Origin of the sequence: Streptomyces monticola, assembly GCF_042665355.1 — a bacterium.
Classification (GTDB): Bacteria; Actinomycetota; Actinomycetes; order Streptomycetales; family Streptomycetaceae; genus Streptomyces; species Streptomyces monticola.
This window is the reverse complement of the sequence record NZ_JBHTCF010000018.1, coordinates 112,537-169,492: the sequence shown is the minus strand read 5'-3', so window position 1 is coordinate 169,492 and position 56,956 is coordinate 112,537. Positions and strand designations below refer to the sequence as shown.

The window sequence follows — 56,956 nt, the reverse complement described above, 5'->3', positions numbered from 1 at the left end:
GCCATCCACCTCCGCGTGATCAACAGCTGAGGTGGGAGCTCAGCAGCCGATTCAGGGGAAACGCTCCGCGCACACCGTGCACCGCCCGTCACCCTCGGGGTGCGCGCGGCGCGGGCTCGGCCCGGTACACGCCGTGCACGACGGCCAGTTGAGGCAGGCCGGACAGAGGTCCTCCCCCGGGGCCGGTCCCGGGGCGCCGCAGCCCGCGCATTCGACCAGAGCGCGATAGGCCAGAGCATCGTTGACTGGTCGGTCGATGGTCCCGGCCGGCTCCTGCTGTTCGTCGCAGCGTTCGTGTCTGTGGCCGATGCGGCCAGCGGCGATGTCGGGCGGCACCGTCGCCTGTGCGGTGCGCAGGCGCGCCGCGATGATGGCGCCCACCGATGTGCGGATGGGATCAGGCAGCGGCCGGCCGGCGATGACGTGCTCCAGTTGCTCGCGCGTCCACCCGTGGCCCAGCAGCGCCGTGGCCACCGCGCCCTGGTCGTGCAAGGCCTGGCCGGTCAGCAGGAGTTCGGGCCGCTTCGCGCCGATCGCGAGCAGCAGCTGCACCCCCGCAGTCATGCCCGGTCTGTCGGTCGGCCGGCCTGCTTGATCGTTTTCGCGTGCGGGCGCCGGAGGGACGGACGGAAGGACGTCCCTGGTCTTCTGTTTCTTGGTGTTCTTTCTCTTGGTGTTCTTAGTGTGCGCGTTTTCCAGCGCTGGATTATCCAGTGCTGGATTTTGCGACTTAGGTTGCGACCTGCGGGTTTCCGCCTTCGCCGGGGTGGCGCTGCCGTCAAGGGCGTGGAGGTGGGCGGGCAGGTCGGTGATGGCGTAGACGGACTCGCCAAGCGTGCCGTCTGCCCGACGTGCCCGGTGGCGGCTCAGGTAGCCGTACTCCTCGAGTTCCTGGAGCCCGCGGGTGATCGCGCCGCGTTCCTCACGGCCGTGCCGCGCGAGTTCGGCAACCGTGACAGTCCACCCGTCACGGTGCGTGGAGATCAGACCGAAGATCCCCTTCGCCTTGAAGGTCAGCCGCGGATCGCGAAAGAGGGTGTTGGAGATCTGGGTGAAGTGGTCAGCGGCCATGGAGCCGCGGCGGATCCCCGCCCCGAAGCCCGTCATGACCATGCTGCCCATCCTCGGGCGTCGCGGTGAGGCCCGCCGTGGATCGCGCTGAGAGTGGCAAGCGTAGGCATGGGCTCAGTTCATGCGCGGGAGCCGACCGGAAAGACGACCACGAAGGGCGACCAGCTATCACGATCTGGTGACAGCGCGTGGGAGTTGGTGGTGAGCACCGCGTGGTAGGGCCGGCCACGCGGTTGCGCAGTCCGGCTCTCGTGGGTGGCTGCGCACCGGTGCGCAGTCCGGTCCGTCGGTCCCGTGCGCGCCGGTGCGCACGTGACTGCGCAGTGCCGAGGGTTAGTCCGGCTGCGCAGCCGGCATCCCGCCGTGATCCGTCGGCTGCGCACCCGGCAAGCGCAGTCGTCGCGAGGTGGCTGCCCATGCCGGGTGCGCACGGGTTCGTTGCGCACCGGCAGCGCCTGCCCCGGGGCCTGTCGGATCCGGTGATAGAGGCGCTGATGTGCCGATGGGCCCGCAGCGCCCTGCTCGGGTGGCGGCCCTGAGGCGTGGTCGGGTCTGTGGTCGGGCCGACCGCAGACCCGACCACGGGATTCGTAACCGGGTTGAGATCCTGGTCGGGGGTTCATGGTTGGGGTTCCGGTCCGGGCCGGCGGATTTTCTCGAGATCAGCAACATCCGTTCCTGACCTGGGAGTTCGCGATGCCTCCAGAGACGAAGGCCCCGAGTGGCGCCGCGCCGCCCGCGGCGGCCGGGGTGGTGCTGCGGCAGATGCACCGCCGGGTCCGATGGGTCCGTCTGGGTGTCTGGGCGGCGCTCGCGGCCGGCCCGGCTGCTCTCACCCTGTGGGCCCTGACGCCGCCCACGGCCGTCGAGGCCTTGGCCCCGTCCGCCCCGGCACGTGCCCCCGCGCCCCGGGCTGTTCACGATCCGCGCGGCTATGCCGAAGTGTTCACCGCGGCGTGGCTGCGCAGTGACGGTGATACGCCCGAGGCTGCGCAGTCGCGGCTTGCCCAGTCGATGGCCCCGTCGGTTCCGCTTCCGGAGCCGACTGCGCAGGCGCAGTCGGCGCAGTCGGTATCCGCGGTGCGCAGTGCGCAGCGCGGTGGTGGCCGGTGGGTGGTGACGGTGGCTGCGCAGTACGCGGACGGGACGGTGCGCTACTTCTCTGTCCCCGTCACCGTGGGCGAGGGCGGGGCGTCGTTCGCGGTGGAGCGGGCGCCCGGGCAGTTGGCCGCTCCTGCGGCGGCGGACGTGCCCGAGACCGGCTATCGGGTGGAGCTGTCCGGTGAGGGTGAACTCGCCTTGACCGTGGCCGAGTTCCTCACCGCTTATCTCGCCGGCGATGGTCAGGTGGCGCGCTACCTCGCCCCAGGTGTGCGGCTGCGGGCGGTGACGCCGGCGCCCTACACCGCCGTTGAGATCGAGCAGGCCCGCGCGGACTCCGAGAAGGCCATGGCCGAGGCGGTGCCGGGTGACGGCACCCGGGTGCGGGTGCTGGTGCAGGTGACGGCGAAGGACGCGGCCGGGCGGTGGCCGTTGGCGTACGAGCTGACGCTCGCGGCCCGTGCCGGGCGCTGGGAAGTCGCCGCGCTGGAATCCGGGGCGGCTGCGCAGGAGGGACGGTCATGAACCGGAGCGTGCTGGCCGGTGAATTGGACGATCTCGGCACCTCTCTCATCGACATGCTCAAGGACTGGGGCACCAAGGGTTTGGTGGCCGCGCTGATCGTGATTGTCGTGGTGGAGACGATCCGCCGGTTCTCCATCAAGGCAGGTATCGCCGCCCTGCTGCTCATGGTTATCGCGCTGGGCATCTACAACGCGCGCGAGGACCTCGCGGGCATGTTCGAGGACGAGATCAAGAACCCCAAGTCCGCCCCCGCCCCGCGCGCTCTCCTCGCCACGCGCCCTGCGGACGGCCCCGGCACGGGAGGGGTGCAATGAGCGCGCAGCCCTCGCAGCGGGTCGGGCGCTACTACACCGCGGCCCGACGCCACCCTTGGGTGCTGGGGAAGATCGGCGACGTCCGGCTGTGGCTGGGTCCCTACAACGCGACGCAGATTGCCGTGGCCGTGCTCGGCGCACTCGTCCTGATCAACACCGTGGCGTTGTGGTCGGCGCTCGGCCCGATCCCGCTGGCGGGCTGGGCGCTCGCGGTGTGGACGGTACGCCGCCCAAAGATTGCCGGACGCTCACCGCTGGCCCTGGTGACCGGATGGCTGATGCTGCTCGGCAAGCCGGAAGGCGGCCGGATCGGCGGCCGGCCCGCACGCGACAAAGCGGCACGCGCGCTGGTGGGCGGCTTCGTCATCGAGGACCTCCCGCAGATGCGGGCCGCCGCGCCCGCTTCCGCTCACCTACGCCGGACCCGCAAGCCGAACGCTGCTCCCTCACCCGGCACACCCGTGAAGCGGAAACAGCCCTGTGGCCGCCGCATGTCGAAGGCGCGGACTGCGGCTCCTGATCCGGCGGTGGCTCTGTCGTCGGTGCAGCTGCTGCTCGCCCGCAGCGCGGCCGTCGAGGAAGGGCGGCGGTCATGAGAGTGCCGATCCGGCATCTGGCCGGGCACCTGCTGTGGTCGACGCACGGCACGGTGTGGGCGATCTACCGCCTCAACCCCGGGCCCGACGAGAACGGCCACGTCGAGGAGACCGTGGTGGGCACGTACGTGCCTGCAGCGGTGCGCGAGGAACTCCTGGGCCGCATCACGCATTTGGTGCGCTCCCTGTCCGGCGCCCCGCGCCTGTACGGACTATGCGCCCAGGTCGACCCCGGTGAGATCGCCTGGCGGATGGTCGACGGCGTCGACCCCGACACCGCTTCGGCCGGCCGTACGCAGGAGCCGCACCCCTGGGTGGAGACCGTCGAAGCGGCCCTGGATCTGCTGGACGGGCAGGAGATGCACCGCCGCACCCTGTGGCTGGCCGTGCCGCTGCACACCGACGGCTCCACGCGGAACATCTCGCAGACCGCCGGAGCATTGTGGGCGGAGCTGTCGGAGAGTCTGGGACTGCGCCCGGCGCCGGTCTCGCGCACCGAGGTGGACGACTACCGGGACCAGGCCGCCCGGGTCGAGGCCCAGGTGGGCGGATCCGTAGCGCTGCGCCCGGCACGCCCGGCCGAGGTCGTCTGGATGCTCCAGCACGCCGTCTCCCGCGGACTGGCGGAGCCACTGCTCGCCGAAGCCGAAACGAGTAAGGCCTACGGCGGGGATATACACAACGGCCGACTGCGCTCCCCCAGCTACGCCGACCTCGGGCAAGTCCGCCTCGCCGAAGGCGGCAAGCCCTCCGCCGCCAGCGAGAGCGCCGCCCCGTCGAAGGAACATGCAGCACGACCTTGGTGGCGCCGCGGGCAGACCTCACCCCTGGCACGGCGCTGGCTGCAGGTCGAAACCGACGCCGGCAGCGGCTACCAGGCCCATCTCGCGCTCGCGGAATGCCCGCCTGCCATCGCGGCCGACAGCGCCGATCTCCTGGCTCAACTGGAGTCGCTGGCCTTTCCGGTGGACTTCTGCGTGGATCTCTCCCTTGTTGAGTCGGAGAAGGCCAAGGCGCAGATCCAGCGCAAGCGCACCGAACTCGTCGACCAGGCCGACCAGTACGACGCCCGCCCCACCGGCATGCCCGCCTCCCTGCTCAAAGCCGCGCAGGACCTGGGCGAGCTGGATCAGCGGCTCTCCAGGTCCTCGGTCGAGGTCGAGGTGCAGTCGGTGACCACGCTGACTGTGTGGGGCGCCACCACGCAGTTGTGTGATGTCAGGGCCCGGGCCCTGGCTGCGCTGCTGAAGAAGGCGGACTACCGGGCGGTGCGCCCGGCCGGACTGCAGGAAGCCCTGTTCGCCCTCGGCCTGCCCGGCACGGTGCGGCCGGGCGTGCTGCGGGAGTTCGTCCAGCACCAGGTCTCCGAGGACTGGGCGCTCTTGGGCGCGTTCACCGCCTGCGAGGCCGGCGACCCCACAGGGATGTTCATCGGCATCGATATGGACTGCGGCACCACCCGCCCGGTCCTGGTCAATCTTGCTGATGCCCCCAAGGCGGACACCTCCGCGAGCTTCGGGATCGTCGGCGATCCCGGTGCGGGCAAGTCCGTGATGGAGAAGCTGCTGACCCAGTCGGTCGTGGACCGCGGGGAGCGGGCCATCTGTGTCGACCGCACCCCGCTCAAGGAGTGGGCGCACTTCGCCCGTACCGCGGCGCAGGATCGCTGCCAGATCATCGACGTCGCCACCGCAGAGTTGTCCATCGACCCGCTGCGTATCTTCGCCGGGCACCCGCAGGCGGCGCACTACGCGCTCAGCTACCTCACCCTGCAGTTGGGCATCGGGCCCATGACGGTCCAGGGCGGCGTTCTGCACCGCGCCGTGCAGCAGGCCGCCGCCCACACCCAGCCGTCCATGCGGCAAGTCGTCGTCGCCCTCGAGGAGATGACCGCTGCGGGCGGCACCCAGGGCGACACCGCCGCAGGTTTGGTGAACCTGCTGCAGATCGTGGCCACCAACCCGCTCGCCGCTATGGTCTTCGATCCCGCCCTGCCGGTGGTGCAGCTGGACGACAACCGCACCTCGGACATGATCGTGTTCACCACGGCCGGGCTCACCCTGCCCCCGGAAGAGGCCTTCGGCAACGACGAAATCCTGCGCCGGCAACCGCTGGAAGCCCTGATCGGCCGGGCGGTGCTGTATCTGATCGCTGCCATCGCCCGACAGACCGCCTTCGCCGACGCGGACCGTTTCTGCGCCCTGGCGGTGGACGAGCTGTGGTGGCTGACCAGCTCTGCCGAAGGCACCGCGCTGGTCAGTGAGTTTCTGCACGACGGCCGCAAGCACGGCGCCGGCCTGATCGCCGGAGCCCAGGTAGACGAGGAGCTCGGGCCCGACCGCGGCCTGTTCGCCTACCGCGCCCTGGGCCGCACCGCCGACCGCGAACACGCCGCCGGCGGCTTGCGGTTCATCGGCCTGGACCCTGCCGACGAGGAGCTGCTGCGGCTGGTCACCACCCGTCTGTCCCCGCCGCGGCAGAAGGGCCGCGAAGGAGAAGTGCTGCTGACCTGCCCGCGGCAGAACACCGGCCGCGTCAAAGTCATCATCCCCGCCGTCGAACGGATCGCCTCCCGCATCACCACCACCCCCGGCACCCCGCCCGCCCCGACTGGGGCGGAGCGCCCTCGCGGCGCGGAGGACTCCGTGTCCGCCCCGGTCACCGAACCCGCAGGGGCCGAACGCCACGACGAGAACAGGAAACGGACCGTGCGATGAGTACCCGGATATGGGATCGCATCCCACGCGTACGCGTCCTCGCCGCCGCCGTCACGCTCAGTGCCGCGGTCCTGTTCGTCGTGGGCCTGGTCGGCTTCGGCGTTCCGGATGTGTGGTGGCCTCAGACCGGCGAGGCCTTCGCTGCCAGCCTGCACCCCACCTCGCCGCCACGCCACGACGATCCGTGCGATCTCGTGGCCGGCCCGGCCAAGGACTACTGCAACACCGGTGTGGTGCCCGGGGCCGCCCCCGCGCCCAACTTCGACGCGCTGGACGCCTGGATGATCCTGCCGCCCGTCGCCGGTCTGCTGCTCCTTGGCGTCTGGCGCATTAGCTGGGCCAGGCGGCGCTGATGCGGCGCCTCGACCGCAGCAACGTACGCACTCTGGGTACGCTCGCGCTGCTCACGCTGGTGTTTCTGGTGGTGAACACGTCCGTCGCCCAGGCTGCCGACAGCGGGAGCGGAGACTTCCTGTCTCCGTTGAATGTCGACACCTCCGAGGGTGCGCCGGTCAACGGCTACGCGCTGACCGCGGACGGCGGCTCGATCGTCGCCTTCACCTCACAGGCCTGTGCCATGGCTCTCGCAGGGCTGTTCACCCTGGTGCAGGTCCTGGTTGGACTCGCCTGCTGGGCGCTCGAGTTCGCCTTCCGCTTCCCGCTGCTCAAGCTCCTGGCCGACCCGGCGCAAGAGGCCTCCGACGCCTACGAGAACGCGATCGTCGACACCCTCGGCGTCAAAGGGCTGATGCTGACCTGGGCGTTCGTGTTCGGGCTGATCCTGTTCGTGCGCGGCAAGCCCGGCAAAGGCCTCGGAGAGATCGCCCTCACCCTGCTGATCGCCGCGTTCGCGGCGAGTGCGTTTGTGCGGCCCGACTATCTCCTGTCCACCGACGGGCCGCTCGCCAAGTCCCAGCGGGCCGCCGCCGAAGTGTCCCAGCAGACAAGCGACTCCTACGACTGGGGCGGCTCGGCCGTCCTCGACGACGACGCCCGCTGCGCGGGCATGCACGGCCGAGCGCTGGAGCAGTGCCTGAAGAAGTGGGACGCCCAGCCCGTCGAAGCGCATGCGGTGGCCAAGCCGATCCAGGACGCCACCACCAACGCCCTGATCGTCAAGCCGTACATGCTGCTGCAGTACGGCCGCACCCTCGACCCGCATAGGGCGGCCGACCGTAAGGCGTATGCGGTCCATCTCAAGTGGGTCTCCGGCGGCTACTCCCCCGGCAAGAACAAAGACAAGGGGGATGATCCCTGTGACCTGATCGACGGCCCGGCGAAGCAGTACTGCGAGAACGGCAAAGCCGGCGCGGGCGGCGCGCTGCCCGATCTCACTCCGGGCGATGCGCTGCTGGACACTGCCCGGCCCGTCGTCGATGAGGACGACCAGCAATTCGCCGCACTCCTCAAGGACTTGGAGAAGTCCGGTGAGGTCGGCACGGCGTGCGCCGCGTATGCGAAGAAGCCGACCTGGTGGCGGGTGGCCGGCGCGGCACTGCTACTCATCGCCGCCCTGTTGATCTGCGCGATCCTGCTCGCCTCCACCGTGGTGCTGCTGGGTACCCAGGCTGCCGATGCCGGGGCTGCCGCGGGCGGGGTGATCGCGTTCGTGTGGGGGATGCTGCCGGGCCCGAACCGGGCGGCGGTGTGGAAGTGGCTGGCCCTGTTCGCCGTGTCGATCGCAGTGATGTTCGGCGTCAGCATGTTCCTGCCGATCTTCGGCATGGCCATCGACGCTGTCCTGACCGATGGTCCCGACCTCGCGGCCGAGCGGCTGTTAATGCTGGACGTGCTCGCCTTTATGGGCCTGGTCTTCCACCGCTGGATGCTCGCCAAGATCACCAACTTCGGGCGCACCATGGCGATCCGGATGCGGTTCGCGAAGGTCGGCGGCACCCACCTGCCCGGCGACACCTCCGAGATCGGCGCCGCCCTCGCCATGCACTCCGGTGCGGGCTATGGCAGCTTCGCACTCGGCGGCGGACTCCGCGGCCTGATCGGGGCCGGAGGGTTCGGCCTCGGGACCCGCCACCGGCTGTTCGGTCATCTGGCGGCGATGGCGGATGGCGCCGGCATGCCGGTCGACACGCAGCGGATGCTCGGCGACGGCATGGCCGAAGCCGCCCGCGGCCTGGCCCCGCTCGGCCTCGCCGCCGCCGGCGCCCGACTCGGCCTGCGCGGCGCCTGGGGCCTCGCGGTCGGCAAACGCCCCGACGACGCGAAGCTGGAGAAGTGGCGCAAGCCCACCGCCGGCGGCGACACCGGCACCGGCGCGCCCAACAGCCCAGACGTCGCGAGCCCGTTCGCCTACCGGCGCGGCGGGCCGGCCGACCGCTACCGCGACAGCGACGGCACGATCGCCAACCGCAACAGCGGGCAGCTGCTGCACGACCAGAACACCGACCCCACCCTGCTCTCCACCCGCGCCCACAACCACCTCGTACGGCTGCGCGGCTACCGCATCCTGCACCGCACCGGCCGCACCGCCTACAACACCACCTATGGTCTTCCTGCCACCGTGCGCTCCGGCGCCCGGGCTTCCTCGCAGTACAGCCAGGACGCGCGCCAGCAGCTGCGGGTGTGGGGCAACACGGTGCGCGAAGACGGCCGCCAATGGCAGCCCGTCGGACACGGTATCGCCGCCGGAGCCCGCGGAATCCGACGCGGCGTCGACCACGCCGGACAGCGCCTGGACGTCGCCGCCCGCGTGCACGGCCCCGACGCCGCACGGCGCGCCCGCGAAAGCGCCCGGGACAGCGCGGTCACTGCCGGTCTGGTCTTCGGCGGCACGGGCCCGCCCACCACCGCCACCGGCGGCCGCACGACCCACTCACGTCCCGAGGACGCCCGCACCGCCAACCGGCGGCGCATCCTCGACGCGCTCATGCAGGCCCAGCGCGCCTCGATGGACCCACCACCCCGGTGGGGCCGCAGGGACGGTGACGAGGAGTGAGCACATCGCAAACACGTAGGAAGGGCCGCCGCGCCAGGTGGGGGGGTGTGAGCGTGATGCTGCTGTTCGCCGCCGTGTGCTGCGCCGCCCCGCTCACGGGCGCGATCGGCGCCATCACCGCCCTGCAGACACAAGCAGTCGACGACACCGGTCTGGCCGAGGGCAGCAGCGCGGACATCCCGCCGCGGATGCTCGCCGCCTACCAGAAGGCCGCCGCCCGCATGCAACGGCACGTGCCCCGGTGCCGGGGCCTGCAGTGGCCCGTCCTCGCGGGCATCGCGAAGGTCGAATCCAACCACGCCACGGGGCGCTCCATATCCGCGCGCGGCGACATCCGCCCCAAGATCTACGGGGTGCTCCTCAACGGCTCCGGTGTGGGGGGCAACACCACCGTGTTCCCCGACACCGAAGGCGGCCGGTGGGATGGCACCGCGTCGGGTGAACGGGCCGTCGGGCCGTTCCAGTTCATCCCCTCCACCTGGGCTCACGCCGGCAAGGACAACAACGGCGACCAGCAGGCGGACCCGCACAACGCGTACGACGCCGCCCTCGGGGCCGCCGTCTACCTGTGCGGCCGCAGCCGCGACCTGAACAAAACCGGCCAGCTGCGCGCTGCGCTCTTCCAGTACAACCGCTCTGGCGCCTATGTGGACAACGTGCTCGGCTGGATCAACCAGTACCGCGCGGCCGCCAAGGCGCCCGGCCTGTCCTCGGTGCAAGGCAAGGTCCGCACCGTACTCAAGGCGGCCCTGGCGCAGCGGGGTGTGCCCTACTCCTGGGGCGGCGGGAACGCCTCCGGCCCCACCCTCGGGATCTGCTGCTCCCCCAGCGGAAAATCCGGGGCGAACATCCGCGGCTTCGACTGCTCCGGGCTGACCGTCTACGCGTATGCCAAGGTCGGCATCCGCCTGCCCCGTACCGCGGCTGCACAGGCCACACGCGGCCTGCGGATACCGGCCTCCGCGGGCCAAGAGGCCCTCAAGCCCGGTGACCTGGTGTTCTACGCCTACGCGCCGGGACGGGACTCCACCATCCACCACGTCGGGATCTACGCCGGACACGGACAGATGATCAACGCCGCCCGGCCCGGCACAACAGTGCGGCTCGACCCCGTCGACGCCATGCCCGGCTATGCGGGAGGGGCGCGCTTGCTATGAACCCGACACCGTTGACACGCGCCTCTTCTGGCCGGGCCAAGTCCCCGTGGGTTCTGTCCGCCTGCGCCCTCTTCTGCGTCTGCTGGGGCCTCCTCCTGCTCGATGAACCCGCATCCACACCGTCGTCTGCCGGTGGTTACGACTCGCCGGCCGCGCGCTCTGCCGTGCCCGCACGGCGGGGCGTGGCTGCCCCACCGCCCCGGACCGCCTCATCGCGGACGCCGTCAGCACGTAAGGAGCTTGCGCCGCGCGGTGAAGGCCCGGCGGCCGACCCAGCGATCCAGAAGGTGCTGGAAACCAGCTGGCCTGCCGACCTGTCCCGTCGCGACGAACAGGTACTGCGCGCGGCCGGTCGCTCCCGACTGCGGGCCGATGCCACCGGCCGCGGGCGCCGCGAACAGGGCGTGGTGGCCCCGGCGTTCAGCCGCTTTCGGATCCAGGCCGCCATCGCCCGCCGCGGCACGAGGCCGGACCAGGCGGTGGTGCATCTGGTGTGGGCGGGCGCGGACCGCGGCGGCACCTACACCGACGGCCGCATCACCGACCTGCACTTCACCCGCAGCGACACGAAGGGACAGCCCCAATGGGTTCCCACCTCCCGGCTTTGACCAGTCGGCACGACATTCAGGCCGCAGGCTGGAGCCTGGACGTGCTCACGGCCCTGATCGAGGTTCCGTTGTGGATCGCCGAGCACTGGTGGCTGCTGCTCATCACAGTCGCGGTGCTATGGGGCGCAGGGGAGATGACCGTGCGGCATCTGGCGACCAAGGCCTCCATCGAGCGCATGGCTCTGGAGCTGTATCCCTCCCCGCACTTCGACCCCTCGCTGGAGGAGATCTTCAGGCGCGGCGTACAGCTCGCCCGCGCCTCCGGCTCGCTGCCCTGGTGGGCACCCAGGCGCTGCAAGAGCGTACGCATCGCACTGCGCGCGGACGGCACCCGGGCATTCCGCTACCGCATCGAAGGACCCGCCGGCGCCGAAAGCCTCCTGCGCAGCAGTGCGTTCGGGCCCGCGGTACGCACCGAGAAGGCGAAGCCGCTGCGCGACAAGAAGCGCACGCACGTCGTGCGCGCCGAGTTCGTCCTGCGCGGCCGCCCCATCGCAGCCCTGCGCGAGGTACCGCTGGTGCCGGATCCGCTGCAGCCGCTACTCGACGCGGTCGCCGACCTGCGCGCCGACCTCGGCGACCTCGCAGAGATCAGCATCGACCTCCAGAGAGCCCCCAAATGGGCGCTGCGCGGGCGGCGTTGGCAGCTCATGAACGAGGCGCGCCGCCGCGAGCGGCGCGAATCCGAGCGGGCCGCCCGCTGGGTACGCCGGGATGCCGCCCGCGTGGAGGACTCCCTCGCCTTCCAGCTACAGAACTTCTTCACCCCCGGCTGGCGCGGTAGCGGGGAGGGACGGCGGCTGGTGATGCCGCCAGTGCCGCACCGCGTAGACCGCGACCAGGCCCTGGGCAAACTCGCCGAGGACGCCCACCTGGTCCGCGTACAGATCCTGGTGCAGTGCTCCTCCAATATCGAAGGCCGCGCCCAGGCCCGCCTGAGCCAGCTCCTCGCCGGGCTCGATGTGTTCGGCCACCACGCCGAATGGTCGACTCGTATGCGGCAGATCGGACCGGTGCGGATCGGCGCCGACCACTGGCCCTTCCGCCGCAGTTTTGAGGAGCGCTGGACCACCGGTCAATGCCGGCCACCACGCTCCAACTGGGTCCGCCTGGAGGAACTGACCGGACTGCTGAAGCCGCCCACGGTCCACTGCCGCCTGCCGGTCCTCGCCGGCGATTTACCCACCTTCACCTTCGGCAATCCGGAGCTGCTGCTGCAGGGCATCTACCGCACCCCCGACGGGCGCCGGCGCCTGGTCGCCACCCGCGCCGAGCAGACGCTGTTCGAGATCTCGGTCGGCAAGGCCGGCGGCGGCAAGACCGAACGGGCCCTGGCCCAGGCCATCGCCCTGGCACACGCCGGAGGCGGGCTGCTGTTCGTCGACCCACACCGTGACTCCTGGCCCCGCTCCGCGCCCTTCCTCGCCCATCAGCCGATCATGCAGCGCATCGCGCTCATCGATCTCGCCGTCACCGGCCCCAAAGCGCGGGTCAGTTCCTGGAATCCGATCGACATGCGCCACCAGGTGGCCCGCGAAGCAGTCGTCGACGCGGTGGTGGACGGGTTCAGTGCGGCCCTGGGCTGGGAAGACACCGAAGCCCCCAGGGCTCTGACGATCCTGACCGAGGCTCTGACCGTCCTGACGGCCGTCAATCAAGCCGCCTGCCAGGCCGGGCGGCCAGAGGACCAAGCCACGCTGTTTCACATCCGGCTGCTGCTGGTGGACGCCGCCTTCCGCACCGCGGCGCTCGCGGCCGCCTCCGGCAAGCTGGGCGAAGCTTCGCACTCCTGGTGGACAAGCACCTTCCCCACCTTCCCCGCGGAGTCCTACGCGGTGGTCCTCAACCCCCTGGGCCGCCTCGCCCGTAATCCCGTCACCCGCGCGTTTCTGGGCCAGCCTGCCGGCGCCTACAACATCCGCGCCGCCATGGACCAGCAGATGATCGTGTGGGTGTGCACGCCCGGCAACGGCCCCAACGACCGACTCCTACTCGCCCTTGTGGCACGCGACCTGCTGCGCGCCGGCCGCTCACGCACCGACACCCCCGAAAGCCAACGACGCCCGTTCCGGCTCTACTTCGATGAACTGATCACCCTGACCGGGTCTTCGCCGGAGACCTGGGCGGCCATGTTCGAGGACTTCCGCAAATTCAGACTGCGCGTGCACGGCATGACCCAGCTGCTGGCCCGCCTGCCCCGCCCCGTCCAGCTGTCGCTCCTGCAGAACGCCTCCAGCCTCTCCACCACCACCGGCTCCCGCTCCGCCATCACCCCCATCACCAGCGAATGGGGTGACCGCCCCGGCCCCGACGAGATCGTCAACCTCGAACGCTTCAGCCACTACGCCTCCTTCACCGTCGACGGCCGCCGCATCGGCCCGATCCAGATCGAGGGCCCACACCTCGACGACCACCTCGCCCACCTCGCCCATCCCGGCCAGGTGCGCGCGCTCGAACACGCCGCGCTGGCCCGCGCCGAAGCCCACCCAGTAACCGAGGCCGCCGAGCACGCCGAGAGCCAACTAGACCGCGTGCGCGGCTTTCTCACCCGCCACCGGCCCGCCGCTCCGACGACACGGGGCGCCCGGCTCACGAAGGACTACACGTGATCCTCGACAACCACGACCAGACGATCCCGCCCGTAACGCCTGGCCGGGGCACCCCGCCGGAGACGCTGTCGCATCAGATCATCGCGCTGCTGGCCCAGCACCGGATGGCTACCACGGCGCAGATTCACACGCTGCTGCGCCCGGCATCGGTACGCACGACCGTGGCCAATCCCCTGGCCAAGCTGCGGGCCCAGCACCTCATCAACTCAGCGGTCCTGCCCGCCACCAACCGCACCCGGGTCTGGTTCCTCACCGGTGAGGGCGCCCGCGTCTGCCGGGACTGGCCCGAACTGCGCGGCCGCGCCCCGTACCCGATCTCCTCGCACGCCGCCGCGTCCCTGCGCACGGCGCACACCCTGACCGTGCTGCGCGCTCACCTGGCCTTCGCCACCGACGCGCGGCGCCGCGGCGACGAACACGGCTACCTCGACTGGGCCCCGGAGATCACCCACCACCTCGGCGACGGGGAGAAACTCATCGCCGACGCCGTCCTCTACTACATCCTGAACGCCGAAGAGCGACGCTCCAAGCTCCGGGCTTTCGTCGAAGTCGACCGCGCCACCATGACCTCCGAACGCCTCGCCACCAAGCTCATCGACTACGCACGCCTGCACACCTACACCCCCCTGGCGCCCGGACGGCGCGCCAGCGCCCAGGGCCTCGCCCCGGCGTGGCAGCGCTGGTATCCGGTCTTCCCCCGGGTGCTGTTCATCCTCACCGGCGCCGGGCCCCGCACCCTGGCCCACCGCATCGACGACCTGCGCGCCATGGCCACCGAACATCCCCTCGTCGCCGACCTCGCCCACCAGGTCCCCGTCGGCGCTGCGGTACTCGATGACCTCGAAGAGGACGGTCCAACCGGTGCGGTGTGGACACCCCTGGGCCGGAGCGGCGGCCTGTGCGCATGGACCGAACTGTAGATCCGTCCGTTCCACCGCCCTTTCCCGCACTTCTCACGGAGGCCTCCTATGTCCGTACCTGAACGCGCTTCTCCGCCGGCCGACGGGTGGCTCTCTGGCACGCGCAGCGTCGATATCGTCGGCCAAGTGGCCTTCTTGACCGGTGCGTTCACCGGTGAGGACGCTGGCCGGATGCCGTGCGGCGTGCCCCCAACACGAGGTCGCGCTCAAAGGCGGCGGCAGCGTCCTGCTCATCCAGATCGCCGGGCGGGCCCGGCGATGAGGCTGGTGAGTGCGCCCTTAGCGCATATCGGTGATCCGCCGCATCGGGGCGTAGCGCAGCAGAATTCTGCGCTCTTTGGCACGCCGGCCGAAGGCGATGACGGCCTTGGCTCTGGGACCGGGCATGTCCGCCACCTCGACGACCGTGCCGACGCCGAACTCGGCGTGCTCGACCACGTCGCCGACTACGACTTCGTCCAGACGCGGTCCGGGGGCGCGAGCCTTCTCCTGTGCTGCGCGAGCCTGCTCGCGGGCGCGCACCACCTCGGGCCCGACCGGAAAGCCGATCGCCTCTACCGGGCCAGCTGCTCGGTCCGAGGGCGTGGCCTCGGGATTGTCTCCGGTCGACGACCAGGCAGGCTCCGGGGTCTGCTGCGGTTCTGTGTCGGCTCTCGGACCGGAACTGGTCTGCGTGCGGCGCTGCCACCACGCAAGGGCGCTGCCCATCACGGCGGCGTCGGCGCCCGGGTCATCTCCTGCGGGCGGGGTGTGCGTGAGGGCGGCGAGCAATTCTGCGGGTGTAGGGCGCTGTTCGGGCTGCTTGGCCAGGCATTGGGCCACGAGATCGCGCAGCGCGGGGTCGCAGCCGGTCAGGTCGGGGGCGTCGTGGACGACCCGGTAGAGCAGGGCCTGCGCGGTGCCGGTGCCGGTGCCGAAAGGGTTGTGGCCGGTGGCAGCGAAGGTGAGCACGGCGCCGAGGCTGAAGATGTCGCTGGCCGGTCCGACCGGGGCGCCGGTGGCCTGTTCGGGAGACATGAAGGCGGGGGTGCCGATCGTGCTGCCTTGGATGGTGAGCGTCAGCGGAGCGTCGAAGGCTTTGACGATGCCGAAGTCGATGAGCCGCGGACCGTCCCCGGTGATCAGCACGTTGGACGGCTTCAGGTCCCGGTGGACGAGGTGCTGATGGATCGCGGCCAGGGCTTCGGCCAGGCCCGCGCCCAGGCGGCGGACCTCGCCGGGCGCGAGGGGCCCATGCTCGGTGACGACGCGGGCCAGGTCGGGGGCGTCGATGTAGGCCGTGGCCAGCCACGGAACCGGCGCATCCGGGTCGGCGTCGATGACGGCCGCCGTCCAGAACCCGCCGACCCGTTGCGCTGCGGCCACTTCGCGGCGAAAGCGCTCCCGAAACGTGAGGTGGGCGGCAAGTTCCGGCCGGATCGTCTTGACCGCGACGGCGCGGCCGCTGGCCGTGCGGGCGTGGAACACGGTGCCCATGCCTCCATCGCCCAACCGACCGAGAAGCACGAAGGGGCCGATCCGGGGCGGGTCGTCTGGCAGCAACTCCCCCACGTGCAGCCTCCTTACGCTGGCGTCTGAGGCAGCGCCCTTCACCGGCAGAATCGTTCACCCCTGCTTCACGACTGCGCTACCCAGGGACGCCAGGAGCCAGGCAGCGGCCCCTTCATTTCGGTGCTATACCGTCCGTCGGTCACGTTGCTGCTGTCAGCCGTGACGGTTCGACCAGGGTCCACAGCGTCTCACTCTGGTCCCCGTACCAGATCCGTTGCCCGTGCGGACTGACGCTCAGCCCGAAGTCCTCGCGGGCCAGGGCCTTGCCGGGGAAGATGCGAGCCAGGTTCTCGACGGTGTCCCACAGACGGCGCGGTCCACATTGGCGTACCTCTCCGCTGGTTCTGGCGGTGGCCCCGTCGGTGGTCCACAGGCCCACGGCCGTCAGTCGGCCGTCGTCGCGCAAGGAGCATGACTGGTAGTCGGCCAGCGCCAGGGACAGAGGGAACTTGAGGCGATCGAGCACGAACGACATCCAAGCCGACACCAAACCATCAACGACTTCCGTTAATGAGCGACGCACGGTCGTCGGCCACCTTCAAGGGGCGTTTGCCCTGGTCACCGTTGTTCACCAGGCGATCACGGCAAGAATGTGTCCTGCAGGCCCTCACCCGGCCCGGAGAGCGGATGCTGGTTTTGCTCCACGGCCGCAGAGCCGGGCAGATGCTCGATCCGATCAGCACGATCCGAGGGACACAGCACGCTACCCCGACAAGGCCACGGGGACGCTTCGCACCGTGGCGGAGGCCGCGTCGTGGCCGATCGCGCACCCGCTGTGCCGTCGAGGGTCAGGACCGCGCCGGTCTCGAACCGGGCGCGCTCGCTGCCCTGTAGGGGGGTGCGATCAATCGCGCGGGTTCATCGCTCCGAGCTGACGCTAGGCGGGTGGAGGGAAGTGGCGTGCGGCGGCGTCGAGGGCGAGGTGCCAGGGGTAGTCACGGGGGGTTCCGGTGCCGGGCGAGTGCGGGGTGAAGCCGCCTGGTCCGTACAGCACTGTCACGCCGACGCCACGGAGGGCAGCGATGGACTGCTCGAATTGCGGGTGCTTGGTGAAGGCCAGGTTCACGCACGGCATCGTCACCAACGGGATGCCCTTGCCGAGCGCCTCCGCGGCGAAGCCCACCACGAAGTGGTCCGTGATCCCCAGGGCCCACTGGTTGATCGTGTTGAATGTCGCCGGGGCCACCACCGTGACGTCCGCCGGTGGCCACACGTCCGGCTCGCCGGGCAGCTTGTACTCGAAGCGCACCGGGTGCCCCGTCAGCTCCTGGAGCTCGTCCAGCCGGCCGTTCAGCCAGCGGGCGGCAGTCGGGGTAAGGCCGAGGCAGACGTCCCACCCGTCCGCCTGAGCTTTGCGAATCACATCCGCGATGTCGTGGACGGGTGGAGCGGCACAGCCGAACAGATACAGCACGCGCGAAGCCATGCTGTCCATCCCACCACACGAGGACGCCCCACCGGTAAGGCCGGTGGGGGCAAACACATTTCGCGCGCTGCCCGGCGGGGGTACGGTTCCTGTGGCTGCACGGAACGGAGTTCATGGTGCCCGTCTTCGATAATGACCACACGGGTCAGCGCATCGCCGCCTATCGCAAGAAGGCCGGCTTGACGCAGCGCGGCCTGGCGGCCCGCATCCCGTATTCCTACAGCCTGGTCCGCCAGGTCGAGGACGGAAGCCGCACGGCTTCGTCCGGCTACATCGCGGCCGCGGCCGCGGTGCTCTGCGTCGATCCGGCCGTGCTCAAGGGCCAGCCGTACGTGACCGAGCTGCAGCAAGACCAGTTGATGGGCTTGATCCGGCCGATCCGCGAAGCCTTGGACCTGTACGACCTCGGCGGCGACCCCGACGTCACCGTTCGGACACCCGTGCAGCTCATTGCCGCAGCCGACGAGCTGTGCCGCAAAGTCCGCGCGACGAAACTGCACGCCGTCGCCAGCCAGCTGCCGGACGTAATCACCGAGCTCACCGCCGCCGCATACCGCAGCCCGTCGACCTCGTTGTGGCAGGCGCTGGGTTCCACGTACCGTACCGCGCACGACGTGGCCACCAAGCTCGGCTTCCCCGATTTGTCCACGGTCGCCCTGGATCGCATGGGCTGGGCCGCTGACCGTGCCTCAGATCCGCTGCTCGGCGCTGCCCGCCAGTACATGCGGGCGCTGACGTACTTCCGCAGCGGCGAGTGCACCGTCGGCTTCCGGCTCATCGACGCCGGCCGTCGTCACCTTCAGCAGGCCGACCCTCACCAGCGGGACACCCTGGCCGTGAGCGGGCAACTCCACCTCGGCGCCGCCGTGCTCCACGCCCGCGCGGACGATGCAGACGCCGTCACCACGCACCTGACGGAGGCAGAAAACCTCGCCCGTCGTACCGGTGAGGCCGGCGAAGTGTTGTGGATGTCCTTCGGCCCCACCAACGTCAAACTCCACCGCACCTCCACGCTGATCGAGATGCGCAAGTTCGGGGAGGCGGTCGAGCAGTCCCAGGGCCTGGTCTTCCCCACCGCCTGGTCAGCTTCCCGCGTAGCTCACCACCACGTGCACCGCTCGTACGCGCTGATGGAGACCCGCCGCCAAGAGCAGGCCCTCGGCGAGCTGATCACCGCCCGGCGGATCGCCCCCGAGCAAACCCGCTACTACCCGCCGGCACGCGAGACCATCCGCGCCCTGGTCCGGCAGGCTCGCCGCACCCCCGACACTCTCGACCACCTGGCGGCCTGGATCAGCATGTAGCAGTGCCACAAAACTGTGGCAGTTGCCCCCCGGCTGCGCGGACACGCTGGTTTAGACAGCAGTTCACCACGACTCCGGGGGGCGATGTGTACACCTCACGCACCGAGCCGGACACCAGGCAGTCCTCAACGCCGCCACAGGGCTCGGTGGACGTCGCCACGTCGCCGGGGTTGTTGCTCGACAACAGTCCCCAGTCGGTCAAGACCGCCCGAGACCACGTACGCACGTACGTGACGTATCACCTGCCCGAAGCAAGTGAGGACCACGTAGACACGGTTGTCCTGGTCGCGAGCGAACTGGTCACCAACGCCATCCGCTACGGCACCAAGCCCGGCGACCGCGTGCGGCTGGTGCTTGACGCCGACGGCTCCCGCACACGCGTCGAGGTCCATGATCCGGTTCGCCGCCGCCCGCGTCCGCGGCCGGAGTCCGCGAATCGCGATCGCGGACGGGGCCTGGTCATCCTCGACGCTCTGTGCTCCGGCCGATGGGGCGTGGACCCTGTCCCGTTGGGCAAAGCGGTGTGGGCGGAGGTGAGTTCCGTATGACACCGCCGCACACCAGCAACGCACCGGGGCCGGCCTTCGTGGGCCGCCTCGCCGCCGCGACCGGCATTCACCGCGCCGACGCGTACGCAGTGGCCCAACTGTTCATCACGCACCCCAGACCACGCGGCCCGAAGGAGACACGCGACACCGTCGAGGACGGCATGCGCCGCCTCGCCGCCTCGCTCGGCCTCGGCCCCGGCGACCAGGCACCCCCGGTCATCGGCTCGCGTATCACCATCCGCCTCGGCCTCGCCGTGCTCGACTACGGCCACGACTGGTACGTCATGACGGTCCCCGCACCCGCCCGGCCCTGGTTGGACCTGCTCGTTGCCGGTGCACCGTGCCGGGTCTGCCTCACCCTCGCACCCCTGCCGATCACAGCCACCCGGGCGGAGACTGACGCCCACCTCACCGACTGCTACGACCACGGCCTGATCCGTTGGGGCACCACCTACGCCCGCCAGTCTCTCTGAGCGGCTACGCACCCCAAGCTTTGCCCCTCGGCCCAGTCCGCCGACCAGTGACGGCGTTCTCCCGACCAAGCCGCACTGCGGGGGCGGCAGGCCCCACCCACAAGGCACGGACCTCGATGCAATGAAGGAGCCACGATGAGCCTGACCGTCATCGATGTCAGCGATCCCGAGGCGGCGTTCCTCCGATTCCGCGAGCGCATCGAAACGGGAAGCGAGGGCGTATGCGGGAGAGGTCTGTCTCCGGTCTGTGTGCTCGGCGGCGAGCTGGTGTTGCTCCTGTTCGCGGACGTCGTCGAGAGCGTACGCGTCCACGCCCCTACTGAGCTGTTGCCTCCGGGCTTGCCCACCCGGCTGCGGGATGACGGTCTGCATCTCCCGTAGCCGGGCGGGGAGGCCCGTCAGCACGACCACGGTCTCTTCCCCCTGCTCCACCATGATCTGCGCGGGCACCTTACCCGCGCATGAAGGAGGCACTGATGGATGAGCTGCAGAAGGCGGCCCCGGTGTATGAGCCGCCAGAGGTCATCGAGTTGGGCTCCGTGCAGGAGATCACCCTCGGCAAGTACGCCGAGGACTCGCAGGACCAGGGCCGCTACTTCGAGTAGGAACGGCGACTCCGTGAGCAGGCTCGTTCGAGAAGGAGGTGAGGTCATGAAGGACGACGAGGTATCGCGCGACGTCTACGTTGCGCCGCTCTTGGTGCCGTTGGGCGGCGTGGTTGAGGTCACGCTCGGCCACCACGAACAGGGCGAGAAGGACGTCGAGGCCTACTGGCCGACGTGACGTTGCCACGCATCTGGCACGACGCTGCCCTGCCACTGTGGCAGGGCAGCTGTCCGGTCCTCCGAGATGGGAGCAGGACGTGTTTGCAGGGGATGTGACAGGCAGCGGCGAGTGGACGGTTTACGGTCTGCCGGTCCGCCGAGTGCATCAATACGGGGCGCGGCTGTCGGTGTTGGGTGACTGTCTGGCCACCGAGACCGAGCTGCAGCGTGGTCTGACGGCCGCACGGCAGGGCCAGTGGCGTGAGCTGGCCTGCTGGCCGGGCTCGTACTGGTCGGTCGTCGACGAGCCCGAGCGGACCACGGTCATCGGGGACCTCTCGGGTTCGCGACCGGTGTACCTGGCCGCGCAGGGCAGGGCATGGTCGACACGGGCCACGCCGCTGGCCGAGGAGACGGGCGCCGGCATGGACACGGACGCGCTCGCCGCGCGCTTGGTGACGCCCACCGTGCCGGAGGTCGTTCGGGGGCGCACCCCGTATACGGGCATCAGGCGCGTCGAGCCGGGCCGCCTCGTGCACCTGACCGCGCAGGGCGCACACACCGTGCCCTACGAGCAGGACCTGCTGCGGCCGGCGACGAACGCCGACGACACGCTGGCGGAGGCTCTGCTGCTCGGGGTGCGCCGCCGCGTCGCGGCCGTCGACGGGCAGGTGTCCGGGGACTTCTCCGGCGGCATGGACTCCACCAGCATCACGCTGCTGGCGGCCCGCACCACCAACACCCCCATGGTGGGCGTCCTCCTGATCGACGCGGTCAGCAGCAACGGCGACGACGTGCTGCACGCACGCCGCGCAGCCTCCGAGGAGCCGCTCATCCGTCTGTACGAAGTCACCAACCGGCACTGGCTGTTCGACGATCTGGAGCAGGCTCCGGCCACGGATCTCCCGTTCAGTGATGCCTGCCGGTGGGCGACGCGCTTCGGCTACCAACGGGTGGCGCAGTGCGAGGGGAGCAGCCTGCACCTGACAGGCTCGGCCGGTGACCTGCTGCTGTCCTCGCACCCTCGACACCTGGCCGAACTGGCCCGCCGAGGCGAGTGGCGCGAAATGCTGCGGCAGGCAACGGCGTGGGCCCGGATGCGGCATCTGCCGGTCGCCTCGACGATCGCGGCGGTAGCAAGAGCATCACGCCTCAGCCGCCGTGCCGCGCTCGCCCAGCTCGCCAAGACCCTAGGAACCCCTGCCCCTCCCGCGCAACGATCCGATCCCCGGCACGGCCTGGCATGGGCGGCGCAGGGCGGCGCCGCGGCGTGGCTCACGGCGGAGGCGCGCGAGCAGTTGGTGCGCTCCGTGCGTGCGGCGGCCGAGGAAACACCCGCTGTCCCGCCGGGCGCCACCACCCTCATGGGTGAGCTGCACGAGTTCGGGGCGTACGAAGCCGAGTTGAGACAGCAGGTCGCGAGCACCGGGATCACCGTTCATGCCCCGTTCCTCGACAACACCGTGGTCCGCGCCTGCATGGCCTGGCCCTGGTATCGCCGCCAGAACCTGGACGGGCCCAAGCGTCAGCTGGTCATGGCGCTCCAAGGGCTGGTCCCCGACGTCATCCTGGGCCGGGGCAGCAAGAGTGCCTACACCGGCAGCGCGTACGCCGGGCTGCGCCGCAACGCCGACACGGTGCGCGGCCTCGTCGAGGACTCCTGGCTGGCCAAGGCCGGAGTGATCGACCCGAACGTGGCGCGCACCGACACGGCCCGGCTGCTGGCCGGAGCACCGGGACCGTTCGCGGCACTGGAAACGCTGTGCTCGACGGAGCTGTGGATCCGCCAGCACCAGGGGGCGGCGCATGCATGACCTACGACCGGCGCCGTGGGTGCGCGCCACCATCACCGACCGGGGCGGCATGCTGCTCGACCTGCGCGGACGCGGCACCTGGAATCTTCTGAACCCGACCGGGGCCCTGTGGTGGCAGCACCTGACCGACTGCGGCGACTCGGCCAAGGCCGCCGACGCCGTCGCCGAACGTTACGAAGCCGACCCCGAGCGGGTGCGCGGTGACATGCAGGTGTTGGCGTCCGAGCTCCTAGGCCGCGGCTTCCTGGTCGCTGCCCCTTCGCGGAAGCGGAGGTGGCGGCGGTGAGCGTTCCGATGGTCTACCGGCCGGCGGACGGTTCCGGGATCGGACTGCCGCTGCGCGTGGCCGCCCTGGCGCTGCTGGGCCTCGCCGTGGCACTGCAGCGCCTCCTGCCTCTGCGGGCCGTCCTGGCGATCGCCCACACAGTGAAACGACCACGGCGGCCCACCCGCCGCCAGTCCGTCGAGCGGTACGTAACTGCGGCCGCGTGGGCGGGCGACCGGTTCCCTGGCCGCGCCGCCTGCCTCGAACAGTCCCTCACCGCCTACCTGTTGTGTTCCCTGCACGGCTGGAACGTCGACTGGTGCATAGGCTGCCGCTTCGACCCGGCGGCAGCTCATGCCTGGATCGAAGCGGAGCACCAGCCGGTCGGCGAACCCGACGTCCCCGACCGTCCACTCCACACCACCGTGCGCTCCTGAACGGGAAGACCAGATGAACGCCACCCATGCTGACCGTGTTGCCGCCCTCGCCGACCGCATCCCGCCCGCCCTGTACCAGGGAACCGACGGCCAGGCCGTGCGCCCCTGCACCCCGCCCCATGTCACCGAACGACACCTGCGACTCCTCGACGTGCGGGAGGGCATGAAGGTCCTGGAGATCGGCACCGGATCCGGTCTCTCCGCTGCCTGGCTCGCCGAACTCGCGGGCCCCACCGGCCTGGTCACCACCGTGGAGAGCGACCGCGGCCGCTACGAGCGAGCCCGTCACCTGCTCGACCTCCATGATTCCGGGGTGCTGGCCGTGCACGGCGACGGTTTCAAAGGAAGTCTCGACCGCGCCCCGTTCCACCGGATCTTCGCCGGCGCGACCCCCAGCCTGATCCCGGACGCGTGGCTGCACCAGCTGGTGCCCGGCGGCCAGCTCCTCACCGGCGTAAGGATCAGCGGCCTGCCCGGCGCGTACGCGATCGCGTGCGTCACCGTAGGCGATGGCGGGCAGCCCGCAGCGGTCACTGTGCATGCGGGCGGCTACACCCCGATGGACATCCCGCCCCCGTACGGCACGACCATCTCCAACGAAGAAGACGGCGATCACGCCCTCACGGTGACCGGTGACGTCGACGACATCGACCTGAGCAGGTCCTTTGACGCCCTCATGGACCCCGGCTACACGGAGAAGCACGACTGGGCCGACGGCTGGCTCCACCTCAAGAACTGGATCATCGCGTGCAACCCGGACGGCCTCGCGGTGGCCAGCGTGCCCGCCGGCACCGGCGTTGGCGTCGTAAAGGGCAGGCACGCCGCCATCGCGACCGACGAGGGCATCATCACCGACAGCATCAACTCTCCTGCGGCGGAGGAGCTGAACGGCATGATGGCCACGTGGATCGCCGCGGGAGAGCCTGAGACCGAGCGCCTGGCAGCCACGTTGATCCGCCGCGACGCCGGGTGGGCCGTCCTCCTGCAGCTCCCCGCGAACGGCATGGTGACGACCGGTTAGCACTCCAGCAGCGTTTCGCTATCTGGTCTGGTCAGAGCCGCGCAGCGCTCGCCCGGCGTGGCCCTGAGGCAGGGTGCCGTCACGCGCTGGACCGGATCGGACTTGCAGAGTGTCACTTCCTTCAGGGCGACGTACGCGGCGGCGTCGAGCAAGCGCACATGGCCGTTGACGCCGCGGCCCGGACACGGTCCAGCCGGGTCCGGACACAGCTCGGCAACCTGTACCCGCGTACCGTGGGCCACGATGCTCCACGAGCGGTGCCGACGTGCGAGCTAGAATCCGCGACCTACCGTCGAGCTGAGAGGTAGGGCCGTGACGACCATTGCCGTAACCGGACACATGGACCTGACGGAGGACAGTGTCCCTCTGGTGCGTGACGCCCTCGACAGGCTCTTGAAGGGATACGACCCCGGCGAGCTCGTCGGCGTCTCGTGCATCGCAGTGGGTTCTGACTCGCTGTTCGCCGAGGCGGTCCTGGCCGCCGGCGGTCGGCTCGTCGTCGTCCTTCCTTCCAAGGATTACCGGCTGGCCAAGGTCAAGCCCGATCACGCCCAGACCTTCGGCCGGCTCGTCGAGGCTGCCGACGAGGTATGTCCGCGAACCGGCAGGCGTACGAGTCGGCGAACCAGGCGGTCTTGGAGCGGGCCAACCGGCTCATCGCGGTGTGGAAAGGCGCGCCCCCTCGGGCAAGGGCGGCGGCACGGCCCACGTCGTAGTCGAGGCGCGTGAGTTGGGGCTGCCTGTGGATGTCGTGTGGCCGCAAGGCGCTCGGCGCCGCGGCTGACAAGACGACAAACGCCCCACTCTCACCGGTGCTGATCCGGCGAGAGTGGGGCCCAAACGTTCATCGGACGCGTTGCCAGCTGACGGACACTGCGGCAGTGCCGACGAATTGAGGGTGCGGCAGCATCCAGCCCCTCCCCCGAATTATGGAGTTTGGTTCCACGCTCACCGCACCAGCGGCCGGTGCGCTCTCAGCAGTCTGTCCTCGGCGCCATGGCTTGCTGGAGCACGGTCGGGGTTCTGGTCGGGTCGACCAGAACCCCGACCACGGATTTGTGACCGCTTCGTGATGCTGGTCGGCCAGGGATGGTCGATGTTCTGGTCGGGGCAAGCGACTTACCTCGGGTGCGCAAGACGCCGATTTCACACAGGAGTTGAAAATGCGACGCACCACAGAGCCCGCTAGCACCTGCCGAGGACCACGCTGCGGCGGACGCACCGGCACCCACAGGCCCGCGGACGCCCCGCATCGCCTCGCCCAATTCGGCCACGGGCCCGGCCGAGCGACAACTTCTCGCCGTATCAGCGCTGCCACCTCAGACTGATCGTCCTGAGACTTGCCCGGCCCGCCATGCACCGGCATGAGCGCACAGGTCGGACCGGACGCACAGATTTCGCAGGCCGGTGGCACCCATTCCGCTATTGCCCTCACATGCTCGGGACGCTGAGGCCCGGGCATTCACGCTGGATGGGCGCTCGCACGGACCGAGGCGGGATAGCGGCTCGCAGAGCGGCCGGGCGCCCTGCGGCGCGGCCCGCGTGGGTGCGGAATCACCCTTCTCGCGCGCGATGTAGCTATGTCGATTCATCGAGTCAGTCGGTTTCAGGGAGACGTTCCTCCCGCTAATGCCCGTGCTGCGGGCATATTCCGCATGGCGCCCTATTCCGAGGTTCGCCACGTATGCCCCTCCGTCAGCTCTGTCCTGAACTTAGAACAGAGAGTGGGGACTTGGCCGACGATCACGTAACGTACCGTAAGCATAGCTTCCGAATAATGAACCATTGCGCTCGCAATGATCCCTACGACACAGTGAGTCCCAGACAGTCAACACCCATCCTTCATAGCTAGTTGCCCCATAGGGAGGTGCCGTGAAGGTAGCCGAACCACGCGAGCCTGTGATCACTTTGCTGCCGCATATAGAGCGCGATGTAGACCCACAGCTCACCGCATGGGTTGCAACAGACAGTGTCGATGTGCGGTCAGCAGCACACCCCCGGCAGAACCAAACCGAGACGACCCAGCGCTCAGGGAGGATGCCGCGATGACATCAACTGGACGCCGAAAGCGGGCACTTCGTGGCCCGTCCCGCGCAGGGCTGGCACTTCTGGCCAGTTCGGTGCTGGCAGTGAGCGGTTGCAGCGAGGACAACAAGGCCGCTGATCCCGAACCGTCAAAGTCCGCGTCGTCGACGCCGGCTCCAGCGGCATCCTCGAAGGCTGCCGACCCAGAGGCCCAGGCCGAATCGGAAGTCCTCGCTGCCTACGGCCGCTTTTGGATCGAGCAGTCCAAAGCGTACGCGCAAGGCAGCACCAAGGGCACGGACTTGAAGCGGTACGCCGTCGGCAACGCCCTGGCCCAGGCCGAGAGCGACCTTTTGACGATGAAGCAGAAGGGGGTGCGTGCCGAGGGTCAGCCCACCATCAAGGCCACGGTGGAAACCGTCGACCCACGGGCTGAGGTGCCCAAGGCCACCCTGAAGGACTGCCTCGACATCTCCACGTGGAAGCGCGTCGACAAAAAGACCGGCAAGGAGCTGCCCGCCCCCTCCGAGCGGCTGGACCGGTACGTGACCGTTGTGAAGGCCGAGAAGTGGGGCAAGCAGTGGAAAATCCTCGACGTGAAACCTCAGCAAAAGGCCTGCTGACCCAGGCCCTCGCGGCCGCGGCGGTGTCCGCCCTCGTGAGCCTGGCCGCGCCGGCGACAGCATTCGCGATGCCGGGCAACGGCGGCGGTCCGTGTGAGGACGCCTCGGATATATGGGTGTCCATCTGCGCGGAAGAGCAGACGAGCAAGCCCGGCTCCTCAGGCAAGACGCAGACCGGCGGCATGGGCAAGAAGGCCAAGCCACGTCTTCCGGGCCCGTGCCGGGTGATCCGGATGGATCCGCAGCCGCCAAAGGGGAGTGCATTATGGGAGGGGCACGACCCAGGCGGCGGCGCGGTGTACACCCGGATCTGTCCGGCCGCGGCGGCCGGAGCCATAGTGGGCAACTTGCTGCCATACGAGACGTTCTGGGCCGCGAACGCACCCAGCGAGGCAATTGATCCTCGGGTCTTGGTGCAGGAGGCCATCGACAAGATGAAGCTTGTCGGCCCGGACATCCAGACCACCCCAAAGGCCGGGAGGACCGGCGCCGTGGGTCTTCCCACGTGGCTGTGGACCCCGCGGTCGGCGACGACGACGGGCCCGAACTCCGCTACCGCGACGGCAGGCGGAGTGAGCGTGACCGCAACCGCACGGGTCACGAAGATCGTATGGAAGACCGGCGACGGCACGACGGTCACATGCACCGGCCCCGGTACTCCGTACAAAGCCTCCTACGGCAAGCGCGAGTCGCCGAACTGTGGGCACGTCTACACCCGTACCTCCGCATCTGAGCCCGGCAACAAATACCAGGTCACGGCTACTTCTACGTGGGCTGTGGACTGGCAGGTCACCGGTGACGGAGAGAGTGGCGAGCTAACGGAGATCCGGCAGTCCCAAGCTCAGGTGGCCATCGGCGAGTTGCAGGCCGTGGGCGGCCGCTGACGCACCTCGAGCGGATCAGCGAGAGAGAGGCACGCACGTGAGTAGCACCACAGCACCGGCCTCCCCGACGGGCAGAGGCCCCATGCCCACGTCGGCAGCGCAGCCCGCCGCGAGCGTCGCCGTCGGTATCCGGGGGCGGCGCCGCCGGCCCGGTATGTATGCCCTGGCGGTCACGTTGATCGCCGCGGGTGGTCTGGGCGGGTTCGTGGCCTGGCAGGAGACCGGTGAGCGCACCCCGGTGTTGACAGTGACGCGGGCGGTCCCGGCGGGTGACGTGATCGACGATGCGGATCTCGGCGAGGCGTCGATCTCCTTGGACCCGGCTCTTAAGCCGTTCAAGGCTGCGGACCGGGAGCAGGTGGTCGGCAAGCGGGCCGCGGTGGCTCTGGTGCCGGGGGCGATGGTCTCACGTGGCCAGGTCACCGATCGGGCCCTGGTCACGAAAGGTGAGCAGCTGGTCGGCATCGGGCTCAAGGCCAACCAGCTGCCTACCACGCCCCTCTCCCCCGGTGACCGGGTCCTGGTGGTGTCCACTCCTGCGGAGGGGCAGGGCGCCGGCAGCGCAGGGCGCGGCGCGGACGCGGAGCCGGAGTCGGTGGCGGCCCGCGTGGTGCGGGTGGGCGACAAGCAGGAGGCCGGCAGCGAGCGTGTGGTCGATGTCGCCGTCCCGGCCGATCAGGGGCCAACGTTGGCGGCCCGTGCGGCCAGCGGTGAGGTGGCGCTCGTCGTGGACCCGGGGAGCTCCTGATGGCCGTCGTCGCCCTCCTCGGAGGGCCCGGTGCTCCCGGGGTGACCAGCACCGCGTTGGCCCTGCTGCGGACCTGGCCCCTTCAGGGACGTCAGCGGGTACTGCTGGCGGAGTGCGACCCCGACGGCGGAGCGGTCCTGCCCGGCGCGTTGCAGAGCCGTCTCCCCGCGGGCCGGGGCCTTAAGAATCTGGCCGTGTCCTCGCGCACCCAGGAACTGGTGAACGCATTCTGGACGCAGCTGGTGGCGCTGCGAGAAGAGAGCGACGGCGACGCCGGCGCGAACAGCCGGCTGCTGCTGCCGGGCCTGGCCAACTTCACGGACGCCGCCAGCCTCACCCCGGTGTGGCCCGCATTGTTCGACCTGTTCCAGAACATCGAGGCCTACGAACACGACGTTCTGGTCGACCTCGGTCGCAGCGGGGCGTTCGGCCCGGCCGGTGTGCTGGCGCTGCGCGCTGATGTGGTGCTGATGGTGGTGCGCGGCACTCTACGCGGGGTACACGCGGCTCGCGTGCGCGTCGAGGCGCTGCGCCGGCTGCTGGACGGTGACGGCGGGCACGGCGCGGGCAGCCTGGGTGTCCTCCTCATCACCGAAGGGCCCTACCGGGCACGGGAGGTTGAGGAAGAGCTCGGCGTGCCGGTGGTAACCACCCTGCCGTATCTGCCGAACCAGGCCGCTGTGCTGTCCGACGGCGCCGAGGAGCCGCGCCGGTTCATGCGCGGGGTGTTGATGCGGGCAGCCCGTTCGGCGACCACGCCGATCCGGCAGCGGGTGGCGACCCGCCGGGCGCGGCTCGCTTCGCCCCTGTACCAGCGACTTCAGGGGGTGACGCGCGATGCGCGGTGAACCGCTGTACCCGCAGCCCGTCAATGCCGCCGCCCGGCATGCGCGGTCCGTCAACGGCCGCCCCGCCCCACCCGCGGCCCATGTCGGCGCCACGGGCATGGTGGGCCGCCATCCCGTACCGCAGGTCCAGCTCGACTACCGGGCCGCGAACGAGATCAAGCGGCAGGTCAACGAGCAGCTCCTCGACGAGAAGCTGAGTGGCGAGGCACGCCAGCAGCGCGGCCGCGCGCTGATCAACGAAAAGGTCGCCATCTGGGCGGACGCGGCCGCCCACCGGGCCCACGGCATGGCGCCGGTGGAGGAACAGGCCCTGGCTGCCCTCGTGTTCGACATGCTCTTCCGTGCCGGCCGGCTGCAGCGCTATCTCGATGACGACCAGGTCGAGGACATCTGGATCAACGGGCCCCAGGTGTTCCTCAAATACGGCGACGACGCCCAACCGGTCCAGGTGCCGCCGGTCGCCGACAGCGAGGACGAACTGCGGGAACTGGTGCGGGATTTGATCCGCAACAGCGGGCAGGGCGGGCGCACGTTCTCCACCTACAGCCCCGATGTCGCGCTCCGATTGCCGGACGGCTCGCGGCTGCAGGCTCTGGGTCCACAGATCACCGGTGAGCACACCTTCGTCACCATCCGCCGCCACCGCATCAAAGACGCCAACCTGGACGACATGGTCAAACTTGGCACCCTGGATGCCACCTCCCGTGACTTCCTGGCCGCGATGGTGCGGGCGCGGCGCAATGTGCTGGTCGCCGGCGAACAGTCCTCGGGCAAGACATCACTGTTGCGCGCGCTACTCAAGGAAGTGCCCGCGGGTGAGCGGTTCGGCACGCTGGAGACCGAGTTCGAGCTGTGGGCGCACAAGAACGGCTTCCACACCCAGGTGGTGCCGATGGAGGCGAGAGAGTCCAACGGCGAACGCGTCGACGGGAAAGCCGCGGGCCAGATCACGCTGCTGGACCTGCTGTACCGGGCCAAACGGATGTCGCTGACCAGGATCGTGGTGGGTGAGGTCCGGGGTGCGGAGATCACCGCGATGATGCAGGCAATGACCAGCGACCGACCGGGCAACATGTGCACCCTGCACGCCTCCCACCCGTCAGTGGTGTTCGACCGGATCGCCGAGCTGTATCTGCTGGCGCGCGGCAACTTCTCCGAAACCCTGGCCTACCGGCAGATCGCCAACGGCCTGCACTTCATCGTGTTCCTCAGCGTGGACGAGTCCGGGCCCGTCAAACGCCGCGTCGTCTCCCACATCTGGGAGATCACCGGCGTCGGTGAGGGCGGACGTCCCGCGTTCAACGAGGTGTTCACCCCAGCCTCCGCCCACGATCCGCGAGCCGTGTTCCATCGCCCCGTGTCCGAGCGCACCCGCCAGGACCTGGCCCGGGCCGGCTTCCATGCCGTGCCCCCGACGCCGAATCCCTGGACGCAGACTCAGGGGGTGGGGGCGTGACCGGAGCGCTGTGGTGGAGCGTGTGCGGCGTCCTGGTGGCCGCCGGGCTGGTGGCAGTCGTCATCGCAACCGTCGGCACCACCCGACCCCCCGGTCACGGACGCCTCGCCCAGTGGCGGGCGCAGGCCTTCGGCGGCCCGGCGGCCGGCCGCCGGGCCGCCCGGCGCCGCAGCCTGCTGATCGCCTCCGGCGTCGTGACAGTCGCTACATGGCTCCTCACCGGAGTGTTCGTGGTGTCGGTGCTGGTGGGCCTGGCCGTGATCGGAGTGCCGTGGCTGCTCGCGCCGACCGCGTCGTCCAAGCTGCGCATCGCCAAGCTGGAAGGGCTCGCGGAGTGGTCCCAGCGCCTGGCCGAGGTGATCCGGCTCGGCTTCGCGCTGGAGGCGGCGCTCAGCACGTCCCGCAAGAACGCGCCCGCCGCGCTGGCGGAGGAAGTCGGGGAGCTGGCGGACAAGCTGCAGGCCAACTGGCCAGCAGCCGAGGCCCTGTACGACTTCGCCGACCGGCTTGATGACATCACCGCAGACAAGGTCACCGCAGCGCTCGCTCTGGCCGCCATGGATCCGGGCCCGCGCCTGGCCGACGCCCTGGAGGACCTGTCGGCCTCCGTGCGGGAGGAAGTCGCCAGCCGCCGCAGGATCGAAGCCGGACGGGAGAAGGCTCGTACCGCGGTGCGGGTGATGACGTTCATCAGCATCGGTCTCATCCCTGCCGGCTTCCTGGTGCCGCACTACACCGCCCCCTACGCCACCCTGTTCGGCCAGCTGTTCCTGGCGCTGGTCACCAGCGCCTTCGTCGCGGTCCTGGTGTGGGCCCGGCGGTTGTCCAACCGGCGTCCCCCGGCCCGGTTCCTGGTCCACGACCCGCGCAGCACGGTCACACCCCCGGCCGCACGCGAGCAGGAAGAGGTGGCAGCCACGTGAACATCATCGGCGTGCTCGTGGTTGCCGGATGCGTGGCCGGCGCCGGCATTGCCTTGCTGGTTGGGGAGTTGGTGCCCGCCGCACCCCGCCTCGGCCCCGCCTTGCGGCGGCTCAACCCTCCCCCTCCCGCGCCCGCCACGGAGGCTCAGGCGGCCTCGGCGCAGGGCACCTTCGGAGCGTGGCTGCTGCGCCGGATGCCCCTGACCCTGCCACGCACCGACCTGGCACTGCTGGGACAGGCGCCGGAGCAGTTCCTGATCAACAAGGTGAGTTATGCGTTCGCCGGGCTGCTCTTCCCCGTCGTGGTGCTCGGCGGATGGACCCTGCTGGGCTTGAGTGTGCCGCTGGTCCTTCCCGGCGTCGTCGGCGTCGTGCTCGCTGCCGTGTTGTGGTTCTGGCCCGACTTCAGCCTGCACAGCGATGCGGCCAGGGCGCGTATCGAGTTCTCCTACGCCACCGCCGCGTTTTTGGAGCTGGTCGCTTTGCGGATGGCCTCCAACCGGGACACCGCTCAGGCCCTGGAAGACGCCGCGCTCATCGGCCGCGGCTGGGCGTTTGTCCGGCTGCAGGAGGCCCTGCTGCGGGCCCGCACCGAGAAATCCTCCCCCTGGCAGGCCCTGGAAGACATGGGCCAGCACCTGAAACTGCCGGTGCTCACCGATCTCGCCGACATCATGCGTCTGTCCGAACAGGACGGCGCCGCCGTGTATGACACGCTGCGCGGCCGCGCCAGGAGCCTGCGTACCGAACTGCTCGCCACCGACGCCACCGAGGCCAATCGCGACAGCGAGAAGCTGTCCGCCCCCGGCGCTCTGCTGTGCGTCCTGGCCATGTTCCTCATCGCCTTCCCGGCGGTGCTGAACATGTTCCGCCTATGACCAGCCTCGCCCTCACCGCGGGCCAACCGACGTGGACTGAAGCAAGGAGCACCCATCATGAAGGACGTGTGGTGGAAGACCAGCACACAGCTGGTGCTGTGGCTGCAGGCCCAACTGCACCATGCCCGCGAGGAGATGGCCGAGCGGGGCGAGCGCGGCGAGGGCATCCCGACGGTCATCATCGTGCTGGCCACCGTCGCCGGTGCGCTGCTCATCGCCGGCGGACTGGCCGCGCTGTACAACAAGGCCGACGTCAAGCTGGATTCGATCTGGCCCGACTGATGCACCTGATACGCCAGATGCGACGGGTGTTCAAGCGTCTGCAGCTGCGTGCGGCGGATGACCGGGGGTCGTCGCCGATCCAGATGGCGATCATCTTCCCCATCGTGCTGCTGCTGTTCGTCGCGATCGTGCAGTCGATCCTGTGGGCCTACAGCCGCAACGTCGCCTACACCGCGGCCCGTGAAGGCCTGGCGGCCGGGCGCGCCTACCAAGCCAGCCCCGCGGACGGGGCGGACAGGACTAGCGAGACTCTGACCCGTCTGGGCGGCAACCTGGTCACCTCCTCCAGCGTGTCCACCGCGGGCAGCACCGGTGAGCGCATCGTGATCCGCGTGGAGGGCTCTGCGATGTCGTTGGTGCCCGGGGTGGCGAACTGGCAGCTGTCCGCGACGGTTTCCGGTCCACGCGAGCGCTGGACCACGGCGGGGGGCGAGTGACATGCGCTGGCCGGCTGCGGGTGCACGGGAGCGGGGCAGCGCCCCGATCGAGGCGGTGATTGTGGTGCCGCTGCTGCTCGCCTTCGGGCTGTTGTTCCTCGCCGGGGCTCGCTTGTCGTTCGCCGACCAGAAGACCGACGCCGCCGCCCAGGCCGCGGCCCGGGCTGCCTCACTGGCGCGCACCCCGGGCGAGGGCCAGAGCGCGGCACAACAGGCTGCGGCCGGGGCACTCGCCTCGCAGCAGCAGGAGTGCACGGACACCAGCGTCACCGCTGACACCGGCGGGTTGGCTGTGCCGGTCGGGCAAGTCTCCCAGGTGACCGTGACGGTGGCGTGCACGGTGCCGATCGGGGATCTTCTTCTGGTCGGTGGCGGCCCGGGAACCAAGACCGTGACTTCTACCTTTACGAGCGTTGTGGACGCGTACCGGGAGCGCGGATGATCAGCGTTCTGCGGGCCCGCTACCGCCGCTCCAGATTCGATGACACCGGCGGCATCTCGGTGTTCGTCGCCATCGTGACCGCGCCGCTGCTGCTCGCCGGGCTGCTGATCGTGGACGCCTTCGCCCTGCTGCGTACCCAGGAGCGCGCCGACGCTTTGGCGTTGGAGGCCGCCCGGGCCGCGGGCCAGGCCGTCGACCCGGGACAGGCGGTGCCCGGGGAGGCCTTTGTCGCCGACCCGCAGGCCGCGGCCGCAGCCGCGGCCGTCTATCTCGCTAAGGCCGGGGTGTCCGGCACCACCCGCCTGAGTGACGGCGGCACATCGCTCACCGTCACCGTCACCGACTCCTACCAGGGCAAGTTCACGCCCACCCACTGGACCGTGCAGGGGGAAAGCTCGGCGACCTTGCTCCACGGCATCACGAAACCTGAGGACAACTGAGCGATGCCCTCACCCCGCCACTCCCCCGCCTCCGCGCCGCCCCGGCTGCTGGCCGTGCCGCGTGCCACCACCTCACTCCTGGTACTCATCACCGCCATGGGCGGAGTCCCATGGCTGCTGCTCAAGGCCTCGCTTGCGGTGTGGCCGTCGGGAGTCGACGGGCTGTCCCACTTGTTCACCCGCTCCGACACCACCAACGTCGCCCTACTCGCACTGGCCGTCATCGGCTGGATCGCCTGGGCGGCATTCACGCTCTCGGTGCTGCTGGAGATCCCCGCTCAACTACGCGGCCGACGCGCCCCGAAACTGCCCGGACTACACCTCAGCCAACGCACCGCCGCCACCCTGGTCGGCAGCATCCTCCTACTGTTCACCACCACAACCGCCCTCGCCTCAGCCACCCCCAGCCAAGCCGTCACGGCCACCGCACCCCAACTCCCCCAGCACGAGGGCGACTCCACCCTGGCACCGTCCCAAACGGCCCCGGCCGAGCAGGAGCAGTCCTCCGGGCAGACCACATACACCGTGCTCGACACTCGCCCGGCGGAAAGCCTGTGGTCCATCGCCGAGAAGCTCTACGGTCACGGCGCGCTCTACACGAAAATCGCCCAGGCCAACGAAGGCCGCACCATGACCGACGGAACCCGCTTCGACACCAACACGCCCCTGCAGCCCGGCTGGACCCTGCTGCTGCCCGACGACCTGGACGCCAACGATGCGGGCCTCGCGGCGCAGCACGCGGCCGAAGCACAGCCGCTCCCCTTGCCCCGCAGCGCACCGGACGGCGCCGAAGACGGCGCCGCCTCATCGCGCATGGTGGAGGAGGGGGACAACCTGTGGAGGATCGCGAAGGAGGAGCTCGGCGACGGCCGCCGCTACATGGAGATCTTCGAGGAGAACCGCGGCCAACAGCAGCCCGGCGGGCGCACCTTCACCAACCCCCGGCTGATCATCCCCGGACAAGAGCTACGCATACCCCCGACGACCCCGCCGCCCCAGCAGCCCGAGGCTCCCGAACAGCCCGCTCCCCCGCCACCTGGTGTGCCGCCGGAAGACTCCGACAGCGGGGAAACCACACCGCCGTCCTCACCCGGCGACAACTCCTCGGCCCGCCCGGCTCCGCCCACGCCCGCACCGACCGCTTCGGGTTCCCAGAGCGATCCGGCGAAGTCGCCCGCACCCAGCTCCAGTTCCTCCGCAGACACCGACGAGCCCGAAGATGAAGAGTCCCACGGCGGTGCGGTGCCGCCTGCGTCGGGCAGCGAGGCGGCAAGCCCCAACGCGTCCCGCCCGGCCGACCATCCCTCGATACCCACCCCGGCAGCGTCGGTGCCCGCCGAGGACGCGCCCTCCTCCTCGTCGTCGGCGTTCTCGCTGCGCACGGTCGCGGGGGCGTTCGCGCTGCTGGCCGCCGCCGTCACCGGAGCACTCGCACTGCGCCGGCTGCTGCAGCGCCGGCGCCGCAAGCCCGGCGAAACCATCGCGATCACCGGCGAGTCCAGTCAGGCCGAGGCGCAGCTGGCGGCGGCCGCGGAGCCGGCCGCGGCGCAGCTTTTGGATGTGGCCTTGCGGACGTTGGCCCGGCGCGCTGCCGAGCTGGGGGCGGAGCTGCCGGCGCTGCGGGCGGCGCGCATCACGCCGCGCAGCGTCCAGGTGCTGCCCGTCGACACGGGCTTGGAGGCGATGGCCCCGTTCGACGGCCCGCCCAAGGATGGCTGGTGGTCGCTTGCGCCCGATGCCGAGCTGGCCAGCAGCGAGGAGGCCGAGCAGGTTCGGGCCCCGTTTCCGGGGCTGGCCACCCTCGGGGCGATGCAGGACGGATCCCTGGTCCTGCTCAACCTGCCCCAGGTGAAGGTGATCCTCCTCAACGGCGAGGCCACGGATGTGGAAGCGGTATGTACGTCGCTCGCGCTGGAGCTGGGGATGAGCCCCTGGGCCACGGACGCGGAGATCGTCACCGTCGGCTTCGGCGCCGACCTGCCCCGGCTCATGCCCACCGCGCGCATCACCCACATGCGCCAAGCCGACCACGCCGTGAGAGACCTCGCGGAACGGCTCCTGGCCGCGCACCAGTTACCCGACGAAGCACACCAGCCATACCTGGTGTGTGTCACCTCCCTGGAGGCGAACGCCGCCTGGCTCCTCGCCGAAGCCGTCGACAGCGCCACCCATGTGCCCGTCGCCGTCATCGCACCCGCCGAGGGGATCACGCACCTCTTCCCCGACGCCGAAATCCTCGACGCCTCCGCCGACCGGCCACAGCACGTGGACAGCCTGGACCTGCCCCTCACGCTGCAGCGCCTGGAGCAGAGCGCCTACCAGCAGATCGTCACCGCCCTGACCGCAGCCAACGAACCACCCACCCCGCCCGACGGCGCCTGGGAACACGTCCCCGACGAACCCGCCACACTGGATGGACTGGTGAAGTCCGACGGCAGCGAGGCGCCACTCCCCCGCGTCGCTACAGAACCTGCTGCGGCGAAGCCGGCAGTGAAGGTGACAGTCGTCAACAGCAACGCCGGCACCGGGGTCACCGACGTCAGCGGGGTGTATCCAGCTCTTCTATCGGCAGCCACCGATCCCGCTGGACTACGCCCCGTCCCCGATGGGGACACCGCACCAGCCCCTTCCCCGGACACGCCCAAGGGCCCCGAACACCTCCGCAAGCCGCCGGACATGGAAGCCGAGGCCGCGGAGCCTGCCGTTGAGAGTGCCGAGTCCACGCACGGCGCAGCAGCCGCTCCCGAGGCGCACGGGCCGGAGATCAAGGTTTTGGGTCCGGTGGAGGTCACCGGGGTGGAATCCAGCGGCCACGGAGCGAAGATCAGCCAGCTCGCCGCGCTGCTGTATCTCAAGCCTGACCGGGACGGCGACCAGGTGTGTGCGGACATGGACCCGATCACTCCGTGGGAACGCTCCACCCTCAACTCCCGGATGCAGCAGCTGCGCAGCCGTCTGGGCACCGACCCGGACGGCAACACCTACGTACCCCGCCGCACGGCCAAGGACGAGCCGTACCGCATCTCCCCCAAGCTGCGATGCGACTGGTACCGCTTCCAGCAGCTCGCCGAACACGGCCTGACGGCCGGGGCGCACGGGCTGACGGACCTGGAGGAAGCCCTCGGCCTGGTGAGGGCCCGCCCGTTCGGTCCGCGCCCGCTGCCCTGGGCCCAGCCGCTGCAGCAGGAGATGACCGTCAGGATCACGGATGTGGCACACACCGTCGCCACCTGGCGCACCACAGCCGGAACGTACCAGGACCTGGCCGCTGCACGGCAGGCCATCACGATCGGCCTGGAGGTCGATGAGGGAGCGGAGATCCTCTATCGGGACTGGATGCGCTGCGAGCACGCTGCCGGGAACCGCTCCGGCCTGCACACCGCCATCACCCGCGTCCAGGCCGTCAACCGCGTGCTGCAGGTCGACCTCGAACCCGAAACCGAGGCGCTGATCCACACCCTGCTGTCTGGATCAGCGCCGGTGTCCGGAGCCAAGGACAGGCCTCTATGACACAGCGCCTGCCCCAACTCAACCGGCTCCACCGGATCTTGGTCTCGGTGGTGGTCGCGGGAGCGGTCACCGTCGCGGGGATCGGTTTCGCGGGTTCCTACGCGGCGGTGCGTGATCTGGCTCAGAAGAAGGGCTTCGGGGACTTCTCGATGGTCTTCCCGATCGGTATCGACGCCGGCATCGTCGTGCTGCTGGCGCTGGACCTGCTGCTGACCTGGATCCGCCGCGATCACCAGAGCGAGATCTGCACCGAGAGCGGACCGAATGTCATCGTGACCGTGATGACCAGGCCCGCTCCCGAGCAGGACATCGATGTGCTCGAAGCCATCCATCAGAGCCTGACCCGACAGCAGTTCACGGACCTGGAACACTTCGTCGACGCCGGATATGTCTCAGCCGAGTCCATCGACCAGGCCGCCCCTTCTGCTCGGCCTGTCACGCCGCATCGGAGGGTCGGCGACGGTGCTGCGGGCCTGGTGTCAACGTGGGGCCAGCATGGCCTGTCGCGGCAATGCTGCCGGGCTGCCCAGCGGGGAACACCACGGCAGTTCCGCCCCAGGCCAGAGTCCATGCCACCTCGCCCGTCGCGAATTCCTGTAGGTCCGCATTTCTGATGCCCTCTACCCGTGCTACGTGGCCTCTGTCCGGCCCAAAGGACGGCAGAGCGAGACGAAGCCCGCACGATGCTTCTCAGGCATCAGCGGTGAGGCGTGTTCCGTTTCCGCTCCCGCGGACCGGTCTTGTTACCTTCTCCCGTCGGCACTCGTCATGAGAGCGACGACCGCATACGAGCGGTCGCATCAACGAGTGAATCGAGAGCAGCATGCTGAACAGGATCATGTACGTGACGATCTACGTCACGGATCAGGACCGCGCGCTGGAGTTCTACACCGAGGGACTCGGTCTGGAGAAGCAGCTCGACTTCCCCGGGCCCGACGGACGCTTCCTCACCGTCGGGGTTCCCGACAGCCCGGTGCAGATCATCCTGTGGTCCCACGCCCCGGCTGCGGGACAGCCGGGGGAAGCGGGCGCGCCCGGTCCGCTGATCCTCGAATCCGACGATCTGCGGAAGGATTTTGAGATCATGCGCCGGCGCGGCGTCGTCTTCGAAGAGTCCGAGCCCGTGGACTATCCGTTCGGAGTCCGCATCGAGGCGGTGGACCCGGACGGCAACCGGGTCTCGCTCCGTCAGCAGCCGAAGCCGTGACCGCCCACCCGTCCGGCCTCGTGACCGAGGCGTTCGAAGCCCAGCGCGATCGGCTGCGCGCCGTCGCGTACCGCGTGCTGGGCTCGCACGCCGACGCCGAGGACGTGGTCCAGGAAGCCTGGATGCGCCTCGTCCGTCAGGACGCGGCGACCATCGGCAACCTGGCGGGCTGGCTGACCACGGTGGTCGGCCGAATCAGCCTGGACCTCCTGAGATCCCGCCGAGCCCACCCCGAAATCGCCTACGAGCAGGAGTTCGCGAACCTCGTGGTGATACCCGACGATGACCCCGCACCGGACGAGCAGGCGGCGCTGGCCGATTCGGTCGGCCTCGCCCTGCTCGTCGTGCTCGACTCGCTCACCCCGAGCGAGCGCCTGGCGTTCGTCCTGCACGACATGTTCGCAGTCCCGTTCCACGAAATCGCCCGGATTCTGGGCAAGTCCACCGCCGCCACCAAGATGGTCGCCAGCCACGCCCACCGCAAGGTCCATGCCGCGGACCGACCGGCGGGCTCCGGCCGCGAGCACCGAGAAGTCGTCCAGGCATTCGGTGCCGCCGCCCGCAGCGGCGACTTCGAAGCACTGTTGCGTGTCCTCGACCCGAACGTGGAACTGACCGTCGACACTCCCGACGGCGTGGTCGTCACCCTCGGCGCCACCAAGGTCGCCTCCGGGGCCCGCATGTTCTCCGGCGAGGTCGCCCGCCATCAGCCCGTGCTGGTCAACGGCAACCCCGGCCACATGTCCTGGCGCCCCGACGGAACCCCTCTCTCCCTCCTCGCCTTCACCGTGACCGAAGGCCGGATCACCGGCATCCACATCGTCGTCGACCCGGCCAAACTGGCCTCGATCTATCTGCCCGCCGAGACCTGAGCCGGTGTCAGGCACCTCGCACACCGACAGGACGGGACTACGAGCTGACCATCCAGAGTGTGCGCATCGACGACATTGAGCACCGCGTGGATCCGCATCAGCAGTGCGCAGAGATCTACGGCAACATCACCGTCACCCATGGCCGGGACAAGGTGGTCTTCTTCGACCGGGACGCGTCCCACTACCAGGAGGTGTGTGAGTCGAACGCTTCCATCAACGAAGGCGCGCAGGCCGGGCACCTGGTACCTGACGCAGGCAAGTCGCTCACCGGTACCTTCAGCGGCAACAAGGCCCAGGATGAGCCGTTCGTGTTCACCGTGGAGCTGTGGGACGAGGACGCCGGATCGGATCAGCGGCTCATGAAGCGGACGGTGAAGGTATGGCCGCAGCGACCGGGCGTGATGGAGCAGACGGTCGCTGACCGGGACGGCTCCGATTCCCTGGTGTCCTTCCGATACAGCATCGACGACGTGGAAGGCAAGCTGCTCAGGGAGCAGCTCTTGGAGTCGACCCTCGGCACCTACGTCGACCTCTAGCACGCTGGTCACTTTGGGTGACGGCACCCAGGTGTCAGCGTTCACGTAATGGGGCTGTGATGCTTGAAATCGCTCACGTAATGGGACCGTTGGCCGCTCGCCATGGACCGACACTCGTCCACGATCCGGTGGCCTCCGCCGTCTGGGCGGTGCGTGCGCTGACCGCCAAGGTCACGGGGGGCGCGATGCCGTCTGGGAGGGATGTCGACCGACTGCGAGCAGCGCCTACGAGAGCGGAACTAGACGTAGCTGGCGAGTGTCTCGGCGGAGGTCACCGCAGGGCGTCACATGATGCACCTATCGGGCGCCGTGCCGTCCTGCACTTCAACAGCAATCGTGCAGTACTCGCGCCCAATGATCGTGCCTTGTGGGTCTGCGCACTGGTAGATCACCTCAGTGAGCTGCGAGTCCTCGATCACCGGTAGGCGGTCACCGGCGTCGTATGCGGTTCGGAGCTCGGCCGTGGTGTATCCGTTGTCGAGGAGGACCTGCCCGCCGACGACCTCCTCATAGGTGCAGGGGATCTTGCCGGGGTTTCCGCCGCCGACGTTGACCCCGACGCTGATGTCCAGCAGTCCAGGGTCGGGGTCTGCGGCCTGAGCGGCGGATGCCGTGAACAGGAGGATCCCTGTGGCGGCGGCACATGCACCGAGAGCAGTTCTTGCGGTGGCGCGCTTAAGTGGATTCATACGCCCACCCTTCCCCCATAAAGGTCAATAAGTAGTTGATAGGGGGGAATTCCACTATATGGCGGACGCTGACCTGCTGTGCAGCCGAGAGTGTCGACCCGGTGCCCGCGCAAGGTCTAGAACTGACGGACGTTGTTGACAGGTGGGTCTCTCGGATCTAGGAGACCTGCATGATGAATGAACGCGACCTGTCGAGACGCGCGCCGCATCGGCTGGCGGTGCTGCGCCGTGACGCTCCGGTTCGACTGGACCCACCCCACCCCGGACACGGCCCAATGAGAGCAAGCGTTCTCCTACGACAGTGGAACCACCTGGCGCACTAACTGGATCATGCCCCATACCCGGATCGACCAGGACGCAGAGTGACGACCCACGGCCAGTTACCTCCCCACCAAGTGGCCATCGTCGGGGAATCTCAACTCAACTGGCCGCTGTCAGAACCCATCTTTGAACCTTCGCTGATCTCGTACGCGCACCACGGCGGACGACTCCGTACGCACAGGGCCCTTCGTTCGGCGTGACCCGGCAGCGAGATTCGGGGAGAGCTTTCGGGTGTTCCGGCTCGTGAGGGCGGGGACTGGTGCGATGGCTATCGCTCAGCGGCGAATCCGGATCTCGCCATGAAGTTGCGGCGGTTCACGGAGCTCCAGAACGAAGTGGCAACCGAGATAACTCGGTTTCACCAATTGGGCCTGATACAGCCGCATGTCACCACCGACGTCACGACCGCAGCTCATCAAGAGCCCCTTGCCGGGGCCTGAAGGGAGACAGCCGTCACGGTGCCGGTCCTGGTGTAGGTGTCGGCGGTGATCGCGTAGAAATAACCGTGCTACCAAAGGACAGGCGGCATCGGGTATCCCACTGCCCCGGGAACACTGCTGCTCCGCCCCAGAGTCTGAGGAGCGGAGCAGTGTTTGTGTTGGCTTACAGCGGTGCCGCTGTCACATCGCGCACTGGTCGTTGCTGGTGACGCCACCCATGTTCTCGGCCCCGAACTCGCAGTACTCAACCGCCTCGATGGTGCCGTCGGTGTCGGTACAGCGGTACAGGACCTGGAGCATCTGCGCCGTGCTCAGGTCTTGCGGCACCTTGGGGTTGGCGACAATCGCCTGCTGGAGGTCCTCGTTCGTGTAGCCGTACAGAGCGATGAGGTTGTAGCCCGCCTTGTACCCCTGGTATGTGCAAGGCGTGGTGGGAGAGGCGGACGAACCACCCACGCTCGCGTTCGCTGAGAGGTCGACGCCGATCAGGGGGCCATCCGGTCGCGGGGTGACACCGAACGCGGCTGCGCTGAACAGGATGAGCGAGGCAGACGCGGCGCCGGTGACGATTGCTGCTGTCTTGAGTGGGTTCATGCCCGCCACAGTGCCCGCCACCGCCACGTAGAATGCGCGGCCCCCCAGGAATGCCCCAGTACAGCAGCAGGTTCACTCCATTTGGCGGGCGCGCAAATGGCGCATTCAAGGGGCGGCCACGTGCGCGCGCTGTACCGGCTTCTGTCTTACTCGATGGAGTGGCACATGAAGCCGTTGCGGCTACGCTCAGCGGCAGGTCAAAGCCATTGCGAACACCTCGTCGGCCGGGAAAGCTGGGCCAGCAGCGGCCACCGGTCCTCAGTGATGGCGGGGGTGCTCGTCGAGCTCAGCCTCGATGGGGGAAGCCATGGTTCAGGGTCCGCGTCAGTTCGCGGTTGGCGGCCCGTGCGGCTTCAAGTTCCTCGGTCCTCTCCTCAAGCTGGTTCCGAGTGTCGGCGAGTTGCTGTTCCAGGAGGGTGATGCGCCGCTGGAGCTGATCGAGGTCAGCAGACGCCCCGAGGCCGGACTCCTCCCAGACGTTCTGACCGAGCGACTCGGAGAGGCGCTTCTCCAGCTGTTGGATTCGGGTGGTCTGCCGCTGGTTCCGCCCCAGTGCGTTGGCGAGGTCGGTCTGCAGGGAGGCCCGGCTGACTGCGGCCACCTGTCCCCCGCCGGCCGGAGTCGAGGCGGCGGCATGGACGCGCTGGAGTAGGTCTTGGTGCCGGTAGAGGAACGTGCGGTCGACCCGAGCCGCGCGGGCGACTGCGGACACCGTGATGTCATCGCGCTTCTTCAGCATGCCGTCCAGGGCCTTGCTGACGCGTTCGCGGCGACGGGCTGAGTCAGCCCGTTTTCCCTCGATCATGGGGTTGGTCATGCGGAGGGCCTCTCGGGACGAAGATCGGGCAGCGGCGGAGCGTGGCGGGGCATCCCAAGCGAGACGACTCGGCGACTGCGGCGGACCACGGTGACGGCCTCTTGGATCTGTGCCCGCTCTTCCTCGGTGAGGTCGTCGAGGTCGGCGCGGACTCGCTGAATCAATCGGCGGACTCGGGTGATTTCCTCGTCCGATGGCATCGCCTCGGCCGTGGCCCAGGAATCGGCAGCGAAAGCCGCCAGTCGCTCGCGCCCGCGCCGGAGATCGGCGAGGTACGCCTCCAGGTCAGGGAGGTAAGACACGTCCGACCGGAAGTGGTCGCAGCCGACACAGCGGAACCGGACCGGGCAGTCTTGCCCGTCGGCGGCGACGTTGGTCGGCTCGGTGCAGATCCCGTAAGGAACCTGGACCGAACCGAGGCCCCGTCGGGTATGTTCGTCGTCGAGCAGCGTCTGGGCCTGGCGCCACAGGCGGTTGCCGTTGCGGTCGAACTGCATCGCCGCGACGCGTTCGACGGCCTCCCGCCGCCTCCCTTCTCCGACACGGTAGTAACGCTGTGTGGTGCTGAGTTGGCGGTGGTCCATCAATTTGCTGAGGACGTCGATGGGGACGCCCTTGCCCGCGTGCCGCTGGGCGTAGGAGTGCCGGTAGGCGTAGGGGAAGATCTTCGACTTGTCGAACGGCACCATCTCCGTGACGCGCTGTCCATGGCGCTCCACGATGATCGCGGTCAGGAAGTCGGGAAGTGAGCCGACCCAGGCGCGGTGTCTTTCGGCGATCCATCCGTCGGTGAATGCCTTGGTGCCGTTCGGGTTGTGCTTGCTGGAGGGCAGCAGCTTCAGCTCCTTGAGCGGTGTGTTGGGGAAGCGCCCACGGGTCCGTTGCTGCTGGGTCGTGATCAGGGCCGCAGTGGGCTCGGCGATGGGCAGCCGTCGGCTGAGACGGAACTCCTTGTGGTTGTCATAGACCAGCACCGGTTTCCCGTCGCCGTCTCGATCCAGGCAGTCCAGGGGCAGAGCGACGATCTCGTTCGGGCGCCGGCCGGTGTCGATGAGGAGTTCGACGGCGGTACGGATCTCAGGATCGTTGTCGGCATCCAGCTTCTCCAAGTTCGCACAGAGCTCACGCATGACCTCGTCGGGGAGGTCCCGGCCGGCCTCGGAGTCCTCGGGATCATCGGGGATATCCTCCGGACGCACAGAGAAGTCGCCGGGGAGCCCGTGGAGCGGCTCTCCTGGCCGTGTCAACCCCATGTTTCTCATCCGGTTGAGCAGGCGCCGGGTATCGCGGACGTGGACGACCCGTCGCGGCGCGCTGACCTCGCCTGTCTCCTGAAGAAAGAGGAGCCGGTTGAGGAAGCTGACGATGTCGTCCCGCCCCAGCCGATGCGGGTCACTACCGGAATCAGCGCGGTTGACCCGCAGGCTCGTCGACAACTGCGCGAGGGACTTGATCTGCTCCTGGACGGCTCGCAGGGCTCTGTCGCCGCGGCGCCGGGGGACGTCCTCCAGAGCCCATGCCTTGGCCGCCTCGCGCAGCCAGGGCTGCGCGATCCCTCCGAAGTTGAGGTTGCCCTTATGGCCGAAGGCCGCCCCCTCCCAGACCTCCTTGTGGCGTTCGGCCTCCGGCGACAGATGGAGTCGCCGTACCTGCTTGAGCATGGAGTTGACCATGCCGCGCTGGTCCCTGGACAACTCGGTGACATCGAGCTCGGACAATGAAGCGACCTGGAGGGCACGAGCCCGGTCACTCAACGGCCGCAACTGGAAATAGAACTGCCGGATGCCCTCGTGGTAACGCTGTTGGAGGCTGAAGAGGATCTCGGCGACGACCCGGTCCGAGAGGCCGCGAAGGCTGACCTTGCCGGTCTCAGCGACTGCCGGTGCGACCCGCCGCCAGTGCGCCTCGTCGGGAGGGCTGCCGGTGCGGCAGGCAGTGTTCCAGAGGGACTGATGGGCCTCGCAGTGAGGAGTACGTCCGTGCCGGTGCCGGGTGCAGGCAACGACCTGGCAAGGGCCGAAGCTCGGAAGGGGCTTGAGGCCGGAGAGGAGGAGAAACTCCTCCAGTGGCAGCTGAAGCTTCTTCTGCTGGCTCCGGTGGGCACGGCACACCGCGATCGCCGCGGTCATCCATGGCCGTTCGCACTTCGCGACGCGGCACGATTCGATCCCCATGACCCGCCAGTCACGCCTGACCGTCGCAACAAACTGATCGAAACTCAGGCCGGTATTCTCCATCCGGACCGCGCAGCCCCGGCAGAGCCCACGGTCTCGGGGCTGGAAGGCTGGGTTGCTGCAGTCGGACAGCACGCACACGGGTCCGCTCAGCAGCAGGTCGCCCGGAGGGAACCACAGCACGCGGATCTCAGGATCCCACCCCATCAGCGAGAGGAAGCCTGGGGCGAGCGCCGCCATCAGGTCCGTGGTCTGGTCGGTGTCCGTCCTCGGGAATGGTGCGAGAAGCGCAGTCATCGGCCTTCTCCCTCACGGTGCAGCCGCGGCGAGGGCACCCGGTCGATCGCGTCGCGCAGTCGAGATTCCTTGGGGTGTAGGTAGGGGCGCGGAGACGAGGGATGTTTCTGGCCGAGCAGTGCCTGGACCTCGTCGAGCTTCCCGCCGGCGTCGACGACGTTGCTGGCCATCGCGTGCCGACACATTCGCGGGGTGACCAGCCGACCCAGCCCGGCCCGGCGGGACAGCGCCTCGCAGAGTTCCCCGATCGCGTCCGTGGTGATCGGGGCGCCGCAGGGCGGGCGGAAGAGATTGACGAGCAGGAAGTCGCTGCCGCCTTCGTCCCCGAGGACCTCGTGCCGTTCGATTACGTACTGGTCGAAAGCCTGCACCACCAAGAAGTCGACGGGCATGACCCACGACTGCTTCGACTTCGACCAGGCGTCGTTCTCGTTCTGCCGCCGGATGATGTGGACGTGAGCGCCCTCGGCCTCGCAGCCCAGAGCCCGTGAGTCCATCATCAGGTGCGAATCACTGCGGCGAAGGCCCGCAGTCTGCCCCGGCCGGAGCCCAACCCGGGAGAGCAGCAGCACGGTCAGCCGGTCCCGGGCCGACCGGCAGGCCAGGAACATCGCGACGACCTCCTCGTCGCTGGCCCGGTCGATGTCGGTCTCCGGCTCCTGGAGGTGGTGCCGGGCTCGCAGCCGGACACGCATCCCGCCGCTCTCGCCCTGAGCCTCCAGAGGCAGGTCGAGCGAATCACCCAACTCGTAGATCTGCTCCAGCACCCAGGCCGGTGCTTCATTGGCTCCGACCGCGTGGACGAGGAACATCCGGATCCCTGTCAGCACCTGGTTGATGCGCCTGTTGCCGCGTACCGCCTTGGTGCCCGGACCGGGCACCACGATGCGGTGCTGGCCTCCCCGGCCGGGCGTCCACCTCAGCCACAGGATGAAAAGTCCCATGTCCCGCGCGGCAGTTCGCCAGTCGCGGCCAGTAATCGTGCACCACAGAAGAAGCAGGACGATGGCGTGGGCGTACGCCTTCGTCGTCGACTCTGCCCGACCTCGTGCCAGGCGAACCTCCCGCAAGAAGCGGTCGGCAGGTTCAAAAACTCTGCACTCTTCGTCCAGCACGGTCCAATAGCTGGCGCCCGAAGGCAGCCGTACGCGGAAAGGCCGCACGTGTACCCCTCTACGAGTAGATCGCAACGATCCACCGCAGAGCTGCACCCCCTGAGAACCGCTGCAGACGGCCCAACGAGGACCCCCCGGGCAACGTCACACCACACCTGTTGGCCCCCAGAGAAGACCCCGAGGCCCGGGATCGGTGTCGCCGCCGCGGCGCCACTACTGAGGATGGCCCCCCTCGGCGGGCGAACTCGCCGGCACCACCCCCGCGTTGCACCGGACCCCGCGAGTGGCGAGCAGAGGTGACGTGCCCAAAGCCCCTTGCACGGGCCCCGGAGGTGGGCCGTGCAAGGGGCGCTAGGAGTCGACGCGCGCCGGCTCGAGTACATGCCGTCGCCCACGCCCTTATCGACCGTTTCGGGATGGTGTTGCAAAGCGGTCACCGAAGGACATTCTGCCGTTCTGCGGCAGGCTTTAGGTGAGGCGGACCTCCATCTTCCTGTGCTTGGCGTCCCAGATCAGCGTGCCGCCCTCGAAGCGCTGGTAGCGGCGGCCCTTGGTCCACTGAGTGTCACCGGTGGTGGGACAGCCCAGGCGGCCGTGCTCAGCACCGCGGTCGCGCCACTCATTGCCGTAGCCTCCTGGCGCGGTCTTCGCACACGAGAAGGTCGCGGTCACCACGTGGTCACGGTCCATGGCCAGCGGGAGTGAGTTGCCGGTCCCCGACTCGCGGCCATCGACCATCCAGGTGTGCAGCTTGCGGTACTTGGAGGGTGCGGCGTCGAGTGTGATGCGGTCCTTGGTCGTGTACGGACCGGTCTTGCTGGGCAGCACCTGGCCGGCCTTCACGTCCGGGGCGACGCGGGTGACCAGCTCGGTGACGGCTTCCGGGTCCTCGCCCTTGTCGAACACGGCGGTCAGGCGGTGACGTCGGTCCATGGACACCGTGTAGGGGTTCTGCTTGCCGACGTCCTTGCCGTCCAGCTTCCAGTGGTCGAGGTGGTAGCCCTGTGCGGGCTCGGCGGTGACCGCGACCGATGCGTCCTTGGTGAACGGGCCACTGTGTGCGGGCGTGGCTTTTCCGCCGCCGTCCGGCGACACCATCGTCTTGAGGTCATAGCGGGCGGGCAGGAGCTTGACCTCGCGGTACTTCGCGACCAGGGGGAAGACCTCGTTGAGCGCGCGGGCGCTGTCGTTGTCGGCGCTGCCCAACGGTTCGCCCTTGGTGGACGATGTGTGCTTCGGGTTGGAGTACTCACCACTGTGTGTGCAGCCTCCAAACCCGAGGAAGGCTCCGATCCCTCCCGGGTCACAGGTGGCGGTGTATCCCATCACCGAGACCTTGTCCCGGCTCTTGGTGATCCAGCCTCGCCCGTAGGGGCGGGTCTTGTTCACCGGCTCGTTGCACGTCGTCTCGGTCTTGCCGCCCGTCGTGGTGGTGCTGCACTTCAGCGGCGGCGCCTTCATGTTGCCGTGCTGGAGGGTGTAATCGTCGTGGGAGAGGCCGAAGTTGTGGCCGAGTTCGTGGGCGAAGGACTGGCCGGCGCCCGGGCCGTTCGCGAGGACCACCGAGAACGCCCGGTTGTCCGTTCCGGTGGATGTCACCTCCTTGTAGGGCAGGTTGCCGACCCCGGCGATGGTCCCTTTCATTCCGTTGAGTGTGATCGGGGTGCCCTGGTCCGTCAGCACGGTCAGGAGGTCCGCGCGGACGTCTTCACGCACCTTGTGCACCGTCTTGCTCAGGCCCTGGCCTGTGTCCTTGCAGTCCCCGAAGCCGAACGTCGGGCCGCACATCGCCTCCATGAGCGGCTGTGTTTTGGCGCTGCCCTGGTAATCGACCAGCTCGAAGCTGTGGATGATGTTGATTTGGCCCTTCACCCCGCTCTGGGCCAGGGACCGGTTCATCTCGGCCTCGGAATTGTCGATCATCCGCTCGACCTTCTCGGCCGCCGATGGCGGCATCGGCAGGGGCAGGGAGGGGATCTGTTTCGTGGTGTCGATCTCCTGGACGGTGACCTTGCCGGTGCCCTCATCGGTGTCGAGCCAGTACTCGTACCGGCCGAGTGCCAGCCGCCCGTACACCGACGGCTGCCCGCCGGAGCACAGGCTTCCGAAGCCGAGCACACCCCAGTGATCGCGGATGCCCACCGCGTGCCCCGTCCAGATGACGTCGCCGCCCTCGCGCCGCCGGATCTGCCGACGCAGTCGTCGTTCGCTGTCCGGCGTCTGCCCGCGGGCGCGGGGACGTTCTCGTAGAAGCCGTTCTTCAGGTCGGTGTGGCGCTGGGTGAGCGCGTTGCGAGGGACCTGGGCTTCGTCATCGCCGCCTTGTACGCCGAGAATGCCGCTCTCCGTGAGCAGCTCTTGAACCAGTCGGCGACTGTCGTACCGCTGGCACCGCCCGGTGACACCACTCGTCGCCCATCTGCGTCTCAGAACGTTGTCTCGGCGTCGGAAGAAGAGGCGACTCTGGCGTTGTAGTGCATTCCGGTGCGTAGGCGGCGTGGCATGTCCAGCGGGGCTTGGTCGTCCACTATCAAGTTGCGGACTGCCCGTGTGACGGATCGTCACAGGCCCGCCCTCTCCAGGGGAGATCAAGTGACCGGTTCCTCTCCCGCGCACACTGCCAGCTCCCCGGAGGCTCCGTGCTGCGGGCCGCTGACGCGGCGTACGGCGCTCGGTGCTGCCGTGGTTGGTGCGGCGGGTGCCGTACTGGCCCCGGGCCGGGCCGCAGCCCATTCGGGGGCGGACTCGGAACACATGGAACACCGGCCCGAGTATCTCGATGTGTCCCTGGCGGAGGTCCGTGCGGGCAGCAATGTGCTGCGGCTGCGCGTGCATGCCGTGCAAGGCCGGGTGCGCGCGGACAAGGCTGTGCCGCTGCGGCTGGGAACGTCGCGTGATGAGTCGCTGTCCTTGTCGGTGACCAGCGAGACGGGTCTGACCACGGTAGGGGTCAGCCGACGTGCAGCCGAGCAGAGCGGGTCGGTGGCCGTGACAGTTTCCGCGGGGAGGCCGGCGACGGTGTGGGTAGTGGCGCGCGGCGTCGGCGCGCCGCAGGTACCGGGGGATCGTCTGACCGTCCGGTCGCCGCACGGGGCACTGACGATCGAGGTGTGGATCGAGCCCGTCGGGGGGCAGTGGCAGCCGGCCGGCAAGGCGGGCACCTCGCTCGACCTCGGCATCGTGGCCGTGCACGCCGCTCTCATGCGCAAGGGGACCGGCGCGGAGAACATCATGCTGTCCGGGGCGAGGAAGCGGAACGAGGACGGCTCCTTCAAGCCCGACCCCAAGCACAAGGGGCAGTGGCTCTGGAACGTCAAGGCGATGGGCGACCTCGAATCACGGGCGCTCGACCTGGACACACTGCGCTCCCAAGAGCGGCCCATGGACGGAGTGGGCGGCACCCCGAAGAAGAACCTCTTCTGCGCCGGGCATGCCCACCTGCCGGACGGACGGCTGCTGATCGCCGGCGGGCATATCGTGCACGATCCCGATAATCACGAACAGCCGCCCGGCAACGACGGTGACCGGGTGTACATCTACGACCCGCAGCGCACCCCGGGGTACACGCTGCAAGAGGACGTGCTGCTCAATCCGCCCCGCTGGTACCCGACCGTGACGGCCCTGCCGGACGGTCTGATGCTCATCGCCGGCGGCAGCTCGGACTGCCAGTACACCAAGCAGTACTGGGAGCGGATCAACAATGACTACCTGCTCTTCGATCCGGCGACCGGGAGGGTCCTCGACCTGGGCAAGGTCGATCTGATCGCCGCGAAAACGATCCCGAAGAAGGACCGGCTCGCCACCTATCCGGCCGTGTTCGTGCTCCCGACGAATCACGCCGACGGCACGGTGATCGCCCTGGCCGAGACCAACAAGGCCTGGCTGTACCACTACCGGACACGTCAGCCACTCAGGCGGGCAGCCAAGCACTACCGCATGCACACCAAGGGCTCCCGCAGCTACCCGACCTACGGGTCGTTCGTCCTGCTCCCCCTCGAGCCCGGCAGCAGCAAGGCACGGATCCTCGCCGTCGGCGGCCAGCACGAGACCAAAAGGGACCACCGAGATGACACGGTCACCCAGAAGTCCACGGCCACGGCGGAGATCCTCGACATCGACACCAGCCGAGATCTCGCCAAACAACAGGGATGGCGAAAGATCGCTTCCCTGAGCCATCGGCGATTTCTGTGCGACGCCACGCTCCTCGCCGACGGCACCGTCCTCATCAGCGGAGGGGCGAGCCACGGCTGGGTCTCGCACAACGAACACCCCGTCAACGCCGCCGAACTCTTCGACCCGGTCACCGAAGCCTTCACACCCGCTGCCACCGCCCGCACCGACCGGCGCTACCACGCCACCGCTCTCCTGCAGCCCGACGGCACCGTGCTGAAGATGGGCAGCACCGGCGGCTACGGTGCGGACGACGAGGAAGTCGCCGAGTGGCTACGCGCCCACACCGACGCCGAGCGCTATCTGCCGCCCTATCTGTGGCGCGGGCCCCGGCCCGTCATCACCCGGGTCACCGACCGCGCCGGCAGCCCCACCCTGGCGGCGGACACCAATCCGACCCTGCACTACGGCCAGGACATCGGCCTCGCCGCCCGCGGCGAGGGCCTGGACAACAAGTCCCGGGTGGCGCTCATCCGCCCCGGCGCCGTCACCCATGGCTTCGACCACGACCAGCGGTACGTATGGCTGGACACCACCTGCACCCCCAGCGACGACGGCTGGCGCATCGTCGCGAAGCTGCCCCTCAACCAGGCTGCGGCCCCGCCCGGCGACTATCTCCTCGTCCTGGTGGACGGCCACGGCGTACCGTCCGAGACCCGTTGGGTGCGAGTGGCAGCCGCAGGAGCCTGAGTCGACGGTGACCCCACTCGTCGCTTCTACGCGACTCCCGCGAGGGCTCCGCTCGGGTCGTCTACTACGCGACGACCCTGGGCACGACCGTCATCGTCGTGGCGTACGCCGAAGCCTGAACTCGTCTGGGGCAGTGCCTCATTGCCCGCAGTGCGAGCACCGCGTACTGACCCGGCCCCGGGTGTCCACCGGGTAGCCCTGCTCGCGCATACACCGCAGGTGGTACGCGACTGTCGAGACGGAGGAGAGGCCGGCCGCGGCAGCAAGCTCACGCATCGACGGCGCCTCTCCGTACCGGGCGACGTACGCCTTTGCGCTGCGGGCTATGTGCGCCTGCCGTTCGGCGAGCATCACGCCCTCTTCTTCAGGACCCACGCGCGAGCAGCCGTACGTGGGGAAGCTGAGCTGAACTGGACGCCGAGACATCACCTGAACGAGGCATAGCACCACAGCTGTTGCAATGGATAGAGTCAGCATCACCAGCGTTGAGCTGCAGTAATGCGGACCACTCGCCACTGCGACAGCTGGGACCCCCAGAGAATGAGTAACTACAGGGTGGCGGCCCATCGGCCGCGGGTGAGCGTGGTTGCGCCGTCGGGGGTGATGGTGACCCGGGCACCGTATGCGGGTAGTTCGCCCCCGACGTGGTGGCGGTCGAGGACGTCTTCCAGGACGTCCCACAGGCGGCGTGGTCCGCCTTGGTGAACCGTCGCGCGGTTGCGGCCCTGGAGTCTAGCTCAGACACCAGCCGCAAAGTAGACGGGTGATCACGTGCTCGCCGCTGCGGCGGCCTGCTCGTCATGCTCGCGGAGCATCCGCATGACGGTGGCGGGCGAGGAGTGTTGCCCCTTCTTCGCGCCGGTGGTGATGACGAGCCGCTTGGAGATGTCACGCAGACTCATCTCCTGGTCGCGCAGGTGAAGGGCCATGGACAGCATGGAGTCGTCGGTGACGCCTGCGCCGCCGATGGTCTTGCCGCGCTTGCGGGCGGACTCGTGGCCTTCGAGCGTGCGGTCACGGATGTACTCGCGCTCCATCCCGGACATTGATGGCGCTCTTTGAATTTCCCCACTCTGCGATCAGCGGGTCGCCAAACCTGCTCAGTTGATCCCTAAGTTCTTCTGCGGGACGACCGAGCCATTCGTAGGGTTCTGTCACCCAGGGGTGCCGGGTGTGGCTACCAGTCCGCCCTCACCAGCATTCGCAGCTGCCCAGAGTCGCGGACGTTCTACGAGCGCAAGAGAGCCGAGGGCAAGCGCCACACCCAGGCCGTTCTCGCCCTCGCTCGCCGCCGGGTCAACGTTCTATGGGCTCTGCTTCGTGACAATCGGTGCTATTCAGCCCTGCCTCCACTCACGGCTGCGGCTTGACATCTGCATTGGGAATCTCCCCACCCTTCGCGTGATCTTGCTCGGCGTGTCGAAGTGGCATCGGTGTGTCGTGGAGAGCCTGCGTGCGCAAGTTCGGCCTGTTCGGGGGCCTAGATGCTCACGCGGGAGGAAGACGTGGACGCTCATGCTCTGCGTCGTCAGGGATGGACGATCTCGGCAATCGCCCGGCATCTGGGCCGGGACCGTAAAACGATCCGGGACTACCTGAACAACGAGCGGACTCCGGGGCAGCGCCGTCAGCCGCCGGATGCGTTCGTGCCGTTCCTTCCGTACTGCCGGCAGCGGCTGGCAGACGATCCGCATCTGTGGGCGTCCACGCTGTTCGACGAGGTGACCGCACTCGGCTATGAGGGTGCGTACTCCACGTTCACCCGCGCGCTTCGCCGCTATCAGGTCCGTCCGCACTGCGAGCCCTGTCATGCCTCCACCGGCCGGAACGTCGCGGTGATCGCCCATCCGCCCGGCGAGGAAATCCAGTTCGACTGGTTGGAGCTGCCGGAGCCGCCCGAGGCATGGGGCGTCGGAAGCCACGCTCACCTGCTGGTCGGGGCGCTCGCACATTCCGGCCGGTGGCGGGCGGTGCTGGCGGAGTCCGAGGACTTCCCGCATCTCGTCCAGGCCCTGGACGACGTGGTCCGCAGGCTCGGCGGAACCGCCCGCAGGTGGCGCTTCGACCGCATGGCAACAGTCTGCTACCCCTCCAGCGGGCAGGTCACGGCGTCCTTCGCGGCGGTCGCCAAGTACTACGGGGCCGGGGTGGACATTTGCTTGCCGCGTCGCGGCAACCGCAAGGGTGTGGTGGAGAAGGCCAACCACTCGGCCGCCCAACGCTGGTGGCGCACGGTCCCCGACGGGCTGAGTGTCGTCCAGGCTCAGTCCGGGGTCGACAAACTCGCCGCCCGGATGGACGAACGCCGCCGGAAGGTGGACGGCATCCCCGTCACGGTCGCCGAACTCGCGGATGCCGAACCGCTGTTGGACATTCCCATGCGGCCGTTCCCGGCCGAGCTGGAGGTTCAGCGGACGGTCAGTCCGCAGAGCCTGGTGTCCTTCGACGGCAACTTCTACTCGGTGCCGCCCGGGCTCCCCGGCGTCCAGGTCCATGTCCGCCACCGGCTCGGCGAGGACTTCTTGCGCATCGCGACCACAGGCCGGGCGGTCATCGCTCAGCACCGGCGAGCCCCGCGCGGAGCCGGCCAGACCGTCCGGGACGACGGACACGTGCTCGCGTTGGAAAGGGCGGTGCTGGCCTCTTTCACCGACCGGGCACCTTGCAAGACCAAAGTCCGCAGGCCGCCGTCGGCGGCCGCCCTTGCCGAGGCCGAGCACCTGCGCGGTCAGCCGCCCGCCGGTGATCCGGCGGAACGGGTCGTGATCGACCTGTCCACCTATGCCGCCGTGGCCGACCGGCTGCGGAGTGCCCCTTCACCGAAGGAGGAGAGTCCGGAGTGAGTACGTCGCCGATGCAGATGAGTGAAGCGCGCCGCTTCCAGCAGCTGCGAGGTCATCTGTCCTATCTCAAACTCAACGACGCCGCCGAGGCCCTCAACCGGGTGCTGGATCAGGCCCGCACCGAGCGGATGTCCCTGACCGCCGCTCTGGAGCGGCTGCTAGAGATCGAGGTCGAGGCCACCGAGGCCCGCCGGCTCGCGGCCCGGGAACGCTTCGCCTGTCTGCCCGAGCCCTGGACGCTGAACGACTTCGACTTCGCCGCCCAGCCCGGTGTCGACGAGAAACTCATCCGCGACCTGGCCACCCTGCGGTTCCTCGACGACGCCTCCAACGTTCTGTTCGTCGGACCGCCGGGCGTCGGCAAGACCATGCTGTCCGTCGCACTCGGCCGGGCCGCTGTCGACGCCGGACACCGCGTCTACTTCACCACCGCGGCCGAGCTCGCGGCCAAGTGCCACAAGGCCGCGCTGGAGGGCCGCTGGAAGACCTGCATGCGGTTCTTCGCCGGCCCGAAACTCCTGATCATCGACGAACTCGGCTATCTTCCGCTGCCCGAGGACGGCGCGTCCGCACTGTTCCAGGTGATCAATCAGAGGTATCTGAAGTCGAGCACGATCCTCACGACCAACGTCGGCATCGCCGACTGGGCCGGCGCCTTCGGTGACGCCACCGTCGCGGCCGCGATGCTCGACCGACTCCTGCACCGGGCCGCCGTCGCGGGCATCGACGGCCCCTCCTACCGGCTCCGCGGCCACCAGAACCAGGCCGAGACCCTGCGCAAAGGAGTGAATGCCCGTGTCTCCTGACACCGATCACATCCCTCTCCAGGGCCCCGAGCCGGTCAACTGCCCTGTCTGCGCAGGCCAGTTCATCCCTCACCCGCGACAGATCTACTGCTCTCCCCGCTGCAAACACCTCGCCCGACGCCCCGCACCCGCCGAACCACAGCTGCATTCCTGCCCAGCCTGCGGCGGCGAGTTCACCGCCAACCCCCGCCTGCGACAGATCTATTGCTCTCCCGCCTGCCGACGCGACGCAGAGAAACAGCGGGACCGGGAGCGCGACGAACAACGCGCCCGCCGGCTCGCCGAGACTCTTCGCCCGCCCGCACTGCCCGACCTTCCACCGCCACCCAGATCCACCCCGCGCGGCGGACCACGTCCGTCCACCCCCGAACGCGATCCGCTGGAGCCGACCGCCACCCGGAACTGCCCACACTGTCAACAACCGGTCACCATCGTCGCCTTGCTGGCCACCCCGGAAGCCGCCCGTCCCTCCATGCCCACCGGCCCCGACGTCATCCCACTGCGGAGGACCCCCTGAACAAGTCCGTCTGACCGTCACCGATCATCAGGGCCCGGCGGCCTCCGGCCGCCGGGCCCTGACCGGATTGAGGCCCAAGATCAGAACGGAACGGTCAGGCCACCATCGCGCAGGACAATGAGAGCCCTGCCAAGGCACTCTGCGGCTGAGCTACCGTCGGCCCTCAGCCCGTGAGTCAACGGCCCGCCACTGGCGGCAAACGTCCATGACGGCTGACCAGCGCGCATCCGCTCTGCATCCACCCTGATCATGGCGTCAACACCCTGTTCGCCAAGCCATTCCAAGATGAGCAGCGTCGCGTCCTCCACGCCGCTCTGCTCGTCAAGCCTCGGCCACCGGCCCCTCGAACTGGTCACGATCAGGACTCTACTCAGCGCCAGCACGCTCAAACAGAAGCAGGCGCCTCAACGACAGACGTGCTTGTCGCTCCCCACTTCCCCACACATTTCAAGGTCCAACGAAATGGAGGGAAGAGCGGCACTGGCCGATTTCAAGAATCCTCATCAACATCGCGGCGAGCACGGTGAACACGATCCCGGAGGGGTCGTGCGATCCCTTCAGCTCCCCAGCGAGGAACTCCAGCCCGACATCACTCGCCTTGAGCTCCTCGGCGAGCATGGCGAGTTCGATGCCGCGGCCGAGCCGCTTGTGCTCGTGGACCACCAGGGTCACGGCGACACCGCAGGAGGGGATCCCTCCGGCGAGCTTCACGACGGCCTCCAGCTCGGGGCGCTTCGTGGCGCGGGTGGAGATCTTCTCCGAGAAGACCCGGGTCACTCCGGCCTCGGCGAGGGAGTCGAGCTGCGAGTCGAGGGACTGCCGGGGGGTCGAGGCGCGGGCGTACCCGAGGCGCACGTGCCCGACCGGCTCGGCGCCGGCGCTGACCGGCCGGGGCAGCTCGGTCCACACCGACCCCGGTTTCCGTACGGCCGGGGTCGGCACACTGAACATCTTGGCGAGCTGGGGCACGAGGCGGAAGCGGGCAGTGTGGTACTGGATGGCCACCTTCCCCTTGCCGGTCCGGCACGGGGAGCCCGCGGGGGCGGCGCAGGTGGACATCGGGCAGTCGTGCGCTTCCACGCGCTTGAAGTCGTCGCTCGCAGCCCCGGAGCGTTTCATGAGGGTGTTTCAGGCGTCCAGCCGTTTGCAACAACTCATGAAACATGATCGCCGCAGGTGGACCTCCGGACGGCGGGGTG

General features: G+C 69.1%; 52 protein-coding genes and 3 pseudogenes (1 of these 55 cut by a window edge). 42 read left to right on the top strand and 13 right to left on the bottom strand.

From position 1 onward, the window contains the following. On the top strand, positions 1-30 hold the 3' end of the coding sequence (locus ACFQVC_RS32880) for an ASCH domain-containing protein (protein WP_381837486.1). 306 nt of this gene lie to the left of the window's left edge; only the last 30 of its 336 coding nucleotides appear in the window; its start codon lies off the left edge, out of view; the stop codon is at positions 28-30. A gap of 21 nt (positions 31-51) precedes the next feature. On the opposite strand, the gene ACFQVC_RS32875 is transcribed toward ACFQVC_RS32880, so the two are convergent. Beyond that, positions 52-1,113, bottom strand: a complete 1,062-nt coding sequence (locus ACFQVC_RS32875) for a hypothetical protein (protein ID WP_381837484.1) — start codon at positions 1,111-1,113, stop codon at positions 52-54. 654 nt (positions 1,114-1,767) lie between these two features. Between ACFQVC_RS32875 and ACFQVC_RS32870 the strand changes: the two genes are divergently transcribed. From ACFQVC_RS32870 to ACFQVC_RS32825, 10 genes are all read left to right on the top strand, one after another. After that, positions 1,768-2,697 (top strand): conjugal transfer protein, encoded by a 930-nt coding sequence (locus ACFQVC_RS32870; protein ID WP_381837482.1) that lies wholly within the window; start codon positions 1,768-1,770, stop codon positions 2,695-2,697. Continuing rightward, complete coding sequence (locus ACFQVC_RS32865; RefSeq protein WP_381837480.1) at positions 2,694-3,011, top strand: hypothetical protein; 318 nt, start codon at positions 2,694-2,696, stop codon at positions 3,009-3,011. Before ACFQVC_RS32870 ends, ACFQVC_RS32865 begins: the two co-directional genes overlap by 4 nt. Continuing rightward, positions 3,008-3,607, top strand: a complete 600-nt coding sequence (locus ACFQVC_RS32860) for a hypothetical protein (protein ID WP_381837478.1) — start codon at positions 3,008-3,010, stop codon at positions 3,605-3,607. The genes ACFQVC_RS32865 and ACFQVC_RS32860 overlap by 4 nt, the downstream gene beginning before the upstream one ends. Continuing rightward, positions 3,604-6,324 carry an ATP-binding protein gene (locus ACFQVC_RS32855; RefSeq protein ID WP_381837476.1) on the top strand — a complete coding sequence of 907 codons (2,721 nt, stop codon included), beginning with the start codon at positions 3,604-3,606 and terminating at the stop codon, positions 6,322-6,324. The genes ACFQVC_RS32860 and ACFQVC_RS32855 overlap by 4 nt, the downstream gene beginning before the upstream one ends. Further along, positions 6,321-6,677, top strand: a complete 357-nt coding sequence (locus tag ACFQVC_RS32850; protein WP_381837474.1) for a hypothetical protein — start codon at positions 6,321-6,323, stop codon at positions 6,675-6,677. The genes ACFQVC_RS32855 and ACFQVC_RS32850 overlap by 4 nt, the downstream gene beginning before the upstream one ends. After that, a complete protein-coding gene (locus tag ACFQVC_RS32845) occupies positions 6,677-9,277 on the top strand; it encodes a hypothetical protein (protein ID WP_381837472.1) in 2,601 nt (866 codons plus the stop codon). The genes ACFQVC_RS32850 and ACFQVC_RS32845 overlap by 1 nt, the downstream gene beginning before the upstream one ends. A 56-nt stretch (positions 9,278-9,333) precedes the next feature. Next, on the top strand, positions 9,334-10,434 hold the full coding sequence (locus tag ACFQVC_RS32840) for a C40 family peptidase (protein WP_381837574.1): 1,101 nt from the start codon (positions 9,334-9,336) through the stop codon (positions 10,432-10,434). A 287-nt stretch (positions 10,435-10,721) separates the two neighbouring features. Beyond that, positions 10,722-11,042, top strand: coding sequence for a hypothetical protein (locus ACFQVC_RS32835; protein WP_381837470.1), 321 nt, complete (start codon positions 10,722-10,724; stop codon positions 11,040-11,042). After that, positions 11,018-13,651 (top strand): type IV secretory system conjugative DNA transfer family protein, encoded by a 2,634-nt coding sequence (locus ACFQVC_RS32830; RefSeq protein WP_381837468.1) that lies wholly within the window; start codon positions 11,018-11,020, stop codon positions 13,649-13,651. Before ACFQVC_RS32835 ends, ACFQVC_RS32830 begins: the two co-directional genes overlap by 25 nt. After that, positions 13,648-14,571: a replication-relaxation family protein gene (locus ACFQVC_RS32825; RefSeq protein WP_381837466.1), complete on the top strand. Its 924-nt coding sequence runs from the start codon at positions 13,648-13,650 to the stop codon at positions 14,569-14,571. The genes ACFQVC_RS32830 and ACFQVC_RS32825 overlap by 4 nt, the downstream gene beginning before the upstream one ends. A 279-nt stretch (positions 14,572-14,850) precedes the next feature. On the opposite strand, the gene ACFQVC_RS32820 is transcribed toward ACFQVC_RS32825, so the two are convergent. From ACFQVC_RS32820 to ACFQVC_RS32810, 3 genes are all read right to left on the bottom strand, one after another. After that, positions 14,851-16,164 carry a serine/threonine-protein kinase gene (locus tag ACFQVC_RS32820; protein ID WP_381837464.1) on the bottom strand — a complete coding sequence of 438 codons (1,314 nt, stop codon included), beginning with the start codon at positions 16,162-16,164 and terminating at the stop codon, positions 14,851-14,853. A 97-nt stretch (positions 16,165-16,261) separates the two neighbouring features. Next, complete coding sequence (locus tag ACFQVC_RS32815; protein ID WP_381837462.1) at positions 16,262-16,588, bottom strand: hypothetical protein; 327 nt, start codon at positions 16,586-16,588, stop codon at positions 16,262-16,264. A 411-nt stretch (positions 16,589-16,999) separates the two neighbouring features. Beyond that, entirely contained in the window at positions 17,000-17,548 is a 549-nt protein-coding gene (locus ACFQVC_RS32810) for a flavoprotein (protein WP_381837460.1), read from the bottom strand. A gap of 116 nt (positions 17,549-17,664) precedes the next feature. Here ACFQVC_RS32810 and ACFQVC_RS32805 point away from each other — a divergent pair, with 116 nt between their 5' ends. The 27 genes and pseudogenes from ACFQVC_RS32805 to ACFQVC_RS32675 all read left to right on the top strand — a co-directional run bounded on the left by ACFQVC_RS32805 (position 17,665) and on the right by ACFQVC_RS32675 (position 40,285). Beyond that, positions 17,665-18,852 (top strand): helix-turn-helix domain-containing protein, encoded by a 1,188-nt coding sequence (locus ACFQVC_RS32805; RefSeq protein ID WP_381837458.1) that lies wholly within the window; start codon positions 17,665-17,667, stop codon positions 18,850-18,852. A gap of 146 nt (positions 18,853-18,998) precedes the next feature. Next, positions 18,999-19,400, top strand: coding sequence for an ATP-binding protein (locus ACFQVC_RS32800; RefSeq protein ID WP_381837456.1), 402 nt, complete (start codon positions 18,999-19,001; stop codon positions 19,398-19,400). Then, positions 19,397-19,873, top strand: coding sequence for a hypothetical protein (locus tag ACFQVC_RS32795; protein ID WP_381837454.1), 477 nt, complete (start codon positions 19,397-19,399; stop codon positions 19,871-19,873). The genes ACFQVC_RS32800 and ACFQVC_RS32795 overlap by 4 nt, the downstream gene beginning before the upstream one ends. A 135-nt stretch (positions 19,874-20,008) precedes the next feature. Continuing rightward, positions 20,009-20,254, top strand: a complete 246-nt coding sequence (locus ACFQVC_RS32790) for a hypothetical protein (RefSeq protein WP_381837452.1) — start codon at positions 20,009-20,011, stop codon at positions 20,252-20,254. 95 nt (positions 20,255-20,349) lie between these two features. Then, positions 20,350-20,478, top strand: coding sequence for a lasso RiPP family leader peptide-containing protein (locus tag ACFQVC_RS32785; protein ID WP_381837450.1), 129 nt, complete (start codon positions 20,350-20,352; stop codon positions 20,476-20,478). Between the two features lie 46 nt (positions 20,479-20,524). Continuing rightward, positions 20,525-20,656, top strand: coding sequence for a lasso RiPP family leader peptide-containing protein (locus ACFQVC_RS32780; protein WP_381837448.1), 132 nt, complete (start codon positions 20,525-20,527; stop codon positions 20,654-20,656). A gap of 37 nt (positions 20,657-20,693) precedes the next feature. Continuing rightward, on the top strand, positions 20,694-22,451 hold the full coding sequence (locus tag ACFQVC_RS32775; RefSeq protein ID WP_381837446.1) for an albusnodin/ikarugamycin family macrolactam cyclase: 1,758 nt from the start codon (positions 20,694-20,696) through the stop codon (positions 22,449-22,451). Further along, positions 22,444-22,737, top strand: a complete 294-nt coding sequence (locus ACFQVC_RS32770) for a PqqD family peptide modification chaperone (RefSeq protein WP_381837444.1) — start codon at positions 22,444-22,446, stop codon at positions 22,735-22,737. Before ACFQVC_RS32775 ends, ACFQVC_RS32770 begins: the two co-directional genes overlap by 8 nt. Further along, positions 22,734-23,153, top strand: coding sequence for a lasso peptide biosynthesis B2 protein (locus ACFQVC_RS32765; protein WP_381837442.1), 420 nt, complete (start codon positions 22,734-22,736; stop codon positions 23,151-23,153). Before ACFQVC_RS32770 ends, ACFQVC_RS32765 begins: the two co-directional genes overlap by 4 nt. A gap of 13 nt (positions 23,154-23,166) precedes the next feature. Further along, complete coding sequence (locus tag ACFQVC_RS32760; RefSeq protein ID WP_381837440.1) at positions 23,167-24,174, top strand: protein-L-isoaspartate O-methyltransferase family protein; 1,008 nt, start codon at positions 23,167-23,169, stop codon at positions 24,172-24,174. 312 nt (positions 24,175-24,486) lie between these two features. Then, positions 24,487-24,958: pseudogene (locus tag ACFQVC_RS32755) on the top strand (hypothetical protein). A gap of 1,261 nt (positions 24,959-26,219) precedes the next feature. Then, positions 26,220-26,822, top strand: coding sequence for a hypothetical protein (locus tag ACFQVC_RS32750; protein WP_381837439.1), 603 nt, complete (start codon positions 26,220-26,222; stop codon positions 26,820-26,822). Next, on the top strand, positions 26,780-27,706 hold the full coding sequence (locus tag ACFQVC_RS32745; RefSeq protein WP_381837437.1) for an ATP/GTP-binding protein: 927 nt from the start codon (positions 26,780-26,782) through the stop codon (positions 27,704-27,706). The genes ACFQVC_RS32750 and ACFQVC_RS32745 overlap by 43 nt, the downstream gene beginning before the upstream one ends. 82 nt (positions 27,707-27,788) lie before the next feature. Continuing rightward, positions 27,789-28,454 carry an SAF domain-containing protein gene (locus ACFQVC_RS32740; RefSeq protein WP_381837436.1) on the top strand — a complete coding sequence of 222 codons (666 nt, stop codon included), beginning with the start codon at positions 27,789-27,791 and terminating at the stop codon, positions 28,452-28,454. Beyond that, positions 28,454-29,302: a hypothetical protein gene (locus ACFQVC_RS32735; protein WP_381837434.1), complete on the top strand. Its 849-nt coding sequence runs from the start codon at positions 28,454-28,456 to the stop codon at positions 29,300-29,302. The genes ACFQVC_RS32740 and ACFQVC_RS32735 overlap by 1 nt, the downstream gene beginning before the upstream one ends. Continuing rightward, entirely contained in the window at positions 29,292-30,758 is a 1,467-nt protein-coding gene (locus tag ACFQVC_RS32730) for a CpaF family protein (protein ID WP_381837432.1), read from the top strand. The genes ACFQVC_RS32735 and ACFQVC_RS32730 overlap by 11 nt, the downstream gene beginning before the upstream one ends. Then, entirely contained in the window at positions 30,755-31,681 is a 927-nt protein-coding gene (locus tag ACFQVC_RS32725; RefSeq protein ID WP_381837430.1) for a type II secretion system F family protein, read from the top strand. The genes ACFQVC_RS32730 and ACFQVC_RS32725 overlap by 4 nt, the downstream gene beginning before the upstream one ends. After that, a complete protein-coding gene (locus ACFQVC_RS32720) occupies positions 31,678-32,559 on the top strand; it encodes a hypothetical protein (protein WP_381837428.1) in 882 nt (293 codons plus the stop codon). Before ACFQVC_RS32725 ends, ACFQVC_RS32720 begins: the two co-directional genes overlap by 4 nt. A gap of 57 nt (positions 32,560-32,616) precedes the next feature. Further along, positions 32,617-32,841, top strand: coding sequence for a hypothetical protein (locus ACFQVC_RS32715; protein WP_381837426.1), 225 nt, complete (start codon positions 32,617-32,619; stop codon positions 32,839-32,841). A 26-nt stretch (positions 32,842-32,867) separates the two neighbouring features. Next, positions 32,868-33,278, top strand: a complete 411-nt coding sequence (locus tag ACFQVC_RS32710; protein ID WP_381837424.1) for a TadE family protein — start codon at positions 32,868-32,870, stop codon at positions 33,276-33,278. A gap of 1 nt (position 33,279) precedes the next feature. After that, positions 33,280-33,720, top strand: a complete 441-nt coding sequence (locus ACFQVC_RS32705; protein WP_381837422.1) for a TadE/TadG family type IV pilus assembly protein — start codon at positions 33,280-33,282, stop codon at positions 33,718-33,720. Then, positions 33,717-34,160 carry a hypothetical protein gene (locus ACFQVC_RS32700; RefSeq protein WP_381837420.1) on the top strand — a complete coding sequence of 148 codons (444 nt, stop codon included), beginning with the start codon at positions 33,717-33,719 and terminating at the stop codon, positions 34,158-34,160. The genes ACFQVC_RS32705 and ACFQVC_RS32700 overlap by 4 nt, the downstream gene beginning before the upstream one ends. 3 nt (positions 34,161-34,163) lie before the next feature. Next, a complete protein-coding gene (locus ACFQVC_RS32695; RefSeq protein WP_381837418.1) occupies positions 34,164-37,670 on the top strand; it encodes a hypothetical protein in 3,507 nt (1,168 codons plus the stop codon). Then, positions 37,667-37,894: pseudogene (locus tag ACFQVC_RS32690) on the top strand (DUF2637 domain-containing protein); the annotation flags it as partial. The gene ACFQVC_RS32695 and the pseudogene ACFQVC_RS32690, both read left to right, overlap by 4 nt. Before the next feature lie 599 nt (positions 37,895-38,493). Next, positions 38,494-38,877, top strand: a complete 384-nt coding sequence (locus tag ACFQVC_RS32685; protein ID WP_381837416.1) for a VOC family protein — start codon at positions 38,494-38,496, stop codon at positions 38,875-38,877. Further along, positions 38,874-39,749, top strand: a complete 876-nt coding sequence (locus ACFQVC_RS32680) for a sigma-70 family RNA polymerase sigma factor (RefSeq protein ID WP_381837414.1) — start codon at positions 38,874-38,876, stop codon at positions 39,747-39,749. Before ACFQVC_RS32685 ends, ACFQVC_RS32680 begins: the two co-directional genes overlap by 4 nt. A gap of 59 nt (positions 39,750-39,808) precedes the next feature. Further along, entirely contained in the window at positions 39,809-40,285 is a 477-nt protein-coding gene (locus ACFQVC_RS32675) for a hypothetical protein (protein ID WP_381837412.1), read from the top strand. Positions 40,286-40,569: 284 nt separating this feature from the next. On the opposite strand, the gene ACFQVC_RS32670 is transcribed toward ACFQVC_RS32675, so the two are convergent. The 6 genes from ACFQVC_RS32670 to ACFQVC_RS32645 form a co-directional block, all read right to left on the bottom strand. Then, positions 40,570-40,974, bottom strand: a complete 405-nt coding sequence (locus ACFQVC_RS32670) for a hypothetical protein (RefSeq protein WP_381837410.1) — start codon at positions 40,972-40,974, stop codon at positions 40,570-40,572. 941 nt (positions 40,975-41,915) lie between these two features. After that, a complete protein-coding gene (locus tag ACFQVC_RS32665) occupies positions 41,916-42,329 on the bottom strand; it encodes a hypothetical protein (RefSeq protein ID WP_381837408.1) in 414 nt (137 codons plus the stop codon). Between the two features lie 286 nt (positions 42,330-42,615). Beyond that, positions 42,616-43,146: a DUF6262 family protein gene (locus tag ACFQVC_RS32660; RefSeq protein WP_381837406.1), complete on the bottom strand. Its 531-nt coding sequence runs from the start codon at positions 43,144-43,146 to the stop codon at positions 42,616-42,618. Then, positions 43,143-45,617 carry a tyrosine-type recombinase/integrase gene (locus ACFQVC_RS32655; protein ID WP_381837404.1) on the bottom strand — a complete coding sequence of 825 codons (2,475 nt, stop codon included), beginning with the start codon at positions 45,615-45,617 and terminating at the stop codon, positions 43,143-43,145. The genes ACFQVC_RS32660 and ACFQVC_RS32655 overlap by 4 nt, the downstream gene beginning before the upstream one ends. Then, complete coding sequence (locus ACFQVC_RS32650) at positions 45,614-46,732, bottom strand: tyrosine-type recombinase/integrase (RefSeq protein ID WP_381837402.1); 1,119 nt, start codon at positions 46,730-46,732, stop codon at positions 45,614-45,616. Before ACFQVC_RS32650 ends, ACFQVC_RS32655 begins: the two co-directional genes overlap by 4 nt. Before the next feature lie 468 nt (positions 46,733-47,200). Then, the gene (locus tag ACFQVC_RS32645; RefSeq protein ID WP_381837400.1) at positions 47,201-48,874 is read right to left on the bottom strand and encodes an InlB B-repeat-containing protein; all 1,674 of its coding nucleotides are present in this window, start codon (positions 48,872-48,874) and stop codon (positions 47,201-47,203) included. Positions 48,875-49,485: 611 nt separating this feature from the next. On the opposite strand from ACFQVC_RS32645, the gene ACFQVC_RS32640 reads away from it, so the two are divergent. Next, the gene (locus ACFQVC_RS32640; protein ID WP_381837398.1) at positions 49,486-51,591 is read left to right on the top strand and encodes a galactose oxidase-like domain-containing protein; all 2,106 of its coding nucleotides are present in this window, start codon (positions 49,486-49,488) and stop codon (positions 51,589-51,591) included. A 138-nt stretch (positions 51,592-51,729) separates the two neighbouring features. Here the strand turns inward: ACFQVC_RS32640 and ACFQVC_RS32635 are convergent, their stop codons facing one another. After that, positions 51,730-51,942, bottom strand: a complete 213-nt coding sequence (locus ACFQVC_RS32635; protein WP_381837572.1) for a LexA family protein — start codon at positions 51,940-51,942, stop codon at positions 51,730-51,732. 416 nt (positions 51,943-52,358) lie between these two features. Beyond that, positions 52,359-52,637 carry a hypothetical protein gene (locus tag ACFQVC_RS32630; RefSeq protein ID WP_381837396.1) on the bottom strand — a complete coding sequence of 93 codons (279 nt, stop codon included), beginning with the start codon at positions 52,635-52,637 and terminating at the stop codon, positions 52,359-52,361. A 132-nt stretch (positions 52,638-52,769) separates the two neighbouring features. Here ACFQVC_RS32630 and ACFQVC_RS32625 point away from each other — a divergent pair. From ACFQVC_RS32625 to istB, 3 genes and pseudogenes are all read left to right on the top strand, one after another. Further along, positions 52,770-52,961: pseudogene (locus ACFQVC_RS32625) on the top strand (IS110 family transposase); the annotation flags it as partial. Positions 52,962-53,096: 135 nt separating this feature from the next. After that, positions 53,097-54,434: a Mu transposase domain-containing protein gene (locus tag ACFQVC_RS32620; protein WP_381837394.1), complete on the top strand. Its 1,338-nt coding sequence runs from the start codon at positions 53,097-53,099 to the stop codon at positions 54,432-54,434. Further along, a complete protein-coding gene (gene istB / locus ACFQVC_RS32615; RefSeq protein ID WP_381837392.1) occupies positions 54,431-55,240 on the top strand; it encodes an IS21-like element helper ATPase IstB in 810 nt (269 codons plus the stop codon). The genes ACFQVC_RS32620 and istB overlap by 4 nt, the downstream gene beginning before the upstream one ends. Before the next feature lie 964 nt (positions 55,241-56,204). Here istB and ACFQVC_RS32610 read toward each other — a convergent pair. Then, entirely contained in the window at positions 56,205-56,876 is a 672-nt protein-coding gene (locus ACFQVC_RS32610; protein WP_381837390.1) for a recombinase family protein, read from the bottom strand. Positions 56,877-56,956 lie beyond the last annotated feature (80 nt).

Excerpts from the sequence above, each read along its gene's own strand:
- ACFQVC_RS32875 (WP_381837484.1), bottom strand. The coding sequence starts at position 1,113 with ATGGTCATGACGGGCTTCGGGGCGGGGATCCGCCGCGGCTCCATGGCC.
- ACFQVC_RS32870 (WP_381837482.1), top strand. The coding sequence starts at position 1,768 with ATGCCTCCAGAGACGAAGGCCCCGAGTGGCGCCGCGCCGCCCGCGGCG.
- ACFQVC_RS32865 (WP_381837480.1), top strand. The coding sequence starts at position 2,694 with ATGAACCGGAGCGTGCTGGCCGGTGAATTGGACGATCTCGGCACCTCT.
- ACFQVC_RS32860 (WP_381837478.1), top strand. The coding sequence starts at position 3,008 with ATGAGCGCGCAGCCCTCGCAGCGGGTCGGGCGCTACTACACCGCGGCC.
- ACFQVC_RS32855 (WP_381837476.1), top strand. The coding sequence starts at position 3,604 with ATGAGAGTGCCGATCCGGCATCTGGCCGGGCACCTGCTGTGGTCGACG.
- ACFQVC_RS32850 (WP_381837474.1), top strand. The coding sequence starts at position 6,321 with ATGAGTACCCGGATATGGGATCGCATCCCACGCGTACGCGTCCTCGCC.
- ACFQVC_RS32845 (WP_381837472.1), top strand. The coding sequence starts at position 6,677 with ATGCGGCGCCTCGACCGCAGCAACGTACGCACTCTGGGTACGCTCGCG.
- ACFQVC_RS32840 (WP_381837574.1), top strand. The coding sequence starts at position 9,334 with ATGCTGCTGTTCGCCGCCGTGTGCTGCGCCGCCCCGCTCACGGGCGCG.
- ACFQVC_RS32830 (WP_381837468.1), top strand. The coding sequence starts at position 11,018 with ATGGGTTCCCACCTCCCGGCTTTGACCAGTCGGCACGACATTCAGGCC.
- ACFQVC_RS32810 (WP_381837460.1), bottom strand. The coding sequence starts at position 17,548 with ATGGCTTCGCGCGTGCTGTATCTGTTCGGCTGTGCCGCTCCACCCGTC.
- ACFQVC_RS32795 (WP_381837454.1), top strand. The coding sequence starts at position 19,397 with ATGACACCGCCGCACACCAGCAACGCACCGGGGCCGGCCTTCGTGGGC.
- ACFQVC_RS32790 (WP_381837452.1), top strand. The coding sequence starts at position 20,009 with ATGAGCCTGACCGTCATCGATGTCAGCGATCCCGAGGCGGCGTTCCTC.
- ACFQVC_RS32785 (WP_381837450.1), top strand. The coding sequence starts at position 20,350 with ATGGATGAGCTGCAGAAGGCGGCCCCGGTGTATGAGCCGCCAGAGGTC.
- ACFQVC_RS32780 (WP_381837448.1), top strand. The coding sequence starts at position 20,525 with ATGAAGGACGACGAGGTATCGCGCGACGTCTACGTTGCGCCGCTCTTG.
- ACFQVC_RS32770 (WP_381837444.1), top strand. The coding sequence starts at position 22,444 with ATGCATGACCTACGACCGGCGCCGTGGGTGCGCGCCACCATCACCGAC.
- ACFQVC_RS32760 (WP_381837440.1), top strand. The coding sequence starts at position 23,167 with ATGAACGCCACCCATGCTGACCGTGTTGCCGCCCTCGCCGACCGCATC.
- ACFQVC_RS32750 (WP_381837439.1), top strand. The coding sequence starts at position 26,220 with ATGACATCAACTGGACGCCGAAAGCGGGCACTTCGTGGCCCGTCCCGC.
- ACFQVC_RS32740 (WP_381837436.1), top strand. The coding sequence starts at position 27,789 with ATGCCCACGTCGGCAGCGCAGCCCGCCGCGAGCGTCGCCGTCGGTATC.
- ACFQVC_RS32735 (WP_381837434.1), top strand. The coding sequence starts at position 28,454 with ATGGCCGTCGTCGCCCTCCTCGGAGGGCCCGGTGCTCCCGGGGTGACC.
- ACFQVC_RS32730 (WP_381837432.1), top strand. The coding sequence starts at position 29,292 with ATGCGCGGTGAACCGCTGTACCCGCAGCCCGTCAATGCCGCCGCCCGG.
- ACFQVC_RS32715 (WP_381837426.1), top strand. The coding sequence starts at position 32,617 with ATGAAGGACGTGTGGTGGAAGACCAGCACACAGCTGGTGCTGTGGCTG.
- ACFQVC_RS32705 (WP_381837422.1), top strand. The coding sequence starts at position 33,280 with ATGCGCTGGCCGGCTGCGGGTGCACGGGAGCGGGGCAGCGCCCCGATC.
- ACFQVC_RS32700 (WP_381837420.1), top strand. The coding sequence starts at position 33,717 with ATGATCAGCGTTCTGCGGGCCCGCTACCGCCGCTCCAGATTCGATGAC.
- ACFQVC_RS32695 (WP_381837418.1), top strand. The coding sequence starts at position 34,164 with ATGCCCTCACCCCGCCACTCCCCCGCCTCCGCGCCGCCCCGGCTGCTG.
- ACFQVC_RS32685 (WP_381837416.1), top strand. The coding sequence starts at position 38,494 with ATGCTGAACAGGATCATGTACGTGACGATCTACGTCACGGATCAGGAC.
- ACFQVC_RS32670 (WP_381837410.1), bottom strand. The coding sequence starts at position 40,974 with ATGAATCCACTTAAGCGCGCCACCGCAAGAACTGCTCTCGGTGCATGT.
- ACFQVC_RS32665 (WP_381837408.1), bottom strand. The coding sequence starts at position 42,329 with ATGAACCCACTCAAGACAGCAGCAATCGTCACCGGCGCCGCGTCTGCC.
- ACFQVC_RS32660 (WP_381837406.1), bottom strand. The coding sequence starts at position 43,146 with ATGACCAACCCCATGATCGAGGGAAAACGGGCTGACTCAGCCCGTCGC.
- ACFQVC_RS32655 (WP_381837404.1), bottom strand. The coding sequence starts at position 45,617 with ATGACTGCGCTTCTCGCACCATTCCCGAGGACGGACACCGACCAGACC.
- ACFQVC_RS32640 (WP_381837398.1), top strand. The coding sequence starts at position 49,486 with ATGGAACACCGGCCCGAGTATCTCGATGTGTCCCTGGCGGAGGTCCGT.
- ACFQVC_RS32635 (WP_381837572.1), bottom strand. The coding sequence starts at position 51,942 with ATGCTCGCCGAACGGCAGGCGCACATAGCCCGCAGCGCAAAGGCGTAC.
- ACFQVC_RS32630 (WP_381837396.1), bottom strand. The coding sequence starts at position 52,637 with ATGTCCGGGATGGAGCGCGAGTACATCCGTGACCGCACGCTCGAAGGC.
- ACFQVC_RS32610 (WP_381837390.1), bottom strand. The coding sequence starts at position 56,876 with ATGAAACGCTCCGGGGCTGCGAGCGACGACTTCAAGCGCGTGGAAGCG.